Origin of the sequence: Coprococcus sp. AF16-5 (assembly GCF_003479365.1) — a bacterium.
Taxonomy (GTDB): Bacteria; Bacillota; Clostridia; order Lachnospirales; family Lachnospiraceae; genus Coprococcus; species Coprococcus aceti.
The window spans coordinates 115,343-157,971 of record NZ_QUGZ01000006.1 but is presented as its reverse complement, the minus strand read 5'-3'; the positions used below and the strand labels follow the sequence as shown (position 1 = coordinate 157,971).

Sequence of the window (42,629 nt, the reverse complement as noted above, 5' to 3'; positions counted from 1 at the left end):
AATAATTTCCAGCTAATCTATGGTTGACTTTTCATAGCTGGTCTCCTTTCCTGGAAAAGTCAGAATGTATCTTTTGCAACACTTGCAATGACATCTTTCACCATACTTTCAGTAACTTCAATACCATTACTCTCCATCTCGTGAATCTTTTTCTGAACTAATTCTACAAACATATTCGTTTGCTCTTTTTGTGCTTGTGTTCTTTTTCTATTATCATCTATGATTGCATTCCTGCGGTTTACAAGTTTCACGTATACATCTTCGTACTCATATGGTTTACTTTCAGTAGGAAAGTTCTTAAAAGCATCATAAAGGTATGCCAAATACATCTTTTCTTTCTCCATAATATCCGATTCGTCAACTAGTCCATTCAAGAACAAAAAGTAATCTGCAACATATCTAAATATTTCTTCTTTATGGTAATTGGATATCATAATATTTATATATCTGTAGATATTTGTTGAATGACTATGTACCATATCATTTCGCATATTTCTTAAAACAGACATAAATAAGTCGGTATCTTCTGGCTCAAGTTCACTTACATCATATTTCTCATCTTGAGAAATCAAATTGCCAACATTTGAAATCATCTCTATAAATTCATCTTTTGAAAGCAATGTATCGCCAAACAAGGAGTCAAAAATTAGTTCATACTTTTTCTTTGACAACTTGCCAGTCTTTTCATACTGACTAATATATGAATCTAATGTTGGTCGAGATAGATGTAATCTATTTGCAAGATCCGTCTGTGTTATACCAATTCCTCTCAAGTACCTTTTTATATCCATTTTAATTTATCCTCTTATAGTATTATTTTTTCTTTGTTTTTGCCTGCGAAAGAGCACTTGCTGCTACAATCTTTGATTTGGAGCCATATCTCTTATCTCTAAGCACAGCTGATGCTACCTTAGCAACCCTTTCTGAGGTCTGCTTTTTATTCATGTCCTTTTCTCCTTTCCTAGTACTCCCCAAGAAGAACACGAACTTGACAAACAAATCTACAGACCATAAAATATAAATTGCTATGTTTATTTTTAGGGCCTTGCTGCTTGTCCAAGTACGAGGCTCTTTTTGTTTGCAATTAAATTATATGCGTAAAATGTAAATTTGTCAAATTAATGTTGATTTTTACATTTTTGTTTGTTTTACTTTTTACATAAAATTGCCAGCCCTCCCGAGCTGGCAATCACATCACATCCATATAAATATCCTATCTACAAATCCCCAAACAAATCCTTCTCATACACACCGTCCTCAATCATCCCCTTAAAGCTCTCCTTAACAGCCTCAACATCTTCCTTATACGTCATACCATACCAGGTATCATTCGTCCGGAGAACCTTAACCGTCATCTTCTTCTCATCCAGAAGCTCTCCTATGAATGTAGGAATAAGAAACTCTGCCTTAAGTGGATCACCAGGAACCTCCGTCTCAAAGGACTCCGCAAATTCTGCCTCCAACATATCCAGGAATTCCGGTGTCAGTCCCCACATGTTCATGGACACTAGAGACTCCGTATCAATGGCTATGCCGTCCGCAGCTGCACCATCCGCAGTCTTGACGATATTCTTGGTCTCCACCACCTCTGTCAGATTATTCTGATCGTCCATCTTGCAAATGCCTCTGGTCACACCACCATTATCAGACAATGTATTCTTGAGTACGAATCCAGCCATACATGACTGTCCTCCGTTCTCCAGATACTCATGAACCAGTCTGAAGCCTTCCTTGCCATAATAATCATCTGCATTTATCACGACAAATGGTGTCTTCAGCACGGCTTTAGCAGCAAGCACGGCCTGTCCTGTTCCCCATGGCTTAGTTCTGCCTGCCGGCAGCTCCCCCGGAATATCCTCAATATCCTGAAATGCATAATCAACCGTAACACCAGATTTCCCGCAAATGGCAGCAATCCGATCACCTATAACAGATCTAAATTCTCTCTCAATATCCTTGCGGATAATAAATACAACATGATTAAATCCTGCCTCTATGGCATCATGGATTGAATAATCCATGATAATGTGCTGACCATCATCTACAGGCTCCAGCTGTTTGATTCCGGTTCCAAATCTTGAGCCGATTCCTGCCGCCATTATAAGTAAAGTTGTCTCCATTTGTTTTCTCCTCATTAGTAAGTAATAAGTTTATGTTCATCTTTATTATCTACAAATAAACTCAAATAATGATATATACTATTTGTTACTATCGCAACTGCCCCAATTGTTTTAGTACAGCACTGGCATATTTAAATAAATATATACACATGAAACTTAGCTTAACATTATTCACAGAATGTTCACTTGCACCTGGCACCTCAGGCATCTATTCTACTTTCTAGCAAACTTACCCATCACCTTTTTCCCAAGGGCTACAACTGTATTTCTATTAAACACCCAATTATAAGTAGTCATAATTATAAGCGATATCATCCATCTTATTATAGAAAATTCCATATTAAAAATAGATACAAAAATTATTGTAATCAGCCCTCCAACAATAGATTTTAAATTGTATTTTATTGTGACATATTTTTTTATATCAATAGCTCTATATACGAATATAATCGCATAAGATATTATTGTAGATAGCGCAGCTACTATAACACCAAATTGTTTCATAAAAAATAAATTTATTAACACATTGATCACCGCACCTACTGCCGAAGAAACGCCTACATCTTTTGTTCTTTTTTCACCTATATAAATTGATCCTAAAAAAGATACTAAACTACTAAAAAAAACACCTATATATAGCCAAGGCATAAGTGAGTATGCATTATTATACTTGCTATTTATTAAAATCTTAAAGATAATTGGACCTACACATATAAGTAACAACATAAGTCCTACCATAACATTATAAAAGCTTTTAAAAAAAAGCGAATAATAATCACTACTTTTCTCATCCTTTGTAAGTTTTGATGTATTCTCAGTCCATGCTAAATTAAAAATGCCATAAAAAGAATTAAACAAATTAGGAACCTTATTCGCAACAGCATATACCGCAGTCACTTCTACTCCAAGCATTCCCGAAACAAAAAATCTATCTGACAAATTAACAATCCACAAAGCAGCGGAGCTTATAACCATTGGTATGGAATATGCTAATAATACCTTCAATACTTTTTTATCAAAACTGGCTAAACATATATATGAATACAACTTATCCTTTACTAGCAAAAAAACTGCTGATAAGACATAGGAGATAATCATTGACACAACAACATTATATATACTTAGTGTCTTATTCAATAATAATTCGCACACTAAAACAGCCAAAAAACATACTGAATAACATATATATGCCATAGAGTACGAAACATTGTCTCCTAACCCTCTCACTGTTTGCCCAGCCCAAGTCAATAGCATTTCAAAGAAATATGCAAGGAAAAAAATTGTTGACAGATAGATACTTTTTGTATATAAGTACCAACACCCCACTACAGGCAATGAAAAAATTACGAATATCAATATTAAGAAATAAAAACTATCTGTGATAATATTTTCTTTATTTATTTTATTCTCTATCAGGTATCTAAATACTCCTTGCTGAATCTGGAGACTAAACATCGGTATACAAAAACTTGCAACACTTATGGTGAGCTCATACAATCCATAATCTCTCTGTGTCAAATATGTTGTTAAAATAGGTAATATAATAAAGGCCAAAAACTTAGGAACGATTTGCCCAATTGATAATATCAACGTACTTTTTAGCAACTCACCATTTCTATCTTTCATAATCTATTCCTCTTATTTAATCAATTCACTTATAGTTTGAGCATTATCACACAATTCCTTTGCTCTATTCCGAATTTTATCTCTAGTCTCATCTCCGCCTTGGATAACAATACTTGTGTCCTGAACAATACTCATAATTTCTTCATCAGACGGCAAAACAGGATATTCAACAACATTCTCGTATTTTAATAATTCCTGAAGACTTTTTGTTTTATGTGAATTGGAAGCCATAAATACACATGGAGTTCCGCCCAATGAGGCTAAAATAGCCGGATGATATCGACCTGAAACAAAGGCTCTTGCATTTGCCAAAATTTTTCCTGCTGCAATAATAGGCGTGTCTATGGGAATCAATTTTGTATTTGTTTTCTCTGCTACCTCCCTTAAAAAATAATCCCCTTCACAAACCTCAACAACGTATATTTCCTTTTTTAGTGTTTTTAATTTATTAACTAAATTACAGTATGTCATTACTATTTTATCTTTATCCTTTGTTTCAAGGCTAAGAGATGACGAACCAGCCACGCAAATATACTCTTTAGTAAAATCATAGCTATTAAATGTACTATCTGTAGCACCTGACGGTCCCATAAAATACCTACCATTATTTATATTAAAACCATCATTTATGTATTTATACCAAGTAAATAATGCATCTGGTCTCAATTCGATATGTGAATTGGAAAAATATTTTTTCGCATAATCCAATGACTCGTATTCTCTAATCTGTACGACTTCACATTTTGCAAATAATTCTTTAGCAATCTCAATTGTCTTCATATTAGTTGCTGTATATGGATCATCTGACAACATTCCATTTAAATAGTAAACTTTTTTTCCCATTTTTAAAGCCCAATGCATTAACATCATTTCAACTAGGCATTCTCTCCATGGCGGTGTTGCAAAAATAAACGAACCTTCACCGTTTACCACCAATGCATCAAAATCATATTGCGTTAAATCAAATTCCTTTAAATTCGGATTAGCAGGCAAGCATCTAAGTAGATTATCTATAGACTTATCCAAATCATATCCAATAAAATCAAAATTGCTAAAAAAATATTTATGTCTTTTTATCATTCTTGCAAACAGATAAAATCCTGTTTTTAATGAATCCCAGTTTTTTATTCTTCCTAATTTTTCATAAAATTTCTTTGTATAAATTTTGTGAAAAAAAAGCTCACCATTATCAAAGTTTGTGTATTTGCCAGACACAACACCTACTATTTCATTTTTCTCAGAAATTAATTGTGATAATGCCGTGCTTGTTGCTCTACAGCCAAAATTTCCACGATTTCTATTATCACCTACATATACAACCTTCATCATATTCTCCTTTAAAGTTTCGCTCCAGGATAATAAACCTCTGATATCCCCAATTTATTATTTTTTGCATCTTTAATTGCCTGCTTTTTCATTTCTATAAGTGGTCGTCGCGCAGGAATTAAGTAATCCCTCAACATAGATATCCTTAACATCATTATCTTATTTTTAAAATATCGAATATTATAGTTATACTTTATTGATAACAAATTATTTCTATATCCATAATACTTTTTCCAATTTACACCTGTATTTGCGCTATCAACATCATGCTTCACAATAATGTCTGGGTAAAACAAAATTTTATATCTTTTTCCCATTCTAATTCCATGCTCTGTGTCATCATACCACAAGAAAAAGTCCTTATTGGGTAATCCGATATTCCACAATGAGCTTGTCCTTATTGCTGTTCCCACAAATGAATATGTTGATAATTCAACACATTTTCTATTATAATCAGTATCAGGCAGATTTTTTTCCTTAATTCCCAATACACCTTCTTTTATCACTCTTCTGTGATAATAGCCTAACCCATCATTTTCTTTTACAGTAGCACAAATCGCCCCTACGTTGTCGTCTGTTGATGTTGCATATCTTTTGATTTTCTCTATCACATCATCATCTAAATACGCATCATCATCAGAAATATAAATCCAGTCAGAATCATATTCTAAAGCTTTCTTTAATCCAGCATAAAAACCACCAGATCCACCTGTATTATTTGGCAAAAATATTAGTTCCTTTTCAAATCCATGATTTATTTCACACCATTCATTTAAAAATTCTATTGTACCGTCATTTGAATGGTTGTCTACTACTATCATTTTATCTGGCAGGGTTGTTTGGTTGACATACGACTTCAGTGCAGTCTTTAATTTGTCAATTCTATTGTATGTAACTAAAACACATATAATCTTCATATATCGATTTTCTCCTTTATTCGCGTCTAACCTTGTGAAATATCAGTTTTCTTTTTCCTCCTAAATTCACTCTAATGTAAGAATCTTCAACCAAATATAAATACATTATCATTATCCATAATACTTTTAAGATCATTTTTAACTGTATCACATTTTGAAAAAATCTTGATGCAAAAAAGCTGAAAGCTATAGATGCCCCCATATATATATATATAACTAACTTATAATTAACCATACTTTGGTTGTATTTTATGCTCATAAAGTATTTTTCAGAAATCCATCCTATAAAAAAAGTGAAAATAAAAACTCCAATTATTCCAAAATCTATATAAAAATTATAATAAGTCGTGAAAACATTACCTAAATTATGCCCTTTATTTGTAAAGACAAAAAAGTTTCCAACCATACCATTTTTATATCCCAATTGTATACCTAATATAGATTCTATATCATTATATAAACTCTTTAATGTTTCTGCACAGAAAAATGTACTTCGTTTATCTATATTTTCAACATAATAATTCAAATTATATATCTGTGAACCTATGTATTGTGTAAACACATCACTTTCATCTACTGCAGTCTGATTTCGTCCCATCAAAGGTAATACTGCAAAAAATGTAATACCCACTATAACAATTATAATTGCAACCTTTATTATCTTTGACATCGAAAATATTTTCCTATCAGTTTTAAAAAAGTAAACTATTCCAAAGCTAATCAACAATGAAGCCAATATTTCTAAGATAGGGCCTCTTGAACCGCCTAAAAAGTTTGTTAATATTGAGACGACATAACCTATTATTAATAATACTGTGCTTATATGCTCCTTAAGTAGAATTTTTCTTGCAATTAAATATGCAAAAAAATACCCTGCAATATAGTTCATTTGTAACAACAACTGTAACCAAAATGGCAACCCCAACGGATCTCCATCTCCATCAAATTTACCATTTAACATAATATGATTAATTGCCTCAATAACCGAGCATCCATGCCTAACCCCCCACAAATATACCATAACTAAATATATAGCGAAAAAAACCGTTTCCAATAACACTAAAAAAGCTAATTTTCTGTTATTTACTCTATTGCTCCCTCCCCCTAAACTAAATAACACTCTTTGGGTTTTTTCATGTCTCTTTACACATACAATTTTTTTTGCAACTAAACAACCTAATAGAAAAGCAAGCTCACCTAATATAAGAATACCACTTGTTTTCATTCCCAACTCAAAATTCCACTTGTTAGAATTTAAACCTGCTATTATATAGCAAATAAGAAATGGTATATAAAACAATCCATAAGGTCCATACCATTCCTTACCCAATATACAATAAAATGGAATAAACATTATAATTGAAATAATTATCACTATCCAAATCATTTGTATATAAACTCCTTTTAATTATTGGTCACTTCTATATTTTCTTAAAGATTACTAATATTATGAAAAGAAAATCTACTGACAAACAACCTGTTTTAATGCATTTATTTTTTATAATATTTATTAACCTTCTTTTTTCGTCTCCTAACACATTGACTACTTCTAAGGCCTCTCTCGTCATTACGGTTGAATACATACTAGCAAGTTCCTTTGCCATGATATCTCTATGATATGATTCATTTCTAAACTTACTCCATCTATTTTGAGCTTTTAAGATTGGATTTTTTTCTGCTCCCAATACATTATTTCCGTGCTGGCGATAATTCATATGAGGCTTTTGATCATATAAAGAAACTCCACCAATCGATAAACAAACTAAATTAACCCACCAATCATGCATCGGAGCATACTCTGGCAAATTATTTTTAAGATATTTCATCAATTGTTTATTAAACACCATTGTGCATCCCGTACAATAATTTTTTACAAACGCCGCCCCTAGAGTTGTCTTTGGATTATCATCCTCACATTTTAAAAATGCTAAATTTGCATCTACCAGTCTTGTATTTGATGCATAAACTGCTGGTTTAGAATCGCACTTTTCTAATTTATTTATTGCGATTACCAACTTATCACAATCCCAAACATCATCTTGATCCGCAAATGAATAGTAATCATATTCCCCTGATTTATTTATCAACTCAAAAAAGCTTTTACAAACACCTATATTTGAGCCTTTTATTATATCAATATTTTCATACCCCTCTAATATTTTTATAGTGTCATCCTTAGAACCATCATCTCGGACCAAAATATGAACATCTACACCTTCTTGTGCTATTATGCTATCAAGCTGCTCTTTTAGATATTTTTCACCATTGTATGTTGATAACAAGACTTGAACTTTTTTCATTTTAATAACTCCTCATAATAAGTAAGTAACTTTTTTGCTTCTGTAACCGAATCAAATCCTGCAACCCTTATCTCTTTGCTATGATCTGCTCTTTGTATTTTTTCAATCCTATTTATAACCCTTTCTGCCCAATACATAGGTTTCTTTTCTAGCGAAATAAATTCTCCTAAATCATCACATGGACTCGATTCTTTAGGAATTTCACTTGAAAAAAACATTGGCAATCCACAGCATTCAGCCTCAACACCAACAACTGGCAATCCTTCATATAGTGAAGGCAATAAAAAACAGTCCATTGCATTATAAAATTGTCTAATATCCTCTCTTCTCCCTAAGTAAAGAACTTTATCATCTATTCCATATTCTTTTATTTTAGAGAGCATTTCTTCTCGCAAATCACCATCGCCAATAATTACAAGTTTTGCTTTTCCCTCAAGTTTAGTGATCTCATTAAATATATCAATTATAAAAAGTGTATTTTTTTGAGCCGTCAATCTGCCAATATGTCCAATCACAACATTATTCTTTAATCCAAACTCTTCTCTGCATTTTTCTCTAAGTTCTGGGGCAAATCTATTTTCGTCGGCATTTATAACTGTTTTAAAAACAGCTACTTTTCCTTCATCATATAACTTTCCAAACTGCCATTTTCCGCACACGTCTCCATTTGCCATATAGTGTGTTGAAAAACACCTTGAAAAAGGTTTTAGAATATTTTTAAGAATTGTTTTTTTATCTGCCTTATGCGCCATGGATATACTCTCATTAATACGCACTTTCACGCCAGCTCGCCATGCTGCATATAACCCAAAGACATTCATAGTTCCATTATAGCCGTGTGCAATTTTATAGTTATTATCCTTGCATATTCTTTTAATTTCACGTATGTTTGCAAATATATTTTGATATCTTGGCACTATAAAGACTCTTCCGCCTAATTCTTCTATTTCTTCCGTTGGAATAGCATTTGAGTCATCATCGCAAATAAAATCAAACTGAATCTTGTCTCTGTCTATATGCCTATAATATTCCATGACCAGATTTTTTTTCCCCCCAGAATGCATCTTGCCCATAATAACAGCTATTCTTTCCATTACAATAATTCCTCTTTCATAAACTTTGCGGTTCTTTTAATTCCTTCTTCTAAGCTAATCGGATTTAGTTTTCCATAGTATTTTTCATACCTACTTATATCTAAATAATTAACAGGAACATCTACCGTTCTTCCCGCTCTATATACAATTTTCAATTCTATTCCTAATGCTTTCTCTATCGTTAAGAGCAATTCTTTAATAGATGTTCCATAACCACATCCCAAATTAAATGTATGGTGCTTGTTTTCTCCATTAACAACTTTGATTATCGCATTTATAGCATCATCAATATATATATAATCTCGTACAACAGAACCGTCACCATATACCTGAATTTCTTCTCTCTTAATTGCCTTATATGTAAATGTCGTCACAGCCCCAAGAACCCCATTAGGACGTTGATATGGACCATACGGATTTGCCAATCTTATAATTCTATAGTCTAAACCATACATATAATTATATAAATATAATAATTTCTCTATAGTTATCTTTTGAATACCATAAGATGATATGGGATTTGTCGGGGTTTCCTCTGATAAAGGACATGTTGCCTCTTTACCATATACAGTTCCTCCAGAGGAAATAAAAACAACTTTTTTTACACTATGTTCAACACATGCATCAAATAAATATGATGAAAATAAAACATTGGCCTGAATATCAAGGCTAATATGTTGATTTGATGTTGTTGGAACATTTGAACTTACAAGATGATATACTATATCTTGACCATCAAGGATACTAAAATCCATCTTCTCATCCAATGATGCTTCTTTAATAGTTACATTTTCAAGACATTTTTTTTCTATATTAACAAAATACTCTTTGTTTTTATCAACAAGTGTAATTTTATCATCCTTGTTCTTTGAAAGATTGAAGGTTAAATTGGTTCCTATAAATCCAGCCGCGCCCAAAATGAGTATATTCATTGTCAGATCTCCATTTCTATGACTTTAATCGCATAAATATATATAACCACTATATCTTCCTAGAATTTAAACGTATCCTTCATACCACTCCACATCTGATCCTTATCACTCAAATTAAGTCTAGTACCATCCTTCAACGCATAGCCTTCAGCACTGGCACTGCCCTTATACTCACCAACAACCTCTGGCCATTCAATTTCTATCTCCGGATCATTCCATGCCATACCGCCCTCATCGTTTGGATGCCAGAAATCATTCACCTTATAACAGAACTCTGCTTCATCAGAAAGCACAAGGAATCCATGTGCGAATCCCTCAGGTATGAGGAACTGTTTCTTATTCTCAGCGGAAAGTCGTACACCATACCATTTACCATAAGTTTCAGAATTACTTCTGAGATCCACAGCCACATCGAACACTTCTCCACGCACAGCTCTTACCAGCTTACACTGTGGATAGTTCTTTTGGAAGTGAAGCCCTCTGAGAACACCCTTGGTTGACATAGACTGATTGTCCTGTACAAACTTCACATCTATTCCAGCTTCCTTCATATCTCTCTCATTATAAGTCTCCATGAAGTATCCTCTGCTGTCGCCATGTACTGCCGGTTCGATGACACACAGACCTTCTATACCGCCTACATTCTTTTCAACCTTTATCTGTCCCATTGTATCTATACCTCTTATTTCCTTAATACTCTATTATGGAGCAGACGCATTTAAGACGCTTGCGCGTGGCGTCTGCGTAATCATCAGGACTCCTCCCGCTAACGCGGGTCCCTCCTCATGATAAATCTTTAATATATCTGCTAACCGCATCCTGCCATGTAGGAAGTGGCGTAAACCCAGTCTCTGCAAGTTTCTTCTTGTCAAGTCTGCTGTTGTACGGCCTTGCCGCTTTTGAAAGTCCATACTCCTCTGTTGTAACAGGTGTCACCTTTGTGCTGTATCCAGCCTGTCTATATATCTCACATGTGAAATCATACCAGCTGATATACCCACCTTCATTGGTTGCATGATAGTAGCCATACTTCTCAGTCTCATTCATATCCACAAGAAGCCTCGCTAGATCCAGCGTATAAGTAGGTGTTCCTATCTGGTCACATACTACTCTCACCTCATCATGAGTCTTCCCTACAGAGAGCATTGTCTTGATGAAGTTCTTTCCATTGAGACCGAACACCCAGGCTATTCTCACTATGAAATACTTATCAAGCAATTCAGATACCGCAAGTTCACCCTCAAGCTTTGTCTGTCCATACACATTGAGCGGTGCATAGTCCTTACAGTCCGGCTCCCATGGTATATCTCCCTGACCATCAAACACATAATCCGTACTGGTATATGTCATCTTGCAGGAAAGCTTTTTACACACCTCTGCAATATTTCTTGTTCCACCGGCATTGATAGCACGAACCTTGTCTATATTCTCTTCGTCTTCTGCAGCATCCACCGCAGTCCACGCCGCACAGTGGATAACTGCATCAGGCTTAATCTCTGATACTATCTTTTCTACAGCAGCCTTGTCAGTGATGTCGAGCTGCACATAGTCAGCCTTAGTCACTAGTGATCCGTCATCCACGCCACTATATGCAGGCTGTATATCAGAACCAACTCCCTCATATCCGCGATTCAGAAGTTCATTCATCACGTCATGTCCCAGCTGACCGCCAACACCTGTTACAAAAAATTTCATTTCCAACCTCCATGATAATTGACTTTTATTATTCATATTACATATACGCTCTGCGGTGGTATTGTAATATAAATCAATTATCTATTGCTATACATCTTCTCATAGTAGTTCTGGTACTCACCTGATATTATTGTCTCCCACCACTCACGGTTGTCCAGATACCACTGTATTGTCTTCTTGATTCCGTCCTCGAACTTCGTCTCTGGAAGCCATCCAAGCTCGTTGTGGATCTTTGTAGGGTCTATGGCATATCTCATGTCATGTCCCTTCCTGTCTCCCACATGGGTGATAAGGCTTTCTGGCTTGCCAAGCTCTTTACATATGATCTTCACTATATCTATATTCTTCTTCTCATTGTGTCCACCTACGTTGTAGACCTCTCCTACTCGTCCCTTATGGATGATAAGGTCTATCGCCTTGCAGTGATCCTCCACATAGAGCCAGTCGCGCACGTTTAATCCCTCTCCATATACTGGAAGCGGCTTATCTGCCAAAGCATTGGCTATCATAAGTGGTATAAGCTTCTCTGGAAAGTGATATGGACCATAGTTATTCGAACATCTGCTGATAGTAACAGGAAGTCCATATGTTCTGTGATATGCAAGAACAAGCAGGTCTGCTCCAGCCTTGGAGCTGCTGTATGGTGAGCTTGTATGTATTGGAGTCTCCTCTGTGAAGAAGAGATCTGGTCTGTCAAGTGGAAGGTCACCATATACTTCATCGGTACTTACCTGATGATATCTCTGTATACCATACTTTCTACATGCATCCATCAGTGTGGCTGTTCCTATGATATTTGTCTGAAGGAATATCTCTGGGTTCTCTATGGATCTGTCCACATGGGACTCAGCAGCGAAGTTCACAACCATATCTGGATGTTCCTCTTCGAACAGCTTATATACGCCCTCTCTATCACATATATCAAGCTTCACGAATCTGAAGTTTTGATTGTCCATCACCGGCTCAAGAGTTGACAAATTGCCCGCATATGTAAGCTTGTCAAGACATACGATTCTATAATCCGGATACTTCTTAAGCATGTGGAATACGAAGTTGCTTCCTATAAATCCTGCTCCACCTGTTACTATAATTGTCATAATTCTCCTCCTCGCATTTGCCTCTTACTTCTTTTTCTATCTTTGTACCTGAGCAAATGCTCAATGTATCTATATTCTAATAAAGGTGCTCCTGATACTTGCCATCAAGGACATCTTTAAGATATTGTCCATACTGATTCTTCTTCAGCACTTCATATACCTTAAGAACCTCTTCCCTGCTGATCCAGCCATTCAGGTATGCTATCTCCTCAAGGCATGCTATCTTTCTGTGCTGATGCTGCTCCACAGTCTTTACGAAATTAGTAGCATCCACCAGACTCTCATGTGTTCCTGTATCAAGCCATGTGAACCCCTGTCCTAGGAGTTCCACGTTCAGATCACCATTCTCTAGATATATCCTGTTCAGATCAGTGATCTCCAGCTCTCCTCTGGCCGATGGCTTAAGACCCTTCGCATACTCCACAACTCTGTTGTCATAGAAGTAAAGTCCGGTCACACAGTAGTTGCTCTTCGGCTTTTCCGGTTTCTCCTCTATGGATATGGCCTTGCCGTTCTCATCAAACTCAACTATGCCAAACCTCTCCGGATCGTCCACATAATATCCGAACACTGTAGCGCCCTTGCCACCTTCAGCATTTGCGACAGCTTCATTGAGTCTCTTCTTGAGTCCGTGACCCGCGAATATGTTATCTCCCAGAACCATAGCCACACTGTCATCTCCGATGAAATCCGCACCAATTATGAACGCCTGCGCGAGTCCGTCAGGTGATGGCTGTACTGCATATGACAGTTCTATTCCGAACTGATGTCCATCGCCTAGAAGTGCTTCAAATCTCGGCGTATCCGCTGGAGTTGAGATGATAAGAATCTCCCTTATTCCCGCATTCATAAGTACAGACAGTGGATAGTATATCATCGGCTTGTCATATATCGGCAGGAGCTGTTTGCTCGTCACCATCGTAAGTGGGTACAATCTTGTGCCGGAACCTCCGGCGAGTATGATTCCTTTCATCTATCTTCCTCCTCTACTTCGACCCTTCCCTACCAAGCACAACCTTGATAGTCTTCAGCACAATCTTCACATCAAGTCCAAAGCTCCAGTTCTCTATATACTCCGTATCCAGTCTCACAACCTCCTCGAAGTCAGTTATGTCACTTCGGCCACTCACCTGCCACATTCCGGTGATTCCAGGTTTCGTTGCAAGACGGCTCTTGTGGTGCATCTCATACTGCTCCACCTCAGAGATGAGAGGTGGTCTTGTTCCAACCAGTGAGAGATCCCCTTTCAGCACATTGAAGAACTGTGGGAACTCGTCTATGGAGAAGTCCCTGATATACTGGCCGATTCCCTTCTTCTTGGTGCCGTCCGACAGGATCTTGTTGCCTATGACTCTCGGATCAAAGTCCATCTTGAACATCTTAGAATCGCTCATGGTGTTCTGCGCCATGAGTTCCTTCTTGCGCTCCTCAGCGTCCATGTACATGCTTCGGAACTTGTACATCTTGAATATCTTGCCATTAAGTCCCACTCTCTCCTGCTTGAAGAAGATCGGTCCTGGGGACTTGATGTATATGATAGGTCCTATAAATATGGTGAGGATGAGCGTGAATATGCTGCCCACCAGACCTCCTATTATATCTGCCGTTCTCTTGAGCAACATCTGCTTTGGTGTTGCGTAGTTCATCATGGTCGTGACCACGGTCTCACCATTTATCTTCTGGATGAGCTGCTTGTCGCCGTGGGTCCTCACGATGGATGATATGCACATGTGAACTGTGATGCCGCCCTCGATAAATGCGTCTATCAGGGTGTTCGCATATCCGTATGCTCCACGCACATCCACGTATATCTCGTCCACCCATGCGGTTCTCACATAATCAACTGCACTGTTGTAATCCGCCACCACCGGCACTCCCTGGATCTCCTGACCGATGAGATTGGCATCTATCACCATGACTCCTACTATATCAAACCCGGAGTAGTTCTTCTCCTTGAGGCCTGCCACCACTTCATCTGCTACATGTCTGGTGGTCATGACCAGGAGCTTCTTGCCCTTGCCATGCTCTGCATATTTCGCGAGATGCTTCTTCCACAGGCTCCTCACTGCAAATGTAGCATATACGTATATGGCCCACATGAGCAGTATAGTAGTTCTGGAATATATAGATGTATCCTTGAGGACAAACACATACAGAAGGAGCAGTGCAACTATCACGAAACCGTTCTTGAAGCTGGATATGAATTCCTTGAAGTATCCTCTTCTGATGACGCCCTCATATGTATTCAGAAATATCATGGCTACTATATCCGCCAGCTCCGTGATGATAGCCAACGCGAGATAGTCTCTGTTCGCATACGGATTTACCATGCCGTGTCTGATCTGGAATGCCACAAGAAATGACAATTGAAGTACTATAAGATCCAGCAGCATGAAGTCAAAGTGCTTCAGCCAGCCTTTTGCGCCTTTCTGATACATAATTTTCTCTCCTCATCCTCTGTCGTCAGGGTCATATTTGTGCCCGCATGACCCGGTCTGTTGATTCATACATGAAATGACTCAGCCCGTGTGATTGTCGGCTGAACCTTTTCATCTGTAAACCATGATACGCATTAAATGGTCTGTTATTTATCACCCACACTGGCGGCGCGGAACGTCCTGTGGCATGGACATTCGTTTTGCGCCACCGGCTAGGGCTTGGAACTATTTAACATAGCAGGTTGATTATTTAACCTTGTAAATAATTGACTTGCTGTATGCCTTGTAGTTCTTTGTTGCAGCAACCTTAACAGTGATTCTTACCTTTGTGCCCTTCTTGACACCCTTACCAACAGTAATCTTGCCATTCTTAACCTTGACCTTCTTATTGGCTGACTTGTAAGTAACCTTTGCCTTTGCCTTAACACCAGATACAGTGATCTTCTTCTTAGAAGCATTTACCTTAACCTTAACAGACTTCTGAGCAGCCTTGTTAATTGTGTAGTAAATTGTCTTTGTACCCTTGTAGTTGTTGATACCCTTTACGGTAATCTTATACTTGCCAGCGTTCTTAGCCCTAGTTACACCAGTAATCTTGTAATCAGTACCTCTCTTAAGAACTGTGTTACCATACTTAACTGTAACCTTGGTTGTCTGATTCTTAGCATTGTATGTCTTTGCAGCAGCAGTAGCCTTGTAGCTCTGCTGTGCGTTAACTGTGTACTTAACTGTTGTATCGCCTGAATAGTTACCTATTCCCTTGATCTTAACTGTGTATGTACCAGCCTTTGTTGCCTTAAGGCTTCCTGAAACGACTTTGAAATCCTTGTTCAGGGTAAGTGTCTTACCGTTAACAACAATTGTTGTTGTCTGGCTCTTTGCATTGTATGTAAGCGACTTTGCTGTAGCAGACTTAACGTTTACCTTAGTTGGTGATGATGTAGCTGCAAATGCAACTGTTGGCACCATCATTGCGATACATACAACTATAGCCAAAAGCTTCTTTAAATTCTTCACAACAAATTCCTCCTTCCCAAAAAGTTCTATTGTATTGAATATATGATAAAACGCCCTGCACGCCACTATACATGGCGTTATATCCAAAGTGAATTATTTTGACGGGGTGCTGTCGCTGGCGGCTGCAGCCTCTTTGCCGTAAGTGCCATAACCATAGCCGTACTGGCTATAGTATTTGCCATACTTGCCGTAGTATTTCTTGTATGCTCTCCCCGTTGTCTGGGCTCTGTTGAGTATGACTCCAAGCAGCGTACAACCTACCTGGTCAAGCTGCTGGAATGACTGTTTGATGAGACTTCTTGATGTCTCACCTGCTCTGACTACCAGAGCTGCGCCATCGCACAGTGATGCGATCTGAGCGGCATCCGCCACACTGCCAAGCGGTGGCGAGTCTATAATGACATACCTATATGTCTCTGCCAGCTTGTCAAGAAGCTCTGCAAATCTAGCATCCTCCAGAAGAGCCGATGGATTCTCCAGAAGGTTCATACAAGGTACGATGTATGCATTTTCTACCTGTGTTTCATAGATGACATCCTCCATCTCGGACTGTCCCGAAAGGAAATATCCAAGATCCGGAAGCTTGTCAGCATCCTTTATGTGATGTCTGTCCTTTATGACTGACTTACGAAGATCCACATCCACCAGCACTGCAGGGAATCCTGCCTCAGCGAGCATCTTCCACAGGTTGATCGCTACGCTGCTCTTGCCCTCATTTGGCATGCTGCTGGTTATGAGTATCTTTCTTGTGTTCTTGCCACAGAACTTTATGTTGATCCTGAGACGGTTCATCGCCTCCTCCACTGCATATGGGAGTTCCTGAAACTCTATGTTAAGCTTCTTCATGCTCTGACCCTCTCTTTCCTGTTATGTTTCTTTCCAGGCTCTTCATCTGAATCGTCTGTTCTGAACTGGTCGCTCTCAGGTATTGTCGTGAGCGGTACTATTCCGAAATACTTCTCCATGTCGTCTGCTGAGTGGATCGTGTCATCCATCAGGTATCCCACAATGACGATCAGGCAGTAGATGAGTGCTCCAAGCAATGCACCTATGGCGGTGTACTTAAGGTAGCTTGGTCCGACCTTCTGGTCTGCTACCCTTGCAACCTGGGCTATGTTAGGTGCGCTTGTGCTCATGGTATCCGGGAGATACTCTATCGACACGTTCGCCAGTGTATTTGCAATGTCACATGCCTGCTGCTTGTCAGTGCTTGTGACCGTGATCTTCAGGACTCGTGTGTCTGAAGGATTCTCAAGGGTTATCATCTTGGCAAGCCTCTCTGAGTCCATATCAAGGCCGAGCTTTTCGATGACCTGGTCGAGAACCGGATAGCTGAGTATCAGGTCTTCGTAATCCTTGGTAAGGGATGAACCGATGTTAAGGTCCTGGAGATTTACTATGGAATCATCTGATGCTGATACCACGTACAGCTTGGCTGTCGACTGGTATGTCGGCTTGATCAGGAAGTATGCAAATGCGTTGAACAGCACCGCACCGATCAGGAAGCACAGTATGATGTATGGGAGCTTCTCAAGAAGCGCCATTCCCATGTCCAGGAGATCGATCTCGTTTTCATCATCCTCTGTATTCTTGTATGTGTTCACTGCGGCTATCTGTGTGGTCTTATCCTGCACAGCAGCCATTTTCTTGTTGGAATTCATATATTCCCTCCATCCGTTTTTTGTATCTATATCCCCTGCATCAAATGTGTGATGCTAGTTATATTCCTTGTAGAACAGCTCTACGATCGCCTGCTGAAGGCTGTCCGCATCCGGCTCCACCTCGACAAATCCGAGATCATCTATGGTCTCTGTTCCTTCTATTGACACCGTTCCGGCGTCCTTATCCTTGAGAACAAGGAGTGCCAGCTTGGAGAATTTCTGTGAGCTGATATCTGTCACCATGTAATCTCCCAGGGCGTCATATATGGTCAGTGGATATGTGTTATCCTCGCTGCACTTTGCCGCCAGGTTATCCTTGAGTCCTGCCTTGTACACCTCCTGACGCTTCATTCGCTGGGTGTTGGATTCATCTCCCACATCGAATCTGTCATGGATAAAATGTACTGCCTGCTCATCGGTCAGTGTGATGGTCTCTCCCTGCTTCATTGTCTTATCCACCTTGGAGAAATCATCCTCTATGGTAACCGTGACTCCGCCAGCCAGATTGTTGATGGTTCCTATGGCCCCCATATTCACCGCTGCGTATCCGTCTATCTTCTGGCCGCCAAGGAAGTTTGACACCGCCTTGACCACGTTCTCGCAGCTTATCTCCATTCCGTCACCATTCTCATGTGCCAGAGCAAGCTGTGCCGGGCTCGTTGCAACGTAGGTTCCGTCGGGATCCAGTGTATCCTGCTCCACTATGGTATTTCTGTCTATGCTCAGCGTCTTGTATGTTCCATCTGTCAGGTCTCTGACCATCAGCATGACCACATCGCATCGGCCTGCCCCCTCATAATCGGTGACTTTCTGAACCTTGCCCATGTTGTCGATTCCCATAAAAAGATATGTTTCTATATTCTTCTTGGGAACGTATTTGACTCCGTCCACCTCAATCATGCCTTCGACCGCCTGTGTGCCCGATGCATTGTGTGATGCATTTCCTTTTGTCGGTCTGAGTGCTATCGCCAGTGCAATGCATACGACCAGTATGGCTGTGATCACAAGTCCAAGCTTCTTGTATATTCTCTTTTTTTCTGATAGTGTTCTGTTCCTGTATGACATATGTATCACCTCTTCGGAATGTAATGTGCTATCTCAGAACGTCCAGCATAAGCAGGTCTGTTCCCGCTGTAGGCCACTTCTTCTCGCACACAATAAGACCACACAGTATTATGAACAGCACAATACTGATGATTATCGCTGTCTTCTTAGACATGTTGTTGTCCTCCATCTATCTGTTTATCTTTTACATGTTTCGTTGTTATTGCTGATTATGGGTGTATCTGATGTTCTTTCAGGAGCTTTGTTCCGTAGCTGTCCATGTTCTCTAGGAATTCATGTCCCAGCTTCTTCTCCAGCACCTCGCGGCCAAGCCACAAGTTCGGCACCCTGTGATGCATACCATGGCAGTCGCTTCCTATGATGTGTACCTGTCCTTTCTTGAACATCTTGAGCATTTTGCCCTTCTGTCTGAAATCCAGAAGTGTCGCCGCATTCACCTGCACCGTAACTGGCAGTTCAAGGATCTGTCTCACATATGGCTTGTTGCCTGGTATCTGTAAGAATCGCTCTATATGAGCTAGTATGATATGGAAATGTCTCTTCTCAATTAAGTCTCGTACTTCCTGCACTACCGAATTACTCCATGTCACAAACGGCATCTCCAGCAACATGATATCAGTTCCTTCTACTTTTAGTGCGTCCGTTTTCTCCGCTCTGCTTATTCCTGCAAAAAACGCGACCTCTGCCCCCATTATAATCTGCGGTATGTCCATATTCTCAGCCATGACTTTATCATATGCTTTCTGTCTTGAATCAATGAACCTCTCCACAGTATTTGAATCAGCATAAAAGTGCGGCGTCGCTATCATAATATCAACGCCGTGCTCTTTGCACATCCGAAGCATGCCTATAGATGTCTCGACATTCCTGCTGCCGTCGTCTATACCCGGCAGTATGTGTGAATGAAAATCTATAACACCCATGTTTTCCTCCTGTTTTCTTTATAAAAAACTATAAATATTTATATAGGGAAATTCTTTATACATGCTCACCCCCTAATTTAACAGTTTCTTCACAATTTTTCAATTCCATTTGCGATTTAAAATCGACAAAAATCCTCGTTGATTTTTTGCTTAACTATACAATTTGTATAAACCACTTTATTTTCTTAATCCAATTTCTTCCATAATAAAAAAGCGGAATATGATATTTCATATCCCGCCGTGTCAATCTCTTCTTTATTCTATTATACATACATCTCCGAGCCGTTGCCCAGGCAGTATATTCCAAGCTGTCCGCCCTTGCCGCACCCGCAGTCGATGGCAACGTTGTTGTTCTTCTTAACGATCTTGCCCTCACCGCCGAGCTCTGTGGTTGGCACATGTCCAACAACGAGTGTTCTGTTCTTGTAATATGTCTTGTCCAGGTCTGCTGGCTCTGTGATGAAGTCCTCTGTGTCGTACTCATCCAGTTCCTTCTTCGGATCGAAGTTTCTTATTCCGGCGTGAACCAGCACAAATTTCTTTCTCGCCATCATCACTTCGAGGAACGCTTCCTCAGAAATCTCATCTATATACTCTATGACATCCTCACGCTCTTCATCGTCAAGCTGCAGGAACTCCTCCACCGCACCTGAGAGTTCTTCTCCAAGCATGGATGTTATCTTGTCTACCAGCATCTGTGGTGGCACCTCACCTGTGGACTGGATATGGTCATTCAGTGCCTTGAGTGCCTGTGTGATCTTGTACTCGTTCTCACCGACAACTGCGATGACATTATCTCTGCTCATCATATCCTGAAGTATCTTCATGGATCCGCCGCCTGCTCCGATTATATTGCCAAGGACATACAGGACATCCTCGCCCTCAAGGGTGCTGATGACTGCCTCCTCGTTCATGATGTCCTCTTCCTTTATATCGTCAAGGTTCTGAAACTTAAGTTTCTTGAGTGCTCTCTTGTATGCCTCATAATCCCCGTTAATTCCTGAAATAGCATAAAACATGTCTATCATCCTCCTAAGTCTTTTCCTTCTGCCGACTATGAGCCTGTCTGTTCACGTCCTGACTATTATAACATATTTTCCATATCCTGTAGATATGTATGCGTATTTTTTGAGGGATGTTTTTCGACGTTTTACGAGCGTCTGCCAAGTTCCCAGAATGCCACGGCACTGGCTGCAGCCACATTCAGGCTGTCCGCTCCGTGATACATTGGTATCTTCACTGTGTAGTCGCTGGAATCTATGGTCTCTGTCTTGAGGCCTTCTCCCTCGGTTCCCAGTATTACTGCAAGTCTGTCGATCTGCTTCAGCTCCGGGTCGTGTATGTCTATCGTGTCATTTCTTAGCGCCATGGATGTCGTCCTGAAGCCCATACTGTGAAGTTGTTCCATCCCAAACTCCGGCCATATGCCATGATCTGCTTTATTGTGTGCAAGACCCAGGGTGTCAAATGTAATATATGTCCACGGTATCTGGAACACCGTTCCCATGCTGACCCTTGCCGCCCTCCTGTAGAGCGGGTCACTGCAGCCCGGCGTGAGCAGTACAGCATCCATCCCTAGTGCCGCCGCACTTCTAAATATCGCTCCCACATTTGTCGGGTTCATCACTTCCTCAAGCACCGCTATTCTGGCGGCATGTTCACACACGCTCTCAACAGACGGCAGCTCTGCCCTCCTCATGGCGCACAGCATCCCCCTTGTCAGGGCAAATCCCGTGAGCTTCGTGAGGACATCAAATGGTGCTGTGTATATCGGTATATCTCCGCACCGCTTTATTATATCCGCGCACTGTCCTTCCACGTGCCTGTCTTCCAATAGAATGGACACTGGCTCGTAACCCGCATCCAGTGCCCTCTCTATGACCTTTGGACTCTCAGCTATGAACAGCCCGGAAGCCGGTTCATATATGTGCGCCAGTTGATTCTCTGACATGCGCGCATATATATCAAGCTCGGGTGCCGAAAGGTCGGTTATATTTATTATTCTCATATCTGTACCTTATCCAGTGCATTTTCAAGATCTGCTATTATGTCTTTTACATTCTCAATGCCCACCGACAGTCTCACAAGATCAGGACTTACTCCTGCCGCCAGAAGCTCCTCGTCATTCATCTGTCTGTGTGTAGCTGATGCAGGATGAAGAACGCATGTATGTGCATCCGCCACATGTGTTGCTATCATCGCAACCTTGAGTTCCTTCATGAAGGCCTCCGCAGCAGCTCTTCCTCCCTTGACGCCAAATGACACAACTCCACATGTGCCGTCCGGCATATACTTCTTAGCACGCTCGTAATACTTGCTGCTCTCAAGTCCAGGATAATTTACCCAGGCTATCTTATCGTGTGCCTCGAGGAACTTCGCAACCGCCAGTGCGTTCTCACAGTGACGTGGCATACGCACGTGAAGCGACTCCAGTCCAAGATTGAGCATGTACGAATTCATAGGTGCAGGTATCGGGCCGAGATCTCTCATAAGCTGTGCCACGATCTTGTTGATATATGCGCCGCCCTGGCCGAACTTCTCTGCGTATACCACTCCGTGATATGACTCATCAGGTGTGGTGAGTCCTGGGAACTTGTCTGCGTGTGCCATCCAGTCGAATTTGCCTGAATCCACGATCGCCCCACCCACGGTTGCATCATGTCCGTCCATGTACTTCGTGGTGGAGTGTGTGACTATGTCTGCGCCCCACTCTATAGGTCTGCAGTTGATCGGTGTGGCAAATGTGTTGTCCACGATGAGTGGTACTCCGTGTGCATGTGCCGCATTTGCAAATCTCTCTATATCGAATACTATGAGTGCCGGATTGGCTATGGTCTCGCCAAACACGGCCTTGGTGTTCGGTCTGAACGCTGCCTCAAGTTCCTCGTCCGAGCAGTCTGGATCCACAAATGTGAATTCCACACCCATTCTCTTCATGGTCACGGCAAAAAGGTTGAAGCTTCCTCCGTATATGGTGGATGATGCCACAACGTGATCTCCCACTCCGGCAATGTTGAATACCGAGAAGAATGTTGCTGCCTGTCCTGACGATGTGAGCACTGCTGCCGATCCCCCCTCCAGGGCACATATCTTGGCTGCCACATAGTCATTTGTCGGATTTGCAAGTCTGGTGTAGAAATATCCGCTCTCCTCAAGGTCAAACAGCTTACCCATATCCTCGCTCGTGTCGTACTTGAACGTTGTGCTCTGTACGATCGGTATCATTCTTGACTCCCCATTCTTAGGCTGGTATCCAGCCTGTATACACATAGTCTCTCTTTCCATTATCCTTTATACTCCTTTGAATTAATAGCGCTCTACTACCTTGCGCTCTATATTCTCATTGTTCAAAATGAACATGTATCTTCCATTCACCAGACGTATGTCCTGCTCTGCCGCGGATATATCTATGTTCAGTGAATTCCTGACAACCACATTCAGATCTGCATTATTGCTAGACAGCATGCCTGTGCCGTCTCTGCTTCCAAGTGCGAAGCACGCCTCGCCCTGAACCGCCAGCCTTGAGTTGGCGTCCGTCATGCGTATGTCTGCTATTCCATGGTCAGATCCCATGGCTATGCACGAATTGCCCTTAAGGTTCATGTCCACATGTGCTCTGCTTATATCTACGCTGCATCCATCTCCGTCCAGGGTTCCGACCGCCACGTATCTGTTGCCCGATCCTCTGAGCGATATGGATGTGTTCTTTATCGCGATATCTGCGTGCTGGCTCACCGAGCCGATGGCGACTCCATTTGCAGCCTCATAGGTTATGTCTATGTCCGCCTGCAGGAGATTCAGATTCACCGGGGTGCTTATGCTTCCAATAGCAACTCCGTTCTCGCCGTTGATATACAGGTCGTATCGGCCCTTCTCTATACGTATATCTCCTCCGAGTCCGGCGCCTATTGCCACTCCGTTCACACCGTTTGTTTCTATATTAATGGCGCCCTCCTGCTTGAACTTCATGACTCCATGCTTTGAATGAATGTCATTGCCTATTCCGTAATAGCTGTTACCGTTGACGCGGACCATTATATCACCATCTCCGATAAATGTCACTCTGGACGACTCCGGTATCTTTATTCCGCCATTCCTGCAGAAATTCTTACCCTCAAGCACGATGTGCAGATCCGTATTCTCACCGCAGTCTATACAAGGCTTGTCGCGGTCGCCCGAGAAGCTTACGTTCTGCAGCACTATGGTTCCGGTGAAACCATCCTTTATCTTGAGTGTCATATTTGACTTGAAGCCCTGTGCGCCGACTATGCGGACATTGTTGTCGCCACCGGCTCTCTGTGCCACAACTATCTCCCTGATTCCCCGGGATGCGAGCTTCAGAAGTGATGCATTTCTCTCATGCTCCATGACAAATATGCTGCTGTTCTCAGCCACCTCTTCCTGTTGGTTGTACTGAACTATCTCATTCACAACCTGTGGGGATATGAGCTGTACTACCTCCGCGTTCGGATGGGCGGTATAGTATCCCTGAATGAGATCCGCACCGAGCTGGATGACGGTCTTCATCTCCTTCGTGGTCTCAACGCCCTCCGCCAGCGCCTTGATGTCGTTGGTCGAGGTGAATTCTATTATATCCTTGACGAAATGCTGTCTGTGTGGGTCTGCATCGATCCCTGTCAGAAGCATTCTGTCTATCTTCACATACTCAGGCATATACCTGAGAAGATTGTTTACATTTGAATAGCCTGCGCCGTAGTCGTCTATAGCGATCTCCATGCCATTTCCTCTGAGGAATGCCTCGAGATCATTCAGTTCCGCATCCGACAGCTCTGCTCCCTCGGTAAATTCTATGACTATGCCTGCACACTGGAGCGTCTTCACCTTTGAAAGGAATTCTTTTCTGTCCTGTGCGTTGAGCATATGCCCCGGCATGCTGTTGATAAATACCTTCTTGCCCCTGAACATCTCAGGATTCGATGCCACGATCTCCACGACGTTGAACAGTGTGAGTTTTTCCACATCGTACAGTCTGTTCAGTCTCTCTGCACTCTCCAGAAGCTCAGGGGGTGACATTCTCATAGGAACCAGTATCCTCATAAGTGCCTCGTATGCAAATATGCCTCCGTCACGGGCACTTACTATAGGCTGGAAATGATATGTGAGCATGTTGTTGTCCAGTATCATAGCTACTATCTCATCTCTCTCCAGATCCCTGTTCGTTATCGTCGCTTTGTTGCGTCCCTTGGCATTGTTCTGTTCTTTTATGCGGTTCTTCTGGTTGACCGTATCGTTGATGAGGGTCTCCAGCTCGGCAGATGACTTGACCAGAGCCTTCTTACATCCGTAATATATACCGAGCTCGTAATCGTCCTTTCCGCCACTGTTTGCCGCCTCAAGCTTCTTCTTGAGTTCCTCGGCTATATATTCTCCCCTTGAGATATCGCCACTCTTTGCCACTGTGGCTATGACGAACTCGTCATTTCCCATCCTCATGGATATCTCGTATGGGGTAAGTATCTCATTTATCGACTGGGCAACATAGCTTAGGACTCTGTCACCCTCTGTTCTTCCGTAATTGCTGTTTATCTGGCGTGTATTCTTCAGATCCACCGCCAACACAAGTATCTCAGACTTCTCTTCAGCGGCCTGGCTTATCATGTCATTTGCCCTGCCTATGAAGCCTCTGTAGTTGTACATTCCGGTGAGACCGTCTCTTATCTGATCCGCCTCAAGCTTGTTTAGAAGTACATTGAGTCCCTGATGTCTTGCAAATGACTCCATGTCCCTGGCAACCGTCTTGATCCAGGATCTGTATACATCTTCGTACACCCTCGGCTCTGCACCGTAGTTCACCACTGCATAGCCAAAGCTTCTGTCCTGGAAGAACAATGGTGTAAATATGAACGCTGTAGGATAATCCCTGTCCTCGTACAGCTCCGGCAACAGCTTCGCAGACTCGAATACGTCGTCGTAGCGTATGTGTCTCTCTTCTTTTTCATCCGGGCCGCACTTTATCAGTCTGTATACATGATCTGTGTAACCGTGGCGAAGTGCCTCATCGCCGGTCATGACCTCCGGATTTCTCCAGTAGTCGTTCAGGCACAGATGGAAGCTCTCAAATGGTCTTATCTGGTACACGTATTCCGACACGGTGTCAAAGAATGACTCCACGCTCGTCTGCGCCACAAGGTCATCCGCCATGTTGTTGAAGCAAGAGTAGAAGCCGGTCTCTGAGAGGTCTGTCTCCCATTTGTCTCTTCTGATCCTGACTGTCTCTCGTTCCCAGCCCTCACAGCCACAGGTTCCACCTATGTACAGCTCCACATTGGACTTGAATTCCGGTACGTCATGTCCGTTGAGCTTTGCATCTATATATTTCATACAGTAGTGCCCGCAGTCATCCGCCGGTATGTCCGCAGATGTGATCGGAACAGGACTGTTTCTTCCGTCTTCTATGGAGTCATAGCCCACCACGGCTATGTCCTCGGGAACTCTTATTCCATATCTGTCAAATGCGGTGCACACTCCGATGGCCATACAGTCATTTGCACATACGATGGCATCCGGCAGATGCTCCATATCCTTCACAAGCTCGTCCACCATGTAGTCGCCGCTGTCGTACCAGTATGTTCCATAATATATCATGTCGTCCGTAACCGGCAGGTTGTGCGCCTTCATGCTGTCTATGTAACCGGCGAGTCGCTGCTTGGAGTGTATGTGCTCCTTGAGTCCGCCCAGGAAATATATGTTCTTGTGGCCGTGAACCTCTATAAGGTGATCCACGAGTTTTACTATAGGGGTATAATGATCCATCATGACCGTTGGGAATATGTTATTCTCTTTGTCGACTACCACTACCACACCATTTGCAAATTCTGACTGCAGGCGCTTCTCCAGCTTTTCTACGACTCCCGGAGTCTGTATGGTGTCCTGACACAATACCACAGCATCAAAAAGGTTAAAATTAATAAGGTTGTAGATGTTTGAATCTCCAACCTCCCTGTCTGTTGAATCCTGGTACTTCAAAAACATGGAAAATATGCAGACATCGTAATTCATATCATATGCCTGCTTCAGAAATCCCTGCATGAAGCGATTCTGTGTACTCTCTTCAACCTGTGCTGTTATAACGCATATTCTCTTCCTGTTGCTCATCTGATCATCCCCAACTGCATTTTTAAAACATTCTTTATGCAATTATATCATGTTTGCAGGCTAAAAAAAACCTTATTTATGCAATTTGACAAATGCCATAGTTTCTATCTACATTTTTAGTCTATTTTTCACCTCAAGCGCCGTGCGAGTGGTTGCAAGGCCTCCACGCGCAGTCTCCTTCAGTGTATCGGACATGTCTGCACCGATACACACCTTCACCCCCTGCCGTGTGTGAGCTCGACGGTCCAACCATTACAGGCCCCATTATGTCAAATATATTCATACTGTGTTTTCTCCTCCGATTTACGCAGGCACATCTTAACTGCCTTATTTCAATTATAGACCACGAGTGCGGTTATTTGGAATTTATTATCTTAGTTTTTTGACTCGGATATACTGTCTTTTTTCTTTTTCTGCCCGAAAAAGCAGGAAAATCTTTTCGCAAACCCGCTTACTCTGCCTTGAGCACATAGAGTCTGGAATCATAGTCTCCGCAAGGCATATCCTCTCCGACTATCTCTCCCGCCGATGTGTCGCTGGTGATGAGTCCGAGGTTCATCAGCTCATCGCCATAGCATGATGGGCCTGCGATGACATTGACTGCAGAATCCTCTCCTTTGTCTTCTGACACTTTCTCATATATCAGCTTTCCATCCGGTGTCTTGCTCACTGTGAGTGCCTGTCCTCCGAGCACATTGCAGCTATATAACGCATCAGGATCAAGGCCGTGGAGCTTCATTCTGGTGAAGCATTTGTTCGGTGTGTAGAGTGTTCTGAACCACGCAACGATGGCGGTCTTCTTATCGTCTGATACGACCATCCAGCCGCACTCCTCATCGTCAAATGGACTTGCAAGCCTGTAGAATGTTCCGTACTGGATCACCTCACGGTATGCCTTCATGAACTTGACCTGCTTCTTGACCTCATCTATCTCCTCGGCTGTGAGCTTGTTCAGATCCAGCTCATATCCAAATGTTCCAAAATATGCAGCATTTGCACGGGTCTTAAGCGGAGTCTCACGTCTTGTCTGATGATTTGGCACAACCGAAACGTGGCTTCCCATACTGCTGATCGGGTAACACATGGATGTTCCATACTGGATCTTGACTCTCTCTATGGCATCCGTGTCATCACTTGTCCAGCCCTGTGGCGCATAGTAGAGAATGCCCGGATCAAAACGTCCGCCGCCGCTGGCACATGATTCAAAGAGTACATGTGGAAATGTGCTTGTGAGTCTCTCATACAAATCGTACACACCAAGTATGTATCTGTGAAACACCTCGCCCTGTCTGTCAGCCGGAAGAGCCGCACTATAGCACTCGGTGATACTTCTGTTCATATCCCACTTCACATATGACACCTTTGCCGTGCTGAGTATCTTTGCCATCATCTCATATATTCTGTCAACGACCTCTTTTCTGGAGAAATCCAGAACATACTGGAATCTTCCGTGTGAGTCATGTCTTCCCGGAACTGAAAGTATCCAGTCTGGGTGCTCTCTGTAGAGGTCTGAGTCTTTATTTGTCATCTCAGGCTCGAACCACAGTCCGAACTTCAATCCTACCTTCTCTATATCCTCTGCAATTCCTGTGATTCCCTCCGGGAGTCTGTCTGGATTTGCCACCCAGTCTCCAAGACCTGCATGGTCTGTAGTTCTTGCTCCAAACCAGCCATCGTCAAGAACGAACAGCTCAACTCCGCACTCCTTTGCCTTCTGGGCGATGGCTATGAGCTTCTCTCTGGTAAAATCAAAATATGTAGCCTCCCAGTTGTTGATGAGGATCGGCCTTGGCTTGTCTCTCCACTCGCCTCTTGCAAGTCTCTTCTGATACAGCTTGTGGAAGGTCTGGCTCATCTTGTTGAGTCCCTGATCTGAGTATACGATGACTGCCTCAGGAGTCTGGAAATGCTCACCTGCATCGAGCTTCCAGTCAAATGTATCCGGATTTATTCCGGCAAGAATGCGGGCTGTATTTCTCGTGTCAACCTCTGCCTGTATCTTAAAATTGCCGCTGTATACAAGGCTTATTCCAATCGCCTCTCCCTGGTTCTCGTCCGTTGTCTCTCTCTTCAATGCGATGAACGGATTGTGCTCATGGGATGAATGACCACGATTACTGCCTATCGACTGTACGCCCTGCTCGAGATCCCTTGTTATTATGTGGCGCTCCCTTGCCCATGCGCCTGAGAGCTGCATCCACTGATAATCAGGATCAGGGAGATCCAGACACATACTGTAAGCAGTGGTGAGATGTACCGCCTCTGTGCCTTCATTTACATACTCCACACTCTTTGCTATGACTGGTCTGTCGCTCCATATCGTATAGAGCATTCTCGCCTTTATGCCTGTGAGTGAATCCTTCAATGTGACGATCAATGTCTCTGCCTCATCATCATTCTCTGTGTATGTTGCCGGCAATGCCTCAAGCTTTGGCTTGCCCTCATTTACCTCATGTGATACATACACAAAATCTGATATCCTGCTGCCATTTGACTGAAGGACTTCCACCATCGGCGTCCTGTAATCTGTGGTTCCGTATACAGGAAGCTCCTGCTTCACCGACTCAAGTGAGAACAACCTGTCGTCGTCATATACATACTGGAACATAGGTCTCTGGACAAGCTCCAACAGATGTGAGAAATCCTCTCTGTCCCTTATCGCCTTACCATAGTACAGATTTCCCAGATGTCCATTGGGGAGCACTGTCATGATGTAGCTTATCTCGCCATTTGTAATGTGAAATGTCTTTGTTTCTTCGTGAAAAATAATACCCATAAGTGTGACTCCTTTTCTCCATTTATTTGTCTGAGCAGACAACCTCCGTTACGCCTGTGCACTGCGCACCCTCTGCTCTAAAATCTCATGTCTGACTGCTTTTAATACAGTTATTTTAATATCTGGGAATTAGATTTTATATGGAAAAAAGTTGACCAAATATGGTACCGATAATGGTTAAGTTGGGGGATTATTCTGAACTGTGAATACGCTTTGAACATTAAGACATATCTTGCATTTAATGATCCATTCACTTTGTCTATAGATTTGAGCAATGTATCCCAAAAGTATACAGACAATAAAAAAAGCCTGAATACTGATACCAGACCAACTGTAATTTTCAATCAGTCTCCACCAATATTCAGGCTTTTTCTGCCAGCTCCGGCCTACACCGCGTACACCACAGTCTCATAAGGTCTGAGCGTACCATCGTAATCCGCATAATTACCCATAAGCACATCCGCAGTCTCAGGAATTGCATAGCCCACATCCCCACCGGTCATGTTGACAACAACATATACCGATCTGTCTGTGCTTTCTGCATTTGCTCCAGTTCCACATGCACACTCAATCTGAACCGGCTTGCGCCTGTACACTATGATTCCTGCATTATCCGTCTCCACATCCTCCAGGTCTCCGTAGATGAGAGTCTGTGTGTACTCCGAGTGATTTCTGAGCTGTATCATCGCCTTATAAAAGTTAAGCACAGAACCCTTATCAGCGCTCTCAAGCTCCACCGTCTGGAGGTCACACTGATTGTTGCATGCCAGCCATGGCTCATGCGCTGAAAATCCAAAGTTTTTTTCGCTGTTCCACTGCATTGGAAGTCTTGACTGGTCGCGGCTCCTTATATTTACGGATTCCATCGCCTCAGTCTCACTGTATCCGGCTTCAAGGCATCTCGCATACTGTCCCTTGGAATTGATATCGTCGAGCTCATCTATATTGTCAAAATGAGTGTTGATCATTCCAAGCTCCTGTCCCTGATATACAAATGGCGTACCCTTCAGGAAGAAGAACAACGCGCCAAGCGCCTTTGCCATCTGTGTCCTGTATTCAGGTATATCACCGGCTGGGAAGTATTTGCCTATACTTCTAGGCTGATCGTGGTTTTCCAGGTAATTCGCCGCCCATCCAATCTTTTTCACGAGTCTCTGATTGGTGAACAGCTTGTCCTTGAACTCCTCTATCGTCCAGTCTCTCTGGTGCAGCCAGAGATCGCCCGGATTGATATCTATGTCTGTGTAGCTGAAGTCAAATATCATGGAGAAATGTCCATCTCTTCCAATGTATTTGTCCAAATCCTTACTTGGAACTCCAGGAGTCTCTGCGACAGTCACAAAGTCTCCTCTGCCATATGTGTTAAGCTTTAACTCGTGAAGGAACTCATCTATTCCCGGCCTGTTGAGGCAGCATTTGCCAACATCGCATCTGCCGTCCTCGCCGTCTGACGGCATAGGCGGGAATGAGAGGTCTTTCTTGATAAATGTGATGGCATCCATTCGGAATCCGGCAACTCCCTTGTCGAGCCACCAGTTCATCATGTCGTAGAGCTCCTGTCTCATCTCCTCACATTCCCAGTTGAGATCCGGCTGCTCCTTCGCAAATGAATGGAAATACCAGCTGCCATCCTCAATCTGTGTCCATGTGCTTCCACCGAAATTAGATCTGAGATCTGCAAGTCCATCTATGTTGTCCTTAAATATATAGTAATTTCTGTATTTGCTGTGTCTGTCCCGGCACGCCTCCTGGAACCATCTGTGCTGGTCTGATGTGTGATTGATGACCATGTCCATGATGATCTTGATGCCATTTTCATTTGCACATCTTATAAGTTCATCCGCATCCTCTATGGTTCCAAACTCAGGATTCACATCATAGTAATCCGATATGTCATATCCGTTGTCCTTCATAGGCGACTTGAAGAATGGACATATCCACACAGCGGTCACGCCAAGTTCTTTGAGGTACGGCAATTTCTCGGTTATCCCCTTCAGATCTCCTATGCCGTCTCCGTTGCTATCATAGAAGCTTCTAGGGTATATCTGGTAAAATACCGCCTCTTTCCACCATTTTTTGTCCATATTTTATGTTTATCCTTTCACAGCTCCGGCTGAAATTCCCTCGATGATATTCTTCTGAAGAATGATGAATATGATCACAATAGGGATGATACAGAGAAGTACTGCAGGGAAGATGAGCTCCCATGGATTTCCGTACTGTCCTGACAGACTCTTTGCATAATATAAGCTCAGCGTGAGCGTCTTTTTGTCGTTATTTCCTATTACGAGGAATGGAAGAAGGTAATCGTTCCATATCCACACTGCATTTGTGATGACAACTGTCATGGTCGTCGGCTTTAAGAGCGGCATGACCACATATCTGTATATCTGGAATATATTTGCTCCATCGAGCATGGCTGCCTCCTCAAGTGACAGCGGAATACTCTTGATGAATCCTCTGTACAGCAGAACCGACATACTGATTCCAAAGCCTCCGTACATGAGGATCAGACCCGGTGTGTTCTTGAGTCCCAGCTTGTCCATAAGTGATACCAATGGGTACATAACTGACTGGAAAGGTATGAGCATGGCTGCTGTGTACGCGATGAAGAGTATATTTGCCACTTTGGAATCTGTTCTGGCAATTGCCCATGCGGCAAATGAAGATATGAACACGATAAGTGCCACAGCTGCAACTGTTATGAGTACTGTCTGAAGCAGGCTGCTGCCGAGATTTATCTGCTCAGCTGCATTCTTCAGATAGTCCAGATTCCACGACTTCGGGAGAGCTATTGGAGATGATACTATCTCCTGCTGTCCCTTGAATGAATTGACGATCAGGAACCATATCGGGAATATGGTCACGATTGCCAATACAGCGAGTATAACCACTATGATTGCTCTTTTGATCTTGCCTTTTACTCCCATTATGATTCGATCTCCTTTCTCTTAGTGATCATTACCTGAGCTATAGATATAACTGCAATGATAACGAAGAATATAACTGCCTGTGCCTGCGCCTCTCCATATGCCGGAGGTGAACTCTCTCTTACTGTTTTCAGTATCATGTAGGATATCATGGTCGTTCCGAAATTGCCCTCTGTCAGTGAAACATTGAGGTCGAGCATCTTGAAGCTGTTTGCCAGTGACATGAAGAGAACTATCGTAAATGAAGGCATGAGAAGCGGAAGTGTGATCTTCCTGAAGCTTGTCCAGCCTGTGGCTCCATCTATTCTGGCAGCCTCATAAATATCCTCAGAAATATTGTTGAGTCCGTTGAGGTAGATTATCAGGTAGTAACCTGCAACCTGCCATACTCCGACAATGGCATATGCCAGAAGTGCCTTCCACTGATTCTGAAGCATGTTGTTGAGCACCTCTACATGTACCACGCCATCTGTTCCAAACAGTGTCTGTGAAAATACATTTTCAAATATGAAACGCCATACATAACCCATGGCAAGCATTCCAAGTACATACGGAAGGAACAGTACCGTTCTGAAAAGTCCCTTGCCCTTGGTGAGCTTCTTGATCATGAGTGCCAGAAGAAGACTGACAACATTCTGTGCTATTACTGCAAGTACAGCATATATGGCCGTGTATCCAAGTGACTGAAGGAAATCCTTTGACTTGAATATGCTTGTATAATTCTTAAGTCCCACCAGTGCGTTCCACCAGTGCTCCCCACCTACGAAGTATGAACCTCTCCACTCAGTGAAGGAGTAGATCACACCCTCTATAAAAGGAACTATGATAACCAGCAGAAACAACACTATAGAAGGCAGAACCATAAACCAGAATTTTCTTTTGTAAAATCTTTTCATAGTTTTTCCTTTCCTACATTTAGCACCAGCCATGCAAAATTTGCCTTCGTTGTATGATCGCATTGCTTCGCAATGCGATAGGTCGTCGATGCCATTTTAAGATGTGGCTTCGCCACATGGGCATCTCCTCGGTCAAGGCTGGTGCTGCCTGTCAGATTCCCATCGGGAATCTGACATATCTTAAACTACTACTCTTTGATGCTGTCCTTCCACTTTGTCAGTGCATCTTCCACACCTGTTCTTATAGTGTTTTCATCCCACTGATCAGGATTTGTAAACAACTGCTCCTGAATAGTTGCACCGATGGTGTTGAGTCCCCATGACTCAGGGAAAGCATCGAAGTCATTGCCCATCACAAGGTCATTGCTCATATAGTATACAAGTGAATTGCTGAGCGGATTCTCAAGCTTCTCGCTCTCGTCTGCGTTGAATGGGACAAATGCGAATTTGTTTGTGATGTAATCTTTTCCTGTATCTGATGTGTAGAGCCATACAAGGAAGTCCTCAGCGGCCTTCTGCTCCTCTTCTGAATCCTTCTTGTTGATAACGTAATACTGTGAAACGAACTCAGGGATTGAGCTGTTCATCTTGTCAACTGTAACGCCCTCAGCTGAGATGTCACTCTGCTCAAGGTTGACCTTCATTGGGAGCATCGTAAGTCTTGATGCCTTGTCTGCATCCACACCTGCGATGGTTCCGTATACCCAGTTACCCTGCTTGATGAACATTGCCTTACCCTCGGCAAATGTCTGAACTGCCTGATCATATCCTGTCACTGTTGAGTTGATGTACTCTGATCCACGCTCTACCTTGCCGCTTGGTCCTGCTGTGTAGCTTGAAAGCATGTCAAGCTCCTGAACCATCTTTACAAGTGGCTCCTCAAGCTTATCAACATCTTCATTTGTAGCTGCTGCCGTTGCATTGTAGTTAGGGAATACTGCATTCAGTGCGTAGTTTGTATAGTGGTTTGCATATGTCCACTTCTCTGCGCCTGCGATTGCAAATACTCCGTTCATGTTCTCTGTTGTGGCTGTCTTGTCCTTTGCCGTGGTGTATGCATTGCCTGAAAGTGTAACCTTCTCACCACCCTTGCCGTTTATGTAATCATCGATTGCCTTGATCATGCCTGTGAACTCTTCATAATTGGCACTTCTGTAATCAGCGACAAATGCGTCTGCGCTGTCAAGTCCAAATACATCACATATCATCTGCGTATCTGCGATAAGTCCGTAACCCTCTACGTTGTAAGGGATTCCGCAGCTTGCTCCGCTCTCATCTGCGAGCTGCATGCTCTCTGGAATTGAATCGTAGATTGACTTTAACTCCTCATTCTTTACTGATGTTGATGGAAGTACAAATCCGCCCTCGTTCCACTCTGTGAACTGTGCCTGATTTATCGCGTACAGTGTAGGATAGTTCTTGGAATTCATCTCAGATCTGAGTGTCTCCATGGTCTCCTGTGTACCACATGTGTAAACCTTAACCTTAACTCCTGTCTCTGTCTCATAATCCTTGCACAGATCCTGGATACTGTCTGCGATCTCGGACTTTGTGTTGTAAATATACAGATCGTAATCCTTCTTTGCTGAACCACATCCTGTCATGGATGCAAGTCCCAGCATCATTGCTGCTGAAAGTGCACATGCTACTAATTTCTTTGCTCTCATAACCTTTTCTCCTTTTCTTGCTTTGAATTTTCCCTCTTGTTAATTCTCGCTATCATTCATATTGTTCCGATAAAACACATTTCATAAGCGCTTAAATGAAACATGTTTCATTTGCATTAAGATTATCATATGAAACATGTTTCGTCAATAGGGGATTTATAGATTTTTGTATTTTGTGCTCTTAGTAAGTTTTTTATGTTTTGTACCCACACAAAAAAGAAGTTCATGATTTTTGAGTGGCACCTCATTTTCTCTTCATGAACTTCTTTTCGTAATCATACTATAAAGTTGTATCGCCTTTTTCTACGCTCACCGGAAGTAGTATAAGATTTCCGTCTATATGTGTGTTTCTCTCTTTTGCGCTGTCGATCTGATCTGCGGTTGCACTTTCAACCTGTCCTTCGGCATCATCTTCCTCCTCCGGTCCGTCGATCATCTCCATAAGCTGGCGTACTGCCTCCTGGGCGATCTCCTTGTACGGCTGATGTATCGATGTGAGCCTTGTCGTGCTGGCGTTGGTTATGTACGTTCCGTCGTATGCCACGATCGCCAGGTCATCAGGAATCTTTTTGCCTATGGCAAGTGCCGCCTTAAGGAATGCTATCGCCGGCATGTCTGCGGCAAATATTCCGTCCACGTCAGGATACTCCTCCAGTATGCATTTTGCCATCTCAAAATATCCATGAAAATCAAAGTCGTTCCACTGTATTGGAACTCGTCTGGATTTTATCCCATTCTCGGCAAGGACTCTATCTAGTTCCTCATGGCACTCAAATGACATGATATTCTTATCTACCTTGATTCCTGATATGTGGATGACATATTTGCATCCACTGTTTATAAATTCCTGGGCAGCAAGCTGTCCGCCCATCTTGTGATCCGACACTACGACAGGAAATTTGCTGCCAACCTTATAATCCAGCATGACCATCGGCTTATCTATCTTCTGGTATTCCTTCGCCGTACATGCCGACGTTCCGCATATGATCCCATCCACGATGTTGGACTTTAACAGCTTGAAACACTCCTTCTCCCTCTGCTTGTCATCGGATGTTGAAAAAAGCATAAACTTGTATTTCTTCTCATAAAGTATCTTTTCTATCTCCGATGCCAGTGATGAAAACCATGGGTGCTGGATATTTGGAACCAACATCGCAATGGAGTTTGATCTGCCCTTGAACATGCCTCGCGCAAGCTCATTTGGAACATAATCCAGTTTCTTCATCGCATCTTCTATCTTCTTCTGAGTCTCAGGTTCAACATTTGCCGTGCCGTTGATAAGTCTCGACACCGTGCAGATGGCGACCCCCGCCTCCTTCGCAACGTCTCTTATACTTGCCATATATAAATATACTCTCCTTATGAATTTCAGACTGTAGTCCATGAAACTTGTTTCATAAGAAGAGTATACCATAATACTTTCCGTAATGTAAATTGTGTAATATGACGATAATCAGCTCAAAAGCTCCTCTATCATAGCTCCGTCAAATGTCACGCTCTGAACGTGATTTACCTCGATCTGGTAAAGCGCATGTGCAACTATGTGCTCTGCAGCCTGCTCTATATCTCTGATTCCGGTCACGCCGTCGCACTTCTTGATGACAGCATCCACGCCGTCTGGAAGGATGATGCACTCGCTCCCTTCAAGTCCGATGCGCTTGAGCACCTTCGGCAGGACAAATTTGTTGAATATCTCCTTCTTCTCATCCGGGGTGTAATCCGGTATGTCTATGACAGCAAATCTCGACATGATAGGCTTGCTGATGTTCTCCTTGTCATTTGCCGTTGCTATAGGGTATACACCGTTTGTCGGGATCATGCACTCCATGTAGTTGTCGGTAAATCCCAGGTTGTCCAGCAGTGTCAGCAGTACATCCGCAGGATTGCCGTTGCCCTTGCCAGAGTTTGCCTTGTCCAGCTCATTGATGATGAATACAAGATTGGACTCGCCCGCCTGTGAAAATGCTTCCATGATGATTCCCGGCTTGGCATTTGAATATACTCTTGAGCTTCCTGTCAGCTGCTCCGGGTCATTGATCGAACTCATGTCAAGGGTCGTCCATGGAAGTCTCAGTATTCTCGCAACTGCGTAGGCTATCTGTGACTTTCCTGTTCCGGCAGGTCCGCAGAGCAGAAGTCCGTATGCAGGAAGGGTATGTGTACGGTTGATCTGGATGATGGTCTCGATAATCCTCTGCTTAACCTTCTCCATTCCGTAGAGTTCTTCGTCCAGTATTCTTCTCGCCTCATCGGGATCTATCGCCTCAAAATAATTGCTCTTCCACCTGATGTTCATCGCCATGGAAAGTGCTCTCTGCGCGTGGCGTCTCTCCTCCGGGGATACCTCGCTGGATCTCGCAACCGCAAGATTTCTTCTGGCCCACAGTCTTATATTGTCAGGAAGTGTTCTTCCGGCGCAGTGCATGAAGTCAATGATACTCTGCATGCTTGTGAGCTTCATGTCATCGCCAAGTGCCTCCTCCTCTTCTTCCTCCTCGGATTTCTCTTCCTCCGAAGGGGCATCGCTGGCAAGAAGTCTCTCTATCATAAACTGCAGGAATCCATCATTTGCCGAGAGCTTTGATCCGCCGCCAAACTCAGTCTCCCTTATCTTGTACACTGCGTAGCCCTCCGGTCTGTTCTCTCCCGACAGACGGACGTTGATGTGATTTTCGCCGAGCCATTTGAGAAGGCTTACAAATCTCGCATCTATCTTCATTATGTCGGCGGACTGAACTCCGTCCACCTCGTCAAATTCAAATGCTGTCCTTTTGATCGGATTGGTGAACTTTCCGCTGGAGTGGTGAGCCCACTTCCTGGTCGTGTTCTCAAGGATCATGATCGGCTTCTCCGCTGTTGCTGTAGACTCCGAAGACTGGAACGTCTCATATGTAACTATGTTCTTATTCTTGTTGTCACTTCCGCTGAAATCAAATACTGGCATATTTTCCTCCCTGTTTAATGGTGTTTTATTGCAAGTTTAATCATACCTTGCAATTATAAAACATCATATTTTATTTTTCTTCAAACACCCGCATCCATCTTTCCCGTTTAAGCCTTGTGGTGAACAGGATTCCCCTGAAACAGAGCTCCACGCACATGGCGATCCATACACCATAGAGCCCCACCCTCGGTGCAAGTATAGCTGCAAGCGGTATCCGCACACACCACATACTTGCAAAGTTCATGCAGCTTGGGACCAGAGTGTCCCCGGCTCCCCTGAGTGCCCCCGATGCAACTATGGATGCAGCGTAAAATGGCTCGGCAAATGCTTCTATCCTCAGCACAGCCGCACCTAGATTTCTTATCTCCTCGTTCGGTGTCAGCACACCTATCATGGCCGGAGCTGCTATGTACATGAGAACTCCGCCAACGGTCATAACCGACACACCTAATCCCATTGTAATCCATGCCATCCTCCTGGACAACTGTTTTTGTCCGGCTCCCACGCATTGTCCCACAAGTGTGGTTGATGCCGCCTGTACTCCGTAGCCCGGCATGTAGCAGAAGCTCTCCGCAGTAACTGCAAATGAGTTGGCTGCGATGGCTATCGTTCCGAGCGGTGACACGATCTTTGTAGACATGACGTACGCCGAGCACATGACCATCTGCTCAAGCCCCACCGGCGCTCCTATCTTTACCGCTTTGACAAGTATATCCCTGTGAAATCTTAAGTGTTCGCCCTTTCTTAAGTGAAGTGTCTTGTTCTTCCAAAGAAGTGCTGTGACCATGATGGCACAGGTGACAGCCTCAGCCGTGATGGTTCCGAGCGCCGCACCTGCAACGCCAAGGTCAAGTCCCGGCATGGTAAATGTCAGTCCATTCATCGAGGTTTCAGACTGCACAAGTGTTGACAAATGGGAACCAAAGGCTCCTGCCTGAACCGTTCCTGCCATCTGAGAACCAACCAGCCTTACGCTGGATAAAAACGGAATACTTAAATTTACAATTCTTGTCGGAAATATAAAGAACAAATTAAAAATCACATCCATCACACAGCACATGACATTCAGTATGCCTGGTAGTCTCATATTTCCGGAGCTCTGGTGCATGCCGCCCGCTATGCTGTTCATCTGCAGAGCGGGAAGTCCCAGCATATACACAAGGAAATACTGGCTTGCCATCTTCTGTATAGCAGCTTCACCGCCGAGCCAGCTCGGAAGCGGTGTGCTTATCACTGCTGCAATGAGTGCGAGTATGACGCTTATGCACAGGGCTATTATGAGTCCCTGTTTCATGATATTTCTGGCAGATTTATCCTCACCGGCCCCCACAGCCTGGGCTATCTGCACAGTAAATCCTGTAGTCACCGCAATGCATAGCCCGCCAAACAGCCATGTCGTGGACGAGACAAGTCCGATGGCTCCCGATGCATTTGCACCAAGACGCCCCACCATGGATGCATCGATGTACTGCATGACAATGGACGAGATCTGGGCAAGGATCGCCGGGATGCTGAGCCTGACCGTAAGTCCTATCTGCTGGGATGCGGTCATGGACTTTCCAGATATCATGTCCTTCAGCAAGTTTTCACTGCTACTCATCTATATCTCCTTTTTCAAAATCACTGACACCCTTGGCAAGTCTCCTCATACCGTCTTCCACGGTTGATCTTGGACATGCAATGTTAAGTCTGATAAATGCTTTTCCGTTCTTGCCGTACGAAAGTCCCGGCGACATATAGAGCCCTGTGTTCTTCCTGATGAATGCTGAAAGCTGTTTTGCGTTGTCAGTTATCTTACTGCAGTCAAGCCAGAGAAGGTATGTTGCCTCCGAGTACACCACCTTCATGTCAGGGATATTCTCAGATACAAATTTTCTCACATACTGCTTGTTCTCATACAGATACTGCCTGAGACTGTCCAGCCACTCTCCGCCTTGTGTAAATGCTGCTATCGCCGCATCCACCGCAAATGCATTTGGCTCGGCTACCTCGTCTGTGTTCAGACCTCTCCACATCTTGTGTCTCAGGAATTTATCCGGAACCACTATGGCCGCAGTCTGTATTCCGGCTATGTTGAAGGTCTTTGTCGGCGCAATACAGGTCACACTTATATCCCTGCATGTGTCCGATGCCGTGGCAAATGGCACATACTCCTTGTCAGGATCGGTGAGATCGCAGTGTATCTCATCCGAGATGACCGTCACACCATACTTTGCGCAGAGCTCTCCCACATGGGCAAGTGTCTCCTTATCCCAGATCTTCCCCGCAGGATTCTGTGGATTGCAGAGTATCATGAGGCTGGTCTGTGGATCTGCAAGCTTTGCCTCAAGATCCTCAAAGTCCATGGCATATCCCTCGCCGTCGTATTTCAGAGGACTCTCCAATATATTTCGCCCATTGTTGTATATAGAATTGAAGAAAATATTGTAGACAGGGGTCTGCACTACAACATTCTCTGCGGGTGTGGTGAGCTTTCTCACCGCCGTTGATATGGCTGGAATGACTCCGGAGCAGAACACCAGCCAATCCCTGTCTATCGCAAATCCGTGTCTGCTGCCCCACCAGTTCACGTAGGCATCTGCCCACTCATCTGGGATGATGGAATATCCGAATATTCCGTGCTCCACCCGGGCTGACAGTGCCTTCCTGATGCACGGAGCCGTCTGGAAATCCATATCTGCCACCCACATTGGCAGTTCATTTTCCGGCACGTCCCATTTCAGGGAGCCTGTGCCGCGTCTGTCTATAACCTTGTCAAAATCAAACTTCATGTTTGTCCCTCCACTTCATGGAGAGATTCCGCGGCTGCTGTGGCAAACGGCTGGCACATATAGAGTACTCCATCACGTTCGTCTTCCCTCGCCTTGCTTTGCTTCTATCTGCACTGCGCTCTGCAAGCGATAAGGGCGTTGCTTGCGCCGCTCCGGCAAGAAGCAGCAATGCTCAGTCGACTTCACTACCGATTGAGCACTCTATATGTGCCAACTCGTTTCACCACAGCAGCCGCGGAATCTCATTTACGTTATGATATATCACAAAATCTTAAACTCGTTTAGTCCTGTACTATTATTTTCGTCTTTGACGGATCTACTTTGTCTTTTTCTATTATCAGGTTGTCAATGTGCTGGGCTTTGATGGTTCCTGATGTCGGGTTCATGACACTGTCTATCTTGCTGCAGATGTCGGCATCCACTGTTGAATATTCAAATGCAAGTGTTGTGTTGATGAGCTTGCAGTTCTTCATCACAAGGTTGTCAATGTAGCACATGCCCTGAAGGCTCTCGATGGTGCAGCTCACCAGGGTGAGGTTCTTTGCGTTCCAGCCAAGATACTCGCCCGATATGAATGAATCATATACGGTCACGTTCTCGGTATTCCAGAATGCATCCTTTGAAAGCAGATTGGAGTTTCTTATCTCCACATTCCTGCATCCGTCAAATGAATAGTTGCCGTCAAGCTTCAGGTCGTCTATCTTCATATTATTGCTGTTCATGGCAAAATAGTCGCCCTTTGCTGTCACATGATCTATGGTCACGTCATCGCAGCTCCAAAGGGTCTCCTCAGCATGGGTGAATGTCACATCCGTAAGCTCCAGACCTTTACATCTGCGGAAATTCTTTGGCGCCTGGATGAGTGCACGCCTCACCGCGCTATTATCAGTGTACCACACTCCGGCTCTCGCCATCTCAAACCAGTGACAATCCTCCGCAACAATGTTCTTGCTGTACCACAGTGGATACTTCCATTTGAACACGCTGCCGTACAGATTTATGCCGCGGCTCTCCTTAAGCGGAGACTCGCCGTCGTCAAATATCGTATCATATATATCGAGATTTTTTCCCATGAAAAGAGCTCTCTCACCTGTCAGAAACTCCTGTCTTATAATCTTCTTTTCTTCTTTATTATCCATCTCGTTCATCTTCCTTTTGTATATTCTCTATTATATTATTGGCCTATTATCACCATGTTATCACTTCTGGCAAATGCGAATATGACTGAGCTTATGACCACCATGAGTGGCAGTGCAAACAGTAATATATTTATTACCTGAAATTTGCTATATTAACAGACTTATCCTCTTAAATTAAG

At 43.1% G+C, this 42,629-nt stretch carries 35 protein-coding genes; all 35 read right to left on the bottom strand.

The features are described 5' to 3' along the window. Nucleotides 1-59: 59 nt before the first annotated feature. The gene (locus DWW70_RS13400) at nucleotides 60-791 is read right to left on the bottom strand and encodes a helix-turn-helix domain-containing protein (protein ID WP_118650039.1); all 732 of its coding nucleotides are present in this window, start codon (nucleotides 789-791) and stop codon (nucleotides 60-62) included. Nucleotides 792-813: 22 nt separating this feature from the next. Next, nucleotides 814-945 (bottom strand): hypothetical protein, encoded by a 132-nt coding sequence (locus DWW70_RS15355; protein ID WP_279220218.1) that lies wholly within the window; start codon nucleotides 943-945, stop codon nucleotides 814-816. Between the two features lie 272 nt (nucleotides 946-1,217). Beyond that, entirely contained in the window at nucleotides 1,218-2,120 is a 903-nt protein-coding gene (locus DWW70_RS13395; RefSeq protein WP_118650038.1) for a sugar phosphate nucleotidyltransferase, read from the bottom strand. 213 nt (nucleotides 2,121-2,333) lie between these two features. Then, nucleotides 2,334-3,746: a lipopolysaccharide biosynthesis protein gene (locus DWW70_RS13390; RefSeq protein WP_118016830.1), complete on the bottom strand. Its 1,413-nt coding sequence runs from the start codon at nucleotides 3,744-3,746 to the stop codon at nucleotides 2,334-2,336. Nucleotides 3,747-3,758: 12 nt separating this feature from the next. Next, complete coding sequence (locus tag DWW70_RS13385; RefSeq protein WP_158576567.1) at nucleotides 3,759-5,072, bottom strand: polysaccharide pyruvyl transferase family protein; 1,314 nt, start codon at nucleotides 5,070-5,072, stop codon at nucleotides 3,759-3,761. An 11-nt stretch (nucleotides 5,073-5,083) separates the two neighbouring features. Continuing rightward, nucleotides 5,084-5,989, bottom strand: coding sequence for a glycosyltransferase (locus DWW70_RS13380; RefSeq protein ID WP_118016832.1), 906 nt, complete (start codon nucleotides 5,987-5,989; stop codon nucleotides 5,084-5,086). 16 nt (nucleotides 5,990-6,005) lie between these two features. Continuing rightward, nucleotides 6,006-7,376, bottom strand: coding sequence for an O-antigen polymerase (locus DWW70_RS13375; protein WP_118016833.1), 1,371 nt, complete (start codon nucleotides 7,374-7,376; stop codon nucleotides 6,006-6,008). Nucleotides 7,377-7,410: 34 nt separating this feature from the next. Continuing rightward, nucleotides 7,411-8,289: a glycosyltransferase family 2 protein gene (locus DWW70_RS13370; protein WP_118650036.1), complete on the bottom strand. Its 879-nt coding sequence runs from the start codon at nucleotides 8,287-8,289 to the stop codon at nucleotides 7,411-7,413. Next, entirely contained in the window at nucleotides 8,286-9,383 is a 1,098-nt protein-coding gene (locus DWW70_RS13365) for a glycosyltransferase (RefSeq protein WP_118016835.1), read from the bottom strand. The genes DWW70_RS13370 and DWW70_RS13365 overlap by 4 nt, the downstream gene beginning before the upstream one ends. Beyond that, nucleotides 9,383-10,315: an NAD-dependent epimerase/dehydratase family protein gene (locus tag DWW70_RS13360; protein ID WP_118016836.1), complete on the bottom strand. Its 933-nt coding sequence runs from the start codon at nucleotides 10,313-10,315 to the stop codon at nucleotides 9,383-9,385. Before DWW70_RS13360 ends, DWW70_RS13365 begins: the two co-directional genes overlap by 1 nt. Nucleotides 10,316-10,374: 59 nt before the next feature. Further along, nucleotides 10,375-10,983, bottom strand: coding sequence for a dTDP-4-dehydrorhamnose 3,5-epimerase (gene rfbC, locus DWW70_RS13355; protein WP_118016837.1), 609 nt, complete (start codon nucleotides 10,981-10,983; stop codon nucleotides 10,375-10,377). 115 nt (nucleotides 10,984-11,098) lie between these two features. Next, nucleotides 11,099-12,010, bottom strand: coding sequence for a dTDP-4-dehydrorhamnose reductase (gene rfbD, locus DWW70_RS13350; protein ID WP_118650035.1), 912 nt, complete (start codon nucleotides 12,008-12,010; stop codon nucleotides 11,099-11,101). A gap of 77 nt (nucleotides 12,011-12,087) precedes the next feature. Then, entirely contained in the window at nucleotides 12,088-13,107 is a 1,020-nt protein-coding gene (gene rfbB, locus DWW70_RS13345) for a dTDP-glucose 4,6-dehydratase (protein ID WP_118016839.1), read from the bottom strand. Between the two features lie 76 nt (nucleotides 13,108-13,183). Next, entirely contained in the window at nucleotides 13,184-14,080 is an 897-nt protein-coding gene (rfbA, locus tag DWW70_RS13340; RefSeq protein WP_118650034.1) for a glucose-1-phosphate thymidylyltransferase RfbA, read from the bottom strand. A 13-nt stretch (nucleotides 14,081-14,093) separates the two neighbouring features. Then, nucleotides 14,094-15,545, bottom strand: coding sequence for a sugar transferase (locus tag DWW70_RS13335; protein ID WP_118650033.1), 1,452 nt, complete (start codon nucleotides 15,543-15,545; stop codon nucleotides 14,094-14,096). A gap of 246 nt (nucleotides 15,546-15,791) precedes the next feature. Further along, a complete protein-coding gene (locus tag DWW70_RS13330; RefSeq protein WP_055223477.1) occupies nucleotides 15,792-16,562 on the bottom strand; it encodes a hypothetical protein in 771 nt (256 codons plus the stop codon). Nucleotides 16,563-16,655: 93 nt separating this feature from the next. Then, nucleotides 16,656-17,408 (bottom strand): CpsD/CapB family tyrosine-protein kinase, encoded by a 753-nt coding sequence (locus DWW70_RS13325; protein WP_055223475.1) that lies wholly within the window; start codon nucleotides 17,406-17,408, stop codon nucleotides 16,656-16,658. Beyond that, nucleotides 17,405-18,223, bottom strand: coding sequence for a YveK family protein (locus tag DWW70_RS13320; protein WP_117875240.1), 819 nt, complete (start codon nucleotides 18,221-18,223; stop codon nucleotides 17,405-17,407). The genes DWW70_RS13325 and DWW70_RS13320 overlap by 4 nt, the downstream gene beginning before the upstream one ends. 54 nt (nucleotides 18,224-18,277) lie before the next feature. After that, nucleotides 18,278-19,288: an LCP family protein gene (locus DWW70_RS13315; RefSeq protein WP_118650032.1), complete on the bottom strand. Its 1,011-nt coding sequence runs from the start codon at nucleotides 19,286-19,288 to the stop codon at nucleotides 18,278-18,280. 28 nt (nucleotides 19,289-19,316) lie between these two features. Further along, on the bottom strand, nucleotides 19,317-19,442 hold the full coding sequence (locus tag DWW70_RS15350) for a hypothetical protein (RefSeq protein WP_255415671.1): 126 nt from the start codon (nucleotides 19,440-19,442) through the stop codon (nucleotides 19,317-19,319). Nucleotides 19,443-19,497: 55 nt separating this feature from the next. Next, complete coding sequence (locus DWW70_RS13310) at nucleotides 19,498-20,211, bottom strand: CpsB/CapC family capsule biosynthesis tyrosine phosphatase (RefSeq protein WP_117875237.1); 714 nt, start codon at nucleotides 20,209-20,211, stop codon at nucleotides 19,498-19,500. A gap of 263 nt (nucleotides 20,212-20,474) precedes the next feature. Beyond that, on the bottom strand, nucleotides 20,475-21,230 hold the full coding sequence (locus tag DWW70_RS13305) for a hypothetical protein (protein WP_015534754.1): 756 nt from the start codon (nucleotides 21,228-21,230) through the stop codon (nucleotides 20,475-20,477). Nucleotides 21,231-21,361: 131 nt separating this feature from the next. Then, nucleotides 21,362-22,219 carry a TrmH family RNA methyltransferase gene (locus tag DWW70_RS13300; protein WP_117875235.1) on the bottom strand — a complete coding sequence of 286 codons (858 nt, stop codon included), beginning with the start codon at nucleotides 22,217-22,219 and terminating at the stop codon, nucleotides 21,362-21,364. Next, entirely contained in the window at nucleotides 22,216-23,496 is a 1,281-nt protein-coding gene (locus DWW70_RS13295) for an O-acetylhomoserine aminocarboxypropyltransferase/cysteine synthase family protein (RefSeq protein ID WP_015534752.1), read from the bottom strand. The genes DWW70_RS13300 and DWW70_RS13295 overlap by 4 nt, the downstream gene beginning before the upstream one ends. 21 nt (nucleotides 23,497-23,517) lie before the next feature. Further along, entirely contained in the window at nucleotides 23,518-27,327 is a 3,810-nt protein-coding gene (locus DWW70_RS13290; RefSeq protein ID WP_118650031.1) for an EAL domain-containing protein, read from the bottom strand. A 451-nt stretch (nucleotides 27,328-27,778) separates the two neighbouring features. After that, nucleotides 27,779-30,103: an alpha-galactosidase gene (locus tag DWW70_RS13285; RefSeq protein WP_118650030.1), complete on the bottom strand. Its 2,325-nt coding sequence runs from the start codon at nucleotides 30,101-30,103 to the stop codon at nucleotides 27,779-27,781. Nucleotides 30,104-30,489: 386 nt separating this feature from the next. After that, complete coding sequence (locus tag DWW70_RS13280) at nucleotides 30,490-32,187, bottom strand: alpha-glucosidase (protein WP_118650029.1); 1,698 nt, start codon at nucleotides 32,185-32,187, stop codon at nucleotides 30,490-30,492. 9 nt (nucleotides 32,188-32,196) lie between these two features. Beyond that, nucleotides 32,197-33,033, bottom strand: a complete 837-nt coding sequence (locus DWW70_RS13275; RefSeq protein WP_118650028.1) for a carbohydrate ABC transporter permease — start codon at nucleotides 33,031-33,033, stop codon at nucleotides 32,197-32,199. Continuing rightward, entirely contained in the window at nucleotides 33,033-33,929 is an 897-nt protein-coding gene (locus tag DWW70_RS13270) for a carbohydrate ABC transporter permease (protein ID WP_044998090.1), read from the bottom strand. The genes DWW70_RS13275 and DWW70_RS13270 overlap by 1 nt, the downstream gene beginning before the upstream one ends. Before the next feature lie 188 nt (nucleotides 33,930-34,117). Beyond that, the gene (locus tag DWW70_RS13265; protein ID WP_055145494.1) at nucleotides 34,118-35,596 is read right to left on the bottom strand and encodes an ABC transporter substrate-binding protein; all 1,479 of its coding nucleotides are present in this window, start codon (nucleotides 35,594-35,596) and stop codon (nucleotides 34,118-34,120) included. Nucleotides 35,597-35,876: 280 nt separating this feature from the next. Then, nucleotides 35,877-36,938, bottom strand: coding sequence for a LacI family DNA-binding transcriptional regulator (locus DWW70_RS13260; RefSeq protein WP_055145491.1), 1,062 nt, complete (start codon nucleotides 36,936-36,938; stop codon nucleotides 35,877-35,879). Nucleotides 36,939-37,049: 111 nt separating this feature from the next. Beyond that, nucleotides 37,050-38,540 carry an AAA family ATPase gene (locus tag DWW70_RS13255; protein ID WP_118650027.1) on the bottom strand — a complete coding sequence of 497 codons (1,491 nt, stop codon included), beginning with the start codon at nucleotides 38,538-38,540 and terminating at the stop codon, nucleotides 37,050-37,052. A gap of 70 nt (nucleotides 38,541-38,610) precedes the next feature. Further along, nucleotides 38,611-40,140: an MATE family efflux transporter gene (locus DWW70_RS13250; RefSeq protein ID WP_118650026.1), complete on the bottom strand. Its 1,530-nt coding sequence runs from the start codon at nucleotides 40,138-40,140 to the stop codon at nucleotides 38,611-38,613. Then, nucleotides 40,133-41,311, bottom strand: coding sequence for a MalY/PatB family protein (locus DWW70_RS13245; RefSeq protein WP_118650025.1), 1,179 nt, complete (start codon nucleotides 41,309-41,311; stop codon nucleotides 40,133-40,135). The genes DWW70_RS13250 and DWW70_RS13245 overlap by 8 nt, the downstream gene beginning before the upstream one ends. A gap of 281 nt (nucleotides 41,312-41,592) precedes the next feature. Then, nucleotides 41,593-42,450 (bottom strand): DUF3737 family protein, encoded by an 858-nt coding sequence (locus DWW70_RS13240; protein WP_118650024.1) that lies wholly within the window; start codon nucleotides 42,448-42,450, stop codon nucleotides 41,593-41,595. Nucleotides 42,451-42,629: the final 179 nt, after the last annotated feature.

Coding starts and splice junctions, on each gene's coding strand:
- DWW70_RS13260 (WP_055145491.1), bottom strand. CDS start 36,938: ATGGCAAGTATAAGAGACGTTGCGAAGGAGGCGGGGGTCGCCATCTGC.
- DWW70_RS13255 (WP_118650027.1), bottom strand. CDS start 38,540: ATGCCAGTATTTGATTTCAGCGGAAGTGACAACAAGAATAAGAACATA.
- DWW70_RS15355 (WP_279220218.1), bottom strand. CDS start 945: ATGAATAAAAAGCAGACCTCAGAAAGGGTTGCTAAGGTAGCATCAGCT.
- DWW70_RS13305 (WP_015534754.1), bottom strand. CDS start 21,230: ATGTTTTATGCTATTTCAGGAATTAACGGGGATTATGAGGCATACAAG.
- DWW70_RS13325 (WP_055223475.1), bottom strand. CDS start 17,408: ATGAAGAAGCTTAACATAGAGTTTCAGGAACTCCCATATGCAGTGGAG.
- rfbA (WP_118650034.1), bottom strand. CDS start 14,080: ATGAAAGGAATCATACTCGCCGGAGGTTCCGGCACAAGATTGTACCCA.
- DWW70_RS13270 (WP_044998090.1), bottom strand. CDS start 33,929: ATGAAAAGATTTTACAAAAGAAAATTCTGGTTTATGGTTCTGCCTTCT.
- DWW70_RS13280 (WP_118650029.1), bottom strand. CDS start 32,187: ATGGACAAAAAATGGTGGAAAGAGGCGGTATTTTACCAGATATACCCT.
- DWW70_RS13380 (WP_118016832.1), bottom strand. CDS start 5,989: ATGAAGATTATATGTGTTTTAGTTACATACAATAGAATTGACAAATTA.
- DWW70_RS13310 (WP_117875237.1), bottom strand. CDS start 20,211: ATGGGTGTTATAGATTTTCATTCACACATACTGCCGGGTATAGACGAC.
- DWW70_RS13275 (WP_118650028.1), bottom strand. CDS start 33,033: ATGGGAGTAAAAGGCAAGATCAAAAGAGCAATCATAGTGGTTATACTC.
- rfbB (WP_118016839.1), bottom strand. CDS start 13,107: ATGACAATTATAGTAACAGGTGGAGCAGGATTTATAGGAAGCAACTTC.
- DWW70_RS13395 (WP_118650038.1), bottom strand. CDS start 2,120: ATGGAGACAACTTTACTTATAATGGCGGCAGGAATCGGCTCAAGATTT.
- DWW70_RS13250 (WP_118650026.1), bottom strand. CDS start 40,140: ATGAGTAGCAGTGAAAACTTGCTGAAGGACATGATATCTGGAAAGTCC.
- DWW70_RS13370 (WP_118650036.1), bottom strand. CDS start 8,289: ATGAAAAAAGTTCAAGTCTTGTTATCAACATACAATGGTGAAAAATAT.
- DWW70_RS13400 (WP_118650039.1), bottom strand. CDS start 791: ATGGATATAAAAAGGTACTTGAGAGGAATTGGTATAACACAGACGGAT.
- DWW70_RS13300 (WP_117875235.1), bottom strand. CDS start 22,219: ATGAGAATAATAAATATAACCGACCTTTCGGCACCCGAGCTTGATATA.
- DWW70_RS13375 (WP_118016833.1), bottom strand. CDS start 7,376: ATGATTTGGATAGTGATAATTATTTCAATTATAATGTTTATTCCATTT.
- DWW70_RS13240 (WP_118650024.1), bottom strand. CDS start 42,450: ATGGATAATAAAGAAGAAAAGAAGATTATAAGACAGGAGTTTCTGACA.
- DWW70_RS13245 (WP_118650025.1), bottom strand. CDS start 41,311: ATGAAGTTTGATTTTGACAAGGTTATAGACAGACGCGGCACAGGCTCC.
- DWW70_RS13320 (WP_117875240.1), bottom strand. CDS start 18,223: ATGAATTCCAACAAGAAAATGGCTGCTGTGCAGGATAAGACCACACAG.
- rfbC (WP_118016837.1), bottom strand. CDS start 10,983: ATGGGACAGATAAAGGTTGAAAAGAATGTAGGCGGTATAGAAGGTCTG.
- DWW70_RS13285 (WP_118650030.1), bottom strand. CDS start 30,103: ATGGGTATTATTTTTCACGAAGAAACAAAGACATTTCACATTACAAAT.
- DWW70_RS13385 (WP_158576567.1), bottom strand. CDS start 5,072: ATGAAGGTTGTATATGTAGGTGATAATAGAAATCGTGGAAATTTTGGC.
- DWW70_RS15350 (WP_255415671.1), bottom strand. CDS start 19,442: ATGTCTAAGAAGACAGCGATAATCATCAGTATTGTGCTGTTCATAATA.
- DWW70_RS13265 (WP_055145494.1), bottom strand. CDS start 35,596: ATGAGAGCAAAGAAATTAGTAGCATGTGCACTTTCAGCAGCAATGATG.
- DWW70_RS13295 (WP_015534752.1), bottom strand. CDS start 23,496: ATGGAAAGAGAGACTATGTGTATACAGGCTGGATACCAGCCTAAGAAT.
- DWW70_RS13315 (WP_118650032.1), bottom strand. CDS start 19,288: ATGTCATACAGGAACAGAACACTATCAGAAAAAAAGAGAATATACAAG.
- DWW70_RS13335 (WP_118650033.1), bottom strand. CDS start 15,545: ATGTATCAGAAAGGCGCAAAAGGCTGGCTGAAGCACTTTGACTTCATG.
- DWW70_RS13390 (WP_118016830.1), bottom strand. CDS start 3,746: ATGAAAGATAGAAATGGTGAGTTGCTAAAAAGTACGTTGATATTATCA.
- DWW70_RS13290 (WP_118650031.1), bottom strand. CDS start 27,327: ATGAGCAACAGGAAGAGAATATGCGTTATAACAGCACAGGTTGAAGAG.
- DWW70_RS13365 (WP_118016835.1), bottom strand. CDS start 9,383: ATGGAAAGAATAGCTGTTATTATGGGCAAGATGCATTCTGGGGGGAAA.
- rfbD (WP_118650035.1), bottom strand. CDS start 12,010: ATGAAATTTTTTGTAACAGGTGTTGGCGGTCAGCTGGGACATGACGTG.
- DWW70_RS13360 (WP_118016836.1), bottom strand. CDS start 10,315: ATGAATATACTCATTTTGGGCGCGGCTGGATTTATAGGAACCAATTTA.